54 protein-coding genes and 1 pseudogene (2 of these 55 cut by a window edge) are annotated in these 56,156 nt (G+C 59.9%); 27 read left to right on the top strand and 28 right to left on the bottom strand.

Annotation, left to right across the window (positions count from 1 at the left end; translation table 11 throughout):
* From AB4N42_RS02610 to coxB, 4 genes are all read right to left on the bottom strand, one after another.
* Positions 1 to 575, bottom strand: the 5' portion of a protein-coding gene (locus AB4N42_RS02610) for a cytochrome c oxidase subunit 3 (RefSeq protein ID WP_460115830.1). Its footprint begins 313 nt before the window's first position; 575 of the gene's 888 nt are visible here — the first part of the coding sequence; it begins with the start codon at positions 573 to 575; its stop codon lies beyond the left edge, outside the window.
* A gap of 24 nt (positions 576 to 599) precedes the next feature.
* Positions 600 to 1,151, bottom strand: coding sequence for a cytochrome c oxidase assembly protein (locus AB4N42_RS02605; protein ID WP_030139147.1), 552 nt, complete (start codon positions 1,149 to 1,151; stop codon positions 600 to 602).
* Positions 1,152 to 1,265: 114 nt separating this feature from the next.
* Positions 1,266 to 2,858 carry a cytochrome c oxidase subunit I gene (gene ctaD / locus AB4N42_RS02600; protein ID WP_431146720.1) on the bottom strand — a complete coding sequence of 531 codons (1,593 nt, stop codon included), beginning with the start codon at positions 2,856 to 2,858 and terminating at the stop codon, positions 1,266 to 1,268.
* An 82-nt stretch (positions 2,859 to 2,940) separates the two neighbouring features.
* Positions 2,941 to 4,068 (bottom strand): cytochrome c oxidase subunit II, encoded by a 1,128-nt coding sequence (gene coxB, locus AB4N42_RS02595; protein ID WP_030139149.1) that lies wholly within the window; start codon positions 4,066 to 4,068, stop codon positions 2,941 to 2,943.
* Between the two features lie 374 nt (positions 4,069 to 4,442).
* On the opposite strand from coxB, the gene AB4N42_RS02590 reads away from it, so the two are divergent.
* On the top strand, positions 4,443 to 5,093 hold the full coding sequence (locus tag AB4N42_RS02590; protein ID WP_198796076.1) for a hypothetical protein: 651 nt from the start codon (positions 4,443 to 4,445) through the stop codon (positions 5,091 to 5,093).
* 153 nt (positions 5,094 to 5,246) lie between these two features.
* Here AB4N42_RS02590 and AB4N42_RS02585 read toward each other — a convergent pair whose 3' ends face one another.
* From AB4N42_RS02585 to AB4N42_RS02575, 3 genes are all read right to left on the bottom strand, one after another.
* Entirely contained in the window at positions 5,247 to 6,776 is a 1,530-nt protein-coding gene (locus tag AB4N42_RS02585; RefSeq protein ID WP_323155537.1) for a SulP family inorganic anion transporter, read from the bottom strand.
* A 247-nt stretch (positions 6,777 to 7,023) separates the two neighbouring features.
* Positions 7,024 to 7,755 carry a carbonic anhydrase gene (locus AB4N42_RS02580; RefSeq protein ID WP_030139152.1) on the bottom strand — a complete coding sequence of 244 codons (732 nt, stop codon included), beginning with the start codon at positions 7,753 to 7,755 and terminating at the stop codon, positions 7,024 to 7,026.
* Positions 7,756 to 7,964: 209 nt separating this feature from the next.
* Positions 7,965 to 9,023: a PA0069 family radical SAM protein gene (locus AB4N42_RS02575; RefSeq protein WP_030139153.1), complete on the bottom strand. Its 1,059-nt coding sequence runs from the start codon at positions 9,021 to 9,023 to the stop codon at positions 7,965 to 7,967.
* 180 nt (positions 9,024 to 9,203) lie between these two features.
* Between AB4N42_RS02575 and AB4N42_RS02570 the strand changes: the two genes are divergently transcribed.
* Positions 9,204 to 9,884: a phosphatase domain-containing protein gene (locus AB4N42_RS02570; protein ID WP_030139154.1), complete on the top strand. Its 681-nt coding sequence runs from the start codon at positions 9,204 to 9,206 to the stop codon at positions 9,882 to 9,884.
* On the opposite strand, the gene AB4N42_RS02565 is transcribed toward AB4N42_RS02570, so the two are convergent.
* The 4 genes from AB4N42_RS02565 to prlC all read right to left on the bottom strand — a co-directional run bounded on the left by AB4N42_RS02565 (position 9,860) and on the right by prlC (position 14,348).
* Positions 9,860 to 11,236, bottom strand: a complete 1,377-nt coding sequence (locus tag AB4N42_RS02565) for a M3 family metallopeptidase (RefSeq protein WP_460115829.1) — start codon at positions 11,234 to 11,236, stop codon at positions 9,860 to 9,862. The genes AB4N42_RS02570 and AB4N42_RS02565 overlap by 25 nt on opposite strands.
* Positions 11,237 to 11,258: 22 nt before the next feature.
* Positions 11,259 to 11,876: a hypothetical protein gene (locus tag AB4N42_RS02560; protein ID WP_460115828.1), complete on the bottom strand. Its 618-nt coding sequence runs from the start codon at positions 11,874 to 11,876 to the stop codon at positions 11,259 to 11,261.
* A 118-nt stretch (positions 11,877 to 11,994) separates the two neighbouring features.
* The gene (locus tag AB4N42_RS02555; protein ID WP_018600854.1) at positions 11,995 to 12,273 is read right to left on the bottom strand and encodes a YheV family putative zinc ribbon protein; all 279 of its coding nucleotides are present in this window, start codon (positions 12,271 to 12,273) and stop codon (positions 11,995 to 11,997) included.
* Positions 12,270 to 14,348 carry an oligopeptidase A gene (gene prlC / locus AB4N42_RS02550; RefSeq protein WP_460115827.1) on the bottom strand — a complete coding sequence of 693 codons (2,079 nt, stop codon included), beginning with the start codon at positions 14,346 to 14,348 and terminating at the stop codon, positions 12,270 to 12,272. The genes AB4N42_RS02555 and prlC overlap by 4 nt, the downstream gene beginning before the upstream one ends.
* Before the next feature lie 72 nt (positions 14,349 to 14,420).
* Between prlC and AB4N42_RS02545 the strand changes: the two genes are divergently transcribed.
* Positions 14,421 to 14,966 (top strand): gamma carbonic anhydrase family protein, encoded by a 546-nt coding sequence (locus AB4N42_RS02545; protein WP_460115826.1) that lies wholly within the window; start codon positions 14,421 to 14,423, stop codon positions 14,964 to 14,966.
* 63 nt (positions 14,967 to 15,029) lie between these two features.
* Entirely contained in the window at positions 15,030 to 15,680 is a 651-nt protein-coding gene (locus AB4N42_RS02540) for an HAD family hydrolase (protein ID WP_258648624.1), read from the top strand.
* 170 nt (positions 15,681 to 15,850) lie between these two features.
* On the opposite strand, the gene AB4N42_RS02535 is transcribed toward AB4N42_RS02540, so the two are convergent.
* Positions 15,851 to 16,213, bottom strand: coding sequence for a DUF6124 family protein (locus AB4N42_RS02535; RefSeq protein ID WP_030139159.1), 363 nt, complete (start codon positions 16,211 to 16,213; stop codon positions 15,851 to 15,853).
* Between the two features lie 656 nt (positions 16,214 to 16,869).
* Between AB4N42_RS02535 and tssA the strand changes: the two genes are divergently transcribed.
* The 16 genes and pseudogenes from tssA (at position 16,870) to AB4N42_RS02455 (ending at position 37,014) form a co-directional block, all read left to right on the top strand.
* Positions 16,870 to 18,444, top strand: a complete 1,575-nt coding sequence (gene tssA / locus AB4N42_RS02530) for a type VI secretion system protein TssA (RefSeq protein ID WP_460115825.1) — start codon at positions 16,870 to 16,872, stop codon at positions 18,442 to 18,444.
* A 12-nt stretch (positions 18,445 to 18,456) separates the two neighbouring features.
* Positions 18,457 to 18,960 (top strand): type VI secretion system contractile sheath small subunit, encoded by a 504-nt coding sequence (gene tssB, locus AB4N42_RS02525; protein ID WP_460115824.1) that lies wholly within the window; start codon positions 18,457 to 18,459, stop codon positions 18,958 to 18,960.
* A gap of 24 nt (positions 18,961 to 18,984) precedes the next feature.
* Positions 18,985 to 20,458, top strand: a pseudogene (gene tssC, locus AB4N42_RS02520) (type VI secretion system contractile sheath large subunit).
* A gap of 14 nt (positions 20,459 to 20,472) precedes the next feature.
* Positions 20,473 to 20,886 (top strand): type VI secretion system baseplate subunit TssE, encoded by a 414-nt coding sequence (gene tssE, locus AB4N42_RS02515; protein WP_198798177.1) that lies wholly within the window; start codon positions 20,473 to 20,475, stop codon positions 20,884 to 20,886.
* 3 nt (positions 20,887 to 20,889) lie between these two features.
* Entirely contained in the window at positions 20,890 to 22,677 is a 1,788-nt protein-coding gene (gene tssF, locus AB4N42_RS02510) for a type VI secretion system baseplate subunit TssF (protein ID WP_460115823.1), read from the top strand.
* Positions 22,641 to 23,660, top strand: a complete 1,020-nt coding sequence (tssG, locus tag AB4N42_RS02505) for a type VI secretion system baseplate subunit TssG (protein WP_460115822.1) — start codon at positions 22,641 to 22,643, stop codon at positions 23,658 to 23,660. Before tssF ends, tssG begins: the two co-directional genes overlap by 37 nt.
* Positions 23,657 to 26,242, top strand: coding sequence for a type VI secretion system ATPase TssH (gene tssH / locus AB4N42_RS02500; RefSeq protein WP_460115821.1), 2,586 nt, complete (start codon positions 23,657 to 23,659; stop codon positions 26,240 to 26,242). The genes tssG and tssH overlap by 4 nt, the downstream gene beginning before the upstream one ends.
* Before the next feature lie 8 nt (positions 26,243 to 26,250).
* Positions 26,251 to 27,765, top strand: coding sequence for a sigma-54 interaction domain-containing protein (locus AB4N42_RS02495; RefSeq protein WP_431147445.1), 1,515 nt, complete (start codon positions 26,251 to 26,253; stop codon positions 27,763 to 27,765).
* 43 nt (positions 27,766 to 27,808) lie between these two features.
* Positions 27,809 to 27,949: a hypothetical protein gene (locus tag AB4N42_RS02490; protein ID WP_030139168.1), complete on the top strand. Its 141-nt coding sequence runs from the start codon at positions 27,809 to 27,811 to the stop codon at positions 27,947 to 27,949.
* Between the two features lie 18 nt (positions 27,950 to 27,967).
* Positions 27,968 to 29,146 (top strand): type VI secretion system-associated FHA domain protein TagH, encoded by a 1,179-nt coding sequence (tagH, locus tag AB4N42_RS02485; RefSeq protein WP_258648631.1) that lies wholly within the window; start codon positions 27,968 to 27,970, stop codon positions 29,144 to 29,146.
* Between the two features lie 5 nt (positions 29,147 to 29,151).
* Positions 29,152 to 29,658, top strand: coding sequence for a type VI secretion system lipoprotein TssJ (gene tssJ, locus AB4N42_RS02480; RefSeq protein WP_198798171.1), 507 nt, complete (start codon positions 29,152 to 29,154; stop codon positions 29,656 to 29,658).
* Positions 29,655 to 30,986 (top strand): type VI secretion system baseplate subunit TssK, encoded by a 1,332-nt coding sequence (tssK, locus tag AB4N42_RS02475; protein ID WP_030139171.1) that lies wholly within the window; start codon positions 29,655 to 29,657, stop codon positions 30,984 to 30,986. The genes tssJ and tssK overlap by 4 nt, the downstream gene beginning before the upstream one ends.
* A 5-nt stretch (positions 30,987 to 30,991) precedes the next feature.
* The gene (gene icmH, locus AB4N42_RS02470) at positions 30,992 to 31,855 is read left to right on the top strand and encodes a type IVB secretion system protein IcmH/DotU (RefSeq protein WP_030139172.1); all 864 of its coding nucleotides are present in this window, start codon (positions 30,992 to 30,994) and stop codon (positions 31,853 to 31,855) included.
* Positions 31,856 to 31,868: 13 nt separating this feature from the next.
* Positions 31,869 to 35,327 carry a type VI secretion system membrane subunit TssM gene (tssM, locus tag AB4N42_RS02465; protein WP_460115820.1) on the top strand — a complete coding sequence of 1,153 codons (3,459 nt, stop codon included), beginning with the start codon at positions 31,869 to 31,871 and terminating at the stop codon, positions 35,325 to 35,327.
* The gene (locus AB4N42_RS02460; RefSeq protein WP_431146690.1) at positions 35,327 to 36,055 is read left to right on the top strand and encodes a PP2C family protein-serine/threonine phosphatase; all 729 of its coding nucleotides are present in this window, start codon (positions 35,327 to 35,329) and stop codon (positions 36,053 to 36,055) included. Before tssM ends, AB4N42_RS02460 begins: the two co-directional genes overlap by 1 nt.
* Positions 36,052 to 37,014, top strand: coding sequence for a serine/threonine-protein kinase (locus tag AB4N42_RS02455; protein ID WP_431146687.1), 963 nt, complete (start codon positions 36,052 to 36,054; stop codon positions 37,012 to 37,014). The genes AB4N42_RS02460 and AB4N42_RS02455 overlap by 4 nt, the downstream gene beginning before the upstream one ends.
* A gap of 133 nt (positions 37,015 to 37,147) precedes the next feature.
* Here AB4N42_RS02455 and AB4N42_RS02450 read toward each other — a convergent pair whose 3' ends face one another.
* Positions 37,148 to 38,239 carry an aminopeptidase gene (locus AB4N42_RS02450; protein ID WP_460115819.1) on the bottom strand — a complete coding sequence of 364 codons (1,092 nt, stop codon included), beginning with the start codon at positions 38,237 to 38,239 and terminating at the stop codon, positions 37,148 to 37,150.
* 58 nt (positions 38,240 to 38,297) lie between these two features.
* On the opposite strand from AB4N42_RS02450, the gene AB4N42_RS02445 reads away from it, so the two are divergent.
* Both AB4N42_RS02445 and AB4N42_RS02440 read left to right on the top strand, forming a co-directional pair.
* Positions 38,298 to 38,711, top strand: a complete 414-nt coding sequence (locus tag AB4N42_RS02445; protein WP_030139177.1) for a PA0061/PA0062 family lipoprotein — start codon at positions 38,298 to 38,300, stop codon at positions 38,709 to 38,711.
* 39 nt (positions 38,712 to 38,750) lie between these two features.
* Positions 38,751 to 39,176 carry a PA0061/PA0062 family lipoprotein gene (locus AB4N42_RS02440; RefSeq protein ID WP_030139178.1) on the top strand — a complete coding sequence of 142 codons (426 nt, stop codon included), beginning with the start codon at positions 38,751 to 38,753 and terminating at the stop codon, positions 39,174 to 39,176.
* 6 nt (positions 39,177 to 39,182) lie between these two features.
* On the opposite strand, the gene AB4N42_RS02435 is transcribed toward AB4N42_RS02440, so the two are convergent.
* On the bottom strand, positions 39,183 to 39,416 hold the full coding sequence (locus AB4N42_RS02435) for a DUF1161 domain-containing protein (protein WP_030139179.1): 234 nt from the start codon (positions 39,414 to 39,416) through the stop codon (positions 39,183 to 39,185).
* A gap of 139 nt (positions 39,417 to 39,555) precedes the next feature.
* On the bottom strand, positions 39,556 to 39,987 hold the full coding sequence (locus AB4N42_RS02430; protein WP_030139180.1) for an OsmC family protein: 432 nt from the start codon (positions 39,985 to 39,987) through the stop codon (positions 39,556 to 39,558).
* A 235-nt stretch (positions 39,988 to 40,222) separates the two neighbouring features.
* Here AB4N42_RS02430 and AB4N42_RS02425 point away from each other — a divergent pair, with 235 nt between their 5' ends.
* Positions 40,223 to 41,224 (top strand): LLM class flavin-dependent oxidoreductase, encoded by a 1,002-nt coding sequence (locus AB4N42_RS02425; protein ID WP_198798165.1) that lies wholly within the window; start codon positions 40,223 to 40,225, stop codon positions 41,222 to 41,224.
* 51 nt (positions 41,225 to 41,275) lie between these two features.
* Here AB4N42_RS02425 and AB4N42_RS02420 read toward each other — a convergent pair whose 3' ends face one another.
* Both AB4N42_RS02420 and AB4N42_RS02415 read right to left on the bottom strand, forming a co-directional pair.
* Positions 41,276 to 41,497: a DUF1161 domain-containing protein gene (locus AB4N42_RS02420; protein ID WP_030139181.1), complete on the bottom strand. Its 222-nt coding sequence runs from the start codon at positions 41,495 to 41,497 to the stop codon at positions 41,276 to 41,278.
* A gap of 113 nt (positions 41,498 to 41,610) precedes the next feature.
* A complete protein-coding gene (locus tag AB4N42_RS02415; protein WP_003177209.1) occupies positions 41,611 to 41,826 on the bottom strand; it encodes a dodecin in 216 nt (71 codons plus the stop codon).
* A gap of 156 nt (positions 41,827 to 41,982) precedes the next feature.
* Here AB4N42_RS02415 and AB4N42_RS02410 point away from each other — a divergent pair, with 156 nt between their 5' ends.
* Positions 41,983 to 42,309, top strand: a complete 327-nt coding sequence (locus AB4N42_RS02410) for an ElaB/YgaM/YqjD family protein (RefSeq protein WP_030139182.1) — start codon at positions 41,983 to 41,985, stop codon at positions 42,307 to 42,309.
* Here the strand turns inward: AB4N42_RS02410 and AB4N42_RS02405 are convergent.
* On the bottom strand, positions 42,306 to 43,199 hold the full coding sequence (locus AB4N42_RS02405) for a LysR family transcriptional regulator (protein ID WP_460115818.1): 894 nt from the start codon (positions 43,197 to 43,199) through the stop codon (positions 42,306 to 42,308). The two genes, AB4N42_RS02410 and AB4N42_RS02405, sit on opposite strands and share 4 nt — an antisense overlap.
* Before the next feature lie 111 nt (positions 43,200 to 43,310).
* On the opposite strand from AB4N42_RS02405, the gene trpB reads away from it, so the two are divergent.
* Positions 43,311 to 44,543 carry a tryptophan synthase subunit beta gene (gene trpB, locus AB4N42_RS02400; RefSeq protein ID WP_249876691.1) on the top strand — a complete coding sequence of 411 codons (1,233 nt, stop codon included), beginning with the start codon at positions 43,311 to 43,313 and terminating at the stop codon, positions 44,541 to 44,543.
* Positions 44,543 to 45,355 carry a tryptophan synthase subunit alpha gene (trpA, locus tag AB4N42_RS02395; RefSeq protein WP_258648638.1) on the top strand — a complete coding sequence of 271 codons (813 nt, stop codon included), beginning with the start codon at positions 44,543 to 44,545 and terminating at the stop codon, positions 45,353 to 45,355. The genes trpB and trpA overlap by 1 nt, the downstream gene beginning before the upstream one ends.
* A gap of 83 nt (positions 45,356 to 45,438) precedes the next feature.
* Here the strand turns inward: trpA and AB4N42_RS02390 are convergent, their stop codons facing one another.
* The 10 genes from AB4N42_RS02390 to AB4N42_RS02345 form a co-directional block, all read right to left on the bottom strand.
* Entirely contained in the window at positions 45,439 to 47,400 is a 1,962-nt protein-coding gene (locus AB4N42_RS02390; RefSeq protein WP_030139186.1) for a DUF7844 domain-containing protein, read from the bottom strand.
* Positions 47,397 to 47,717 (bottom strand): DUF2388 domain-containing protein, encoded by a 321-nt coding sequence (locus AB4N42_RS02385; RefSeq protein WP_003187020.1) that lies wholly within the window; start codon positions 47,715 to 47,717, stop codon positions 47,397 to 47,399. The genes AB4N42_RS02390 and AB4N42_RS02385 overlap by 4 nt, the downstream gene beginning before the upstream one ends.
* 26 nt (positions 47,718 to 47,743) lie before the next feature.
* Positions 47,744 to 48,049 carry a DUF2388 domain-containing protein gene (locus tag AB4N42_RS02380; protein ID WP_030139187.1) on the bottom strand — a complete coding sequence of 102 codons (306 nt, stop codon included), beginning with the start codon at positions 48,047 to 48,049 and terminating at the stop codon, positions 47,744 to 47,746.
* Positions 48,050 to 48,155: 106 nt separating this feature from the next.
* Positions 48,156 to 48,473, bottom strand: coding sequence for a DUF2388 domain-containing protein (locus AB4N42_RS02375; protein WP_198798161.1), 318 nt, complete (start codon positions 48,471 to 48,473; stop codon positions 48,156 to 48,158).
* Between the two features lie 320 nt (positions 48,474 to 48,793).
* On the bottom strand, positions 48,794 to 49,009 hold the full coding sequence (locus tag AB4N42_RS02370) for a DUF1127 domain-containing protein (protein WP_003187014.1): 216 nt from the start codon (positions 49,007 to 49,009) through the stop codon (positions 48,794 to 48,796).
* A gap of 319 nt (positions 49,010 to 49,328) precedes the next feature.
* Positions 49,329 to 50,822, bottom strand: a complete 1,494-nt coding sequence (locus AB4N42_RS02365; RefSeq protein WP_198798160.1) for an acetyl-CoA hydrolase/transferase family protein — start codon at positions 50,820 to 50,822, stop codon at positions 49,329 to 49,331.
* A gap of 199 nt (positions 50,823 to 51,021) precedes the next feature.
* Entirely contained in the window at positions 51,022 to 52,458 is a 1,437-nt protein-coding gene (locus AB4N42_RS02360) for an NAD(P)(+) transhydrogenase (Re/Si-specific) subunit beta (RefSeq protein ID WP_030139190.1), read from the bottom strand.
* Positions 52,458 to 52,781, bottom strand: a complete 324-nt coding sequence (locus tag AB4N42_RS02355) for an NAD(P) transhydrogenase subunit alpha part 2 (protein ID WP_003187010.1) — start codon at positions 52,779 to 52,781, stop codon at positions 52,458 to 52,460. Before AB4N42_RS02355 ends, AB4N42_RS02360 begins: the two co-directional genes overlap by 1 nt.
* Positions 52,782 to 52,796: 15 nt before the next feature.
* The gene (locus tag AB4N42_RS02350; RefSeq protein ID WP_460115817.1) at positions 52,797 to 53,918 is read right to left on the bottom strand and encodes a Re/Si-specific NAD(P)(+) transhydrogenase subunit alpha; all 1,122 of its coding nucleotides are present in this window, start codon (positions 53,916 to 53,918) and stop codon (positions 52,797 to 52,799) included.
* Positions 53,919 to 54,352: 434 nt separating this feature from the next.
* Positions 54,353 to 55,249 (bottom strand): LysR family transcriptional regulator, encoded by an 897-nt coding sequence (locus tag AB4N42_RS02345; RefSeq protein ID WP_460115816.1) that lies wholly within the window; start codon positions 55,247 to 55,249, stop codon positions 54,353 to 54,355.
* Between the two features lie 158 nt (positions 55,250 to 55,407).
* On the opposite strand from AB4N42_RS02345, the gene AB4N42_RS02340 reads away from it, so the two are divergent.
* Positions 55,408 to 56,156, top strand: partial view of an acyl-CoA dehydrogenase gene (locus AB4N42_RS02340; RefSeq protein WP_039593369.1) — the 5' portion only. Its footprint extends 433 nt past the window's final position; only the first 749 of its 1,182 coding nucleotides appear in the window; the start codon lies at positions 55,408 to 55,410; its stop codon lies beyond the right edge, outside the window.

The following is a 56,156-nucleotide window of genomic DNA, read 5'->3' as shown; positions in this document are numbered from 1 at the left end:
TTCAACGCCCCACGATGGCCTTTTTTCAGGGCATGGTGGGCGATGGTCACGGTGACGCTGGAACTGACCAGCAGGATGGTGTTGAGCAGCGGCAAGCCCCAAGGGCTGATCACATCCTTGGGCGGTGGGAATAGCTTGGGATCGGGGTTGTTCAACAACGGCCAGACGTATTCGAAGTTCGGCCAGAGCATCTCCGATAAACCCTTGCTGCCTTCGCCGGCCAACCCCGGCGCGGAGATCGTGCGCACGTAGAACAGCGCGCCAAAAAACGCGATGAAGAACATCACCTCGGAAAAGATGAACCAGCTCATGCCCCAGCGGAACGAGCGGTCGAGCTGCGCGCTGTACAACCCGGCGCGGCTTTCCTTGACCACCGCGCCAAACCAGCCGAACAGCATGTAGGCCACCAGCAGGCCGCCGATGAAGAAGATCAGCGGCCCGTGGGATTCGGGGCGCGCCGCCTTCAGGTCGTTGAACCAGGTCGCCAGGCCATACACCGTGACGAACATCCCGACCGTGGCGATGATCGGCCATTTGCTCTGGGCCGGGACGTAATAGTGCTCATGAGTTGCCATTTATTGTTCTCCTTATCGGGCACGCTATCGGTCAGTGTTTACAGCCACCGGAGGATGACGAGCAGTGATATCGAACAGCGTGTAGGACAGCGTCAGGTGCTTCACTTCCTTGGGCATGTCCCGGTCGACGATGAAGCGCATGGGCATTTCGATGCGTTCGCCGGGTTGCAGCACTTGCTGGGTAAAACAAAAACATTCGGTCTTGTGGAAATACGCCGCCGCGGTGCTCGGCGAAATACTCGGCACCGCCTGGGCACTCATCGGCCGGTCGGTGGGGTTGTGAGCGACGAACACCATCTCGTTGACCGCCCCTGGCTTGACCACCAATTGGTCGCCCTTGGGGTAGAAGTCCCAGACCATGTCCACCGCATTGGTCGACAGGAACTGCACGCGGACTTGCCGCGATTCATCCACGGTCTGCTCGCCTTCGTACTGCCCGGCGGTCTTGCCGTTGATGCCGAACGCCTTGCACATCACGTCGTAGATCGGCACCAGGGCAAACCCGAAGATGAACATGGCCACCACCACCAGCAGCAGGCGGGTGACCAGCTTCTTCATCGAAATCGAATCAGCCATGATTCTGAACCCCTACAGATAACTCTGTGGGAGCGGGCTTGCTCGCGAAGCAGGCGCTACGGTCTAACAGGAACACCGCGTCATCGTTCTTCGCGAGCAAGCCCGCTCCCACATTCATTTCACTTCCGGCGGCGTGGTAAACGTGTGATACGGCGCCGGCGACGGCACGCTCCACTCCAGGCCTTCGGCGCCATCCCACGGTTTGGCCGGTGCTGCGGGGCCGCCGCGGATGGTCTTGATCACGATGAACAGGAAGAAGATCTGCGTGGTGCCGAACATGAACGCGCCGATGGACGAGACCATGTTGAAGTCGGCGAACTGCAGGTTGTAGTCGGGAATCCGCCGGGGCATGCCCGCCAGGCCCACGAAGTGCATCGGGAAGAACGCCAGGTTCATGCCGATGAACGAGAGCCAGAAGTGCAGCTTGCCGAGGGTTTCGTCGTACATGTGGCCGGTCCATTTCGGCAGCCAGTAGTAGGCCGAGGCGAAGATCCCGAAGATCGCGCCGGGCACGAGCACGTAGTGGAAGTGCGCGACCACGAAGTAGGTGTCTTGGTACTGGAAGTCCGCCGGGGCGATGGCCAGCATCAGCCCGGAGAAACCGCCGATGGAAAACAGGATCACGAACGCTACGGCGAACAGCATCGGCGTCTCGAAGGTCAGCGAGCCCTGCCACATGGTGCTGGCCCAGTTGAACACCTTCACCCCGGTGGGCACGGCGATCAGCAGGGTCGCGTACATGAAGAACAGCTCGCCCACCAGCGGGATGCCGACCACGAACATGTGGTGCGCCCAGACAATGAACGACAGGAACGCAATGGCGGCGGTGGCGTAGACCATCGAGGTGTAGCCGAACAACGGCTTGCGCGAAAACGCCGGGATGATCGAGCTGACGGCACCGAAGGCCGGCAGGATCATGATGTACACCTCGGGGTGGCCGAAGAACCAGAACACGTGCTGGAACAGCACCGGGTCACCGCCGCCGGCGGCACTGAAGAAGCTGGTGCCGAAGTGGATGTCCATCAGCATCATTGTCACGCAGCCGGCCAGCACCGGCATCACCGCGATCAGCAGGAACGCGGTGATCAGCCAGGTCCAGACGAACAGCGGCATTTTCATCAGGGTCATGCCGGGGGCGCGCAGGTTGAGGATGGTGGCGATCACGTTGATCGCGCCCATGATCGAACTGATGCCCATCAGGTGGATGGCGAAGATGAAGAACGTCACGCTCTCCGGCGCATAGGTGGTGGACAGCGGCGCGTAGAAGGTCCAACCGAAATTCGGCCCGCCGCCCGGGGTGAACAGCGTCGAGACCAGCAGCAGGAACGCCGCCGGCAGCAGCCAGAAGCTGAAGTTGTTCATGCGCGGCAGGGCCATGTCCGGCGCGCCGATCATCAGCGGGATCATCCAGTTGGCGAGGCCGACGAACGCCGGCATCACCGCGCCAAAGACCATCACCAGGCCGTGCATGGTGGTCATCTGGTTGAAAAATTCCGGCTGGACGATCTGCAGGCCGGGTTGGAACAGCTCGGCGCGGATCACCATGGCGAACGAGCCGCCCAGCAGGAACATGGAGAAGGCGAACCACAGGTACAGGGTGCCGATGTCCTTGTGGTTGGTGGTCAGTACCCAGCGCATCAGGCCCTTGGCGGGGCCGTGGGCGTGGTCGGCGCCGGCATGACCGTGGTCATCGATCACAGCACTCATGTCCTGTCTCCTTCGAACGAGTGGGCTGGACGGCCCGGGGCGCTAAGCCCCGACCGGTTGCGGGAACAAGCATCAGGCCGGCTCATTTGCTTTCCGCCTGTTTGAGTTCCAGCACTTCTTTAGGCGTAACCATGTCGCCCTTGTTGTTGCCCCAGGCGTTGCGTTCATAGGTCACGACCGCGGCGATATCGACTTCCGACAGCTGTTTGCCGAACGCGGCCATGGCGGTCCCAGGCTTGCCGTGGAAGACAATGCTCAGGTGATCAGCCTTGGGCCCGGTGGCGATCTTCGAGCCCTTGAGCGCCGGGAACATCGGCGGCAAGCCTTGGCCTTCGGCCTGGTGACAGGCCACGCAGGTGGTGTGGTAGACCTTGTCGCCACGCTCGACGAGTTCTTCGCGCGTCCATTCCTTGCTGGTCAGCTCCTTGAGCTGCGCGGCTTCGGCCTTGCGTTCGCCCAGCCATTTCTCGTAGTCGGGCTTGCTCTTGACCTCCACCACGATCGGCATGAAGCCGTGGTCCTTGCCGCACAGCTCGGCGCATTGGCCGCGATAGATGCCGGGCTTGTCGACGCGGGTCCAGGCTTCATTGACGAACCCCGGAATGGCGTCGCGCTTGACCGCGAAGGCCGGCACCCACCAGGAGTGGATCACGTCGGCGGAGGTCACCAAAAAGCGCACCTTGGCGTCGACCGGCAGCACCAGCGGCTTGTCGACCTCCAGCAAGTAGTGCTCGCCCTTGGCGCTCTGGTTATGAATCTGTTCGGCGGGGGTCGCCAGGTTGCTGAAGAACTCGACGTCCTGGCCCAGGTATTTGTAGTGCCACTTCCACTGGTAGCCGGTGACCTGGATGTCGATGTCCGACTCGCTGGAGTCGTACATCTTGATCAGCGTGGCGGTGGCCGGAATCGCCATCAGCACGAGGATCAGGAAGGGCACGATGGTCCAGAGGATTTCGACGCGGGTGTTTTCGTGGAAATGCGCGGCGTTCTGGCCGGTTGAGCGGCGGTGCATCATCATCGACCAGAACATGGCGCCGAAGACGATGATGCCGATGACCACACAGATCCAGAAGATGGTCATGTGCAGGTCGAAGACTGCGTTGCTGATCTGTGTGGCTCCAGGCGCCATATTCACAGTCCAGGCCGCTTGCGCCTGACTGAAAATCGACCACAACAGGAGGCCCATCCATACGTGTGGATGTCGCGTCATTGCGGGTTCCCCTTATCGTTCTTGTTATCCCGTAGGCGTAAAGCCTGCGGCAAGGGATCGGCTTTTCAGACTGCTTAATTGACTCGCCGCGCCTTGCTGCACATGCAATCGGGTGTCATCAGCTAACTCCATTCCAACCCGAGTATAGACAGCACCTGCAACCTCGCAACGCGATGGCGCAAATCGTTTGAAACAGCCGGGGCTTGCGCTAGAGCCCACGAATGGAGAAGGATGCGAACCTGAGTGATGGCAAACCGATATAACGGCGACGCAGCAAGGAAGGGGCGGTTATGAAAAATAGGTCTTAGGAGTTTTTTTACGCCAGCTAAGTTATGTCATTCCTATTTCATTGCCTGTTGTTTCCTGGAGTTGTCATGAACACCGCCGCATTGCGCGAGCAGATCCAAAAAGCCCAGCAACACGAGGCCGAGACCGGCCTGTTGAGCCGTCAGCTGACGGCCCAGTTACCCACGCTGCACCCCGCTATCCAGCTACCGGATGCGAACGCCAATGATGTCCTGGCGCGTTTTGTCGCTGCCTACATCAACGAAGTGCCTGACTTGCTGGATGCGGCCAATGACGTCGCCAAGGAGGCGGGTATCGAGTCGCAGATCAAGCCCGTACTGAAGATTGCCGAGCAATACTTTCTCCAGCCTCCGACGATCATGGCCGGGCATGTCGGGCTCAACAGCCTGCTCGACGAAGCCTACCTGGCGCACCGCTTCGTCGAAGAGGTGAACGACCTCTACATCAAGCATTTCGGCCAGCCACTGATCCCCTTGGACATGACGGTCGCCAACCTGATCGCCCACCAGTTGATCGGCGAGGCATTTGCCAACCAGCTCGACGAAGTGGTGCATCACACGTTCGATGAGATGCTCAACGACGAAACCTTTGCGTTGGAGTCGGTGGAAGCCTATCGCGAGAAACTCAGCAGCCCGGCGACCGGCGCAGCCTGGAAGCGCTGGCCGTGCATGTCCCGACGCCTGGGCGTGGGCCTGGAGCTGGACCAGCCGGCGGCTTGATCCATCAGGCACACATAACCCCCTGTGGGAGCGGGCTTGCTCGCGAAGGCGGAGTGTCAGGCTACATCCAACTGACTGATCTACCGCTTTCGCGAGCAAGCCCGCTCCCACATGGGGGGCTGTGTTGCTGGTCAAGAGCCCTGCCGAAACAGGTCAGCTGGCCGCTGCGCCAACCCCCACCGTCGTGCGCAACCGTCCTTCCAACCGACGCTTGAGCCCGCGGGATTCAATCAGCAGCTTCGAACCTTTGCTGGCATTCGCCCGGCCCCATTCTTCGAGCAATTCCAGGCACGAGTGATCGATGTAGCTCAGGTTATTGAGCGGCACATGCACCGTCGCGCCTTCCGGGATGGAGCCCAGCACCTGGGTCAACGCCGGCACCTTGAGGAACGTGGCCGCACCTACCAGCCGCAGCTCCATCTCGCCTTCCTGCGGCAAGTCGATCAGGCTGATCTTCAGGCGCGAGGCTTTCCAGGCCAGTTTCACCAGGGTCAGGCCGAAGCCGATCAGCACGCCGGTCAACAGGTCGGTGAAGATGATCGCCAATGCCGTCGCGGCGTAGGTGAACATCGGCATCCGCCCATAACGGCCCAGGCTGCGGAATGCCTTGAGGTCCACCAGTTTGAAACCGGTATAGACCAGCACACCGGCCAGGCTCGCCACCGGAATGCTTTGCAGCACGCTGGACAGCAACAGCACGAACAGCAGCAGCCACAGGCCGTGGAAAATCGTCGACATCCGTGTGGTCGCACCGGCCTGGACGTTGGCCGAACTGCGCACGATCACGCCCGTCATCGGCAAGGCGCCGAGCAGGCCGCAGAGCATGTTACCGATGCCTTGGGCCGACAATTCCCGGTCGAAGTCCGCCCGTTCGCCACTGTGCATGCGATCCACGGCGGCCGCCGACAGCAGGGTCTCGGCGCTGGCGATGAAGGCCACCGCGAACGCAGCGATGAGCAACGTCGGATCGGCCAGGTTCAGCAAATCCGCCGGGCGCAGCCAGTCGATGGCTTCGGCCATATTTTCCGGAACATCCACGCGCTTGACCTGCAAGGCCAGCAACAGGCTGGCAAGCGTTGCCAGGCCAACGCCGAGCAGCGCGCCGGGGATGAAGCGCAGCGTATGAGGGCGAAATTTTTCCCACAACCACATCACCGCGATCGTCGACAAACCGAGCAAGCCGGCCTGCCAGCCAAAGGACGGCAAAGCCTGGGCGACTGCCGCAGGGAACGCCGCCAGGTTATCCAGGCCCGAAGGCTTGGGTGCCGCATCGAGCATCACATGGACCTGGGACAAGATGATCAGCACACCGATACCGGCCAGCATCCCGTACACCACGGCGGGCGCGGTGACCCGGAACCAGCAACCGAGGCGAAAGCGCCCCGCCAGCAATTGCAACAGGCCGGCCAGCAACAGGATCGGCCCGAGCATTGCCACGCCGTGCTGGCGCACGAGTTCGAAAACCAACACCGCCAACCCGGCGGCCGGACCGCTGACCTGCAGCTTGGAGCCGGCCAGGAAACCCACCACCAGGCCGCCGATGATCCCGGTGATCAGGCCTTTGGCCGGTGGCAGGCCCGACGCAATGGCAATGCCCATGCACAAGGGCAGCGCCACGAGGAATACAACCACCGAAGCCAGGAGCTCCCGTGGCAGAACAGCTTTTAATTGAGCAGCACGCATGGCGACTCTCCCGAAGTTTCTTCAGGCATGGCGAGGCCCTACCGCTCAAAAAGCGGAGGCTTGGAACCATGCAAGGATGTTGGGCTTCGTAGGTAAAGTGCCTGCGCGACGATCATGCTGCGTTGAAAACAGGCTCGGAATGCTCATTTACAACCCGTAAAGTCGAGCGCGACCCCGGCCGTTCCTCGCCTGCTTTCGCCTTGCCTGATCGCCGCTCGGCGACTTTCCCTACGAACCCCAGGAGTGGTTAGAAGCGCGCTTTGGGCGTCGCCACCGGTATCGGATGGCTGCCATCGAGCGGCAGGAAACAGCCCTGGTCCGCGTCAAAGGCTTTGATCTCGCTGGTCTCGATGTTGTACACCCAGCCATGGATGAACAACTGGCCGCTGGCCATGCGCGAAGCCACCGACGGGTGCGTTCGCAGGTGATGTAACTGCGCGATCACGTTTTCTTCGGTGAGGATGGGCATGGTCTGCTTTTCATCACCGCACGGGCAGTTGTCATGGACCATGGTCTTGGCGACTTCGGCGTGGCGCAGCCAGGCCTTGACCGTCGGCATTTTTTCCAGGGTATCGGGGTTGAGCACGGCACGCATGGCGCCGCAATCGGAATGGCCGCAGACGATGATGTGCTGCACGCCGAGGGCCAGCACGGCGTATTCGATGGCGGTGGAAACGCCGCCATTCATCTGGCCGTAAGGCGGAACGACGTTGCCGACGTTACGGGTCACGAACAGGTCGCCAGGGGAGCTATGGGTGATCAACTCGGGCACGATGCGCGAATCGGCGCAGGTGATGAACATCGCCCGGGGTTTCTGGGCGGTGGCGAGTTTCTTGAAGAGTTCTTCCTGCTGGGGAAAGATCTCGTGATGGAAATGCAAAAAGCCGTCAACAATGTGCTGCAGCGCTGCATCGGCGGTTTCCGCCTCGGGTTGGGCTGAAGCCGACGCAGCCAACGGCTGTTTATCCTTGTCACTCATGATTCATCCTCTTTGAGACGCCAGTGGCTGGTTAAAAAACATCCAGGCCGAAGTGCTCGACCCGTCAGTCACTCGATGAACAAGGTAGCGGCCGAAACTTAACTCAAACTGAAATCGAAGGCTCTAGGACGCGTCCTACGAGGCGTAAACAAAGCGCCATGGACGTTTGCGCCTCGCAATGTTCAAGCTCAATTTAAAGCGAACTGTATTTAAATCAACGACATCTGCCGCCCCGGCGGACAGAAGGCTTCGCAATCGAGGTCGTAACCGTCGCGTCGTTCCATCCCCAGACGTTTAATCGCCTTGGCGAAGCGCTGGGCCAGCAAGTCCGCAAAAGGGCCTTCGCCGCGCATTCGCACGCCAAACCGGCTGTCATAAAGTTCGCCGCCGCGGCTCTGGCGCACCAGGCTCAACACATGGGCGGCGCGCTGCGGGTAGTGCGCCTGCAACCATTCTTCGAACAGCGGCGCCACTTCCAGGGGCAGGCGCAGCATGACATAGGCGGCATTCTGCGCCCCGGCGGCATGGGCTTCGGCCAGCAGGCTTTCGATTTCGCTGTCGTTGATCATCGGGATCATCGGCGCGCACAGCACGCCCACCTTGATGCCTGCCTCGCGCATCACTTTTATGGCCCGCAACCGCGCCTTGGGCGCCGCCGCGCGGGGTTCGAGAATGCGCTTGAGCTCATCGTCCAGCGTGGTCAGGCTGATCATCACGTGCACCAGGCGTTGTTGCGCCAATTCGGCCAGCAGGTCCAGGTCGCGCAGGATCAGCGAGCCCTTGGTAACGATCGTGACGGGGTGTCGATAGCGCAGCAGCACCTCCAGGATCCGGCGGGTGATGCGCTGCTCGCGCTCGATAGGTTGATAAGGATCGGTGTTGGAACCCAGCGCGATCGGCGCGCATTGATAGCCGCGCCGGGACAACTGTTCTTCCAGCACATCGGCGGCATTGGTCTTGGCGATCAACTTGGTTTCGAAATCCAGCCCCGGCGACATGTCCCAATAGGCATGGCTGGGCCGCGCATAACAATAGATGCAACCGTGTTCGCAGCCTCGGTAGGGGTTGATCGAGCGGTCGAACGGAATGTCTGTGGAGGTGTTGCGGGTGATGATGGTCTTGGCCGTTTCGATGCGCACTTCGGTGCCCTGGGTCGGCGGGACTTCCTGGTACCAGCCGTCGTCCTCGGCCACCGAGCGGCTCGGGGCGAAGCGGTTGTGCGGGTTGGTCGCGGTGCCGCGCCCGCGCGGTGGAAGGGTGGCGGACATGGGATACTCCGATAGCTGTATGCGCATACAGTATTCGCTGCATTCGATTAAGGCCAGTGCCATTCGGCAGCCAATAACCTGACGAACCTTCACAAGCCTTTGACGTTCCGCTCACAGGCTTTTAACCGGAACGAGCCGACACTGAGCAACTCGTACTCCCTCGTCTTCGGTCGCCCGTGCATGCTCAAGCTCTGTTTCCGTTCACTCCTCTGCCTGGCCTTGTCCGTCGGGCTGGCCGAGGCGTCCGCCCAAGCGGCCGATTCCACCGAGGCACGGCCCGCTGAATGGGCCCAGCCAGTGGAAAAGGACTACAACCTCTATCAGATGTCACCGACGCTCTACCGCAGCTCGCTGCCGGACGGCGGGGCGCTGCCCTTACTCAGCAAGCTCAGGATCGGCACGGTCATCACCTTCCTGCCGGAGTCGGATAAGCGCTGGCTGTCCACGCCCGCCATCCAGCAAGTGAAGTTGCCCTACCGCACCAATCACGTCGATGACAGCGATATTCTCAGGGCCTTGCGTGCCATCCAGGCGGCCGAGGCCAAGGGCCCGGTGCTGATGCACTGCAAGCACGGCTCGGACCGCACCGGCCTGGTGGCCGCCATGTACCGGGTGGTTGTGCAAGGCTGGAGCAAAGAAGACGCCCTGGACGAAATGACCGAAGGTGGCTTCGGCGACAGCCATCACTTCAAGGACGGCGTGCGCTACATGATGCAGGCCGATGTCGACAAACTCCGCGTGGCGTTGGCGAACGGCGATTGCAGCACCAGCGTCTTTGCGTTGTGCTCGTTGAAAAGCTGGGTCAACTCAACGACCACCGCGCATCACCTCGACCCTCAAGTGCTGACGCCCGCTCGGTAGTCGGTCGCTTGCATGAACGCGGCGATGGATTCGGACAACGGCCGTGAATCCCCCGCCTCGTATATGGCTTCGCGCAGCGCCCGGCCTGTATGCCTATCGAACAACCCATTGCGCTCGAATCGCTCGAATACACGCCCGGCCAGGGTTTGCGACCAGAGGTAAGTATAGAGTCCGGCGCCATAACCTGTGACGAGGTAATCCAGCCCGTTGGGCCAACGTTCCTCGGGGGAAACGGGCAGATGCCCGACTTGCGCATTGACCTCATCGAATACTTGCTGGGCTGTGCGCCCGTCGCCATGGCTGCGGTGCAGCTCCATGTCGAATAACGCGTCTCGCAGCAACCGGGCAGCTTCCCAACTGGTTTGTCTGTTGAGATAGACCAACAACTGATCGGCGACGTCTTCCGGCAGGGGAGCGCCGGTCTCGTGATGCCTGGCTATACGGAGCAGGCATTGTCTGGAGAAGCACCAGCGCTCCAGCAGTTCGCCGGCAAACTCGGCAGCGTCCCGGGAAAGCTCGGAGATACCCGAGATGTCGCGATAGTCCGCCCGACTCAACACGTGCTGCAAGCAATGGCCGAACTCATGGAACAGGGTCCGCAGGTGCTGATGATCCAGTAACGTCGGCCTCGAACCGGAACCGCGTGGCAACCAGGCATGCAACGCCGCGACGGGGTAGCGCGGCCTGCCCTCTGCGGTGATGCGCCGGTTCCGCAGAGTGGAGGTGTGGGGGTAACCGTTGAGCCTGCCGTCTTCAAACGGATCGAAATAAATATAACCAAGGGTGTCGTCCCGCTCGCGAACTTCGAATAGACGCACCTTTGCGTGCCAGGCAGGTAGGTCCTTGCGCTCGATGAAGTCAATGCCGAATAGGTCGCGCGCGATCAGCAACAATTGCGAAAAGGAGGATTCCAGTTCAAACCAAGCGCTAGCCGTTTGTTCTGAAACGCCGGTCGTTTGGCGGCGAAGTTTTTCCGCCAGGTACTGATAATCCCAGGGCCGGAGTTCGCCGAAGCCTTCCTGCGCCGCGAAGGCCTTCAGTTGCTCAGCGTCCTGCTTGAAGACGCTTTGTTGTTGCCCCAGCTTCTCCATCAGGAACGCGGTGACCTGCTCTGGCGACTGCGCTTGCTCCGGCTCGATGGCCAGTTCGGCGTAATTCGAATAACCCAGCAGGATGGCGAGTTGATGACGGTCACTGAGCAACTGCCGCAGCACCTCGTTATTGTCGAATATGCCTGCATTGGGCCCTCGATCCGACGCCCGAGCGCTATAGGCGACATAGACCTGTTCGCGCAGGAGCCGGTTGTCGGCATAGCGAGTCACAATGCGAAACGATTCGTCTGTAAGCTTCAACAACCACCCCGCACGGCCTGCCTCACGTGCCTGGTCGGCCGTTTGCTGTATGAAGTACGCTCGGCAAGCCCGACAAGCGGGCCTCATCGTCGAACGTTTGGCTCCAGGCTTTGTTGGCCTCTTCCAAGTGCTCCAAAAACAGCATTTCGGCGCCACGGATACGCAGCTTCAGGTCCCTCAACGCTTCTTGGGAGGCGGATGCCGTTGAGTTCTGGCGAAACCGGCGGAGGATCTTGCCCAGCGTCCTTTTTCTCGCCGGTGAGAAATGCGCGGCAATCTGGCTATCAGCCAAGCGTTGATAAAGCTGGAACAGCTCGGGGTCCTGCCTCAGCGAGCGGCGATAGTCATTCAGTCGCTCACGGCAATCGACTGAGACCTGCTTCCAAGCGTTTCCAGCCCTGGCGCAAACCAAGCGCTCCAACACGTAGCCGAAACCCTTCAGCCGCGCATGGATTTCATCCATGGCCAGCACCAGGTCGTCCCAGGTAGGAAAGGGCGTCTGAGTCTTGATGGTTTCGGCGACTTTGGCGCGGCTTTCGACAAGGATCTGGTCGAGGGCCGGGGCGAAGTGTTCGGCTTGAATGTCTGAAAATGGCGGCAGGTCGTAGGCCTGCAGCAGTGGGTTATCAGGGTGGCGCATAGATGGAGACTTCCTGTCAGTGGACGTGTCACGACAGTCTGGGCAGGAAGGCGAATGGCGCTGCGGTACATATTTATCGCTTCCGGGCCGGGCGGCCCGGAAGGTGATGCCGAAGATGTCAGTCGGTTTTTTTCTTCAACTTGGGGTTAGGGAAAAATTGCACCGCCTGGACTTTCGCGTCCGGCGCCTTGAGCGCCGAGGTGTTGACCCGGGTGCCCAACTCCTTGGGCACCGACAGGCCTTGCTCGTTGAGCGTGTCGGAATAACCGCAGGCCACGCATTCGCGGTGCGGCACGCCGTCTTCGTTCCACATCATCAACTTGTCCGGCTCACTGCACGCCGGGCAGACCGCCCCGGCGATGAAGCGTCGTTTGGTAATCACAGGCCCCTCGCTCATGCTGCCGCGTCCTCGCTCAGGCCGCTATGGCGCAAGAGTGCGTCAATCGACGGCTCGCGGCCACGGAAGTCGACGAACAGCACCATCGGTTCCTGGGAACCTCCGCGAGCCAGGATCGCCTCACGGAAGGCGCGACCGGTGTCGGCGTTGAGCACACCGTCCTCTTCGAACTTGGAGAATGCATCGGCGGAGAGCACTTCCGCCCACTTATAGCTGTAGTAACCCGCTGCGTAGCCGCCGGCAAAGATGTGGGCAAAACTGTTCGGGAAGCGGTTGTAGGCCGGCGGACGCATCACCGACACCTCGTCGCGCACGCCTTCGAGCACTTCCAATACGCTGCGGCCGTCGCCGTGGGTGGCGTGCAGCTCGAAGTCGAACAGCGAGAACTCCAACTGGCGGACCATCATCAGGCCGGACTGGAAATTCTTCGCCGCGAGCATTTTTTCCAGCAGGTCCTGGGGCAGCGGCTCGCCGGTTTCGTAGTGACCGGAAATCAGCGCCAGGCCTTCAGGCTCCCAGCACCAGTTTTCCATGAACTGGCTCGGCAGCTCGACGGCGTCCCAGGCCACGCCGTTGATGCCGGATACGCCGGCATGCTCGACGCGGGTCAGCAGGTGATGCAGGCCATGGCCGAATTCGTGGAACAGCGTGGTGACTTCGTCATGGGTCAGCAGCGCTGGCTTGCCGCTGTCGGCTGGAGTGAAGTTGCACACCAGGTTGGCAACCGGGCTTTGCAGTTCGCCGTCGAAGGTGCGACGACGATCACGGGCGCCGTCCATCCAGGCGCCGCCACGCTTGTTGGCGCGGGCATAGAGGTCGAAGAAGAAGCGGCCGACGTGCTGGCCGTTTTCCTTGATCTCGAACAGGCGCACGTCCGGGTGCCAACTATCGAAACCTTTCAGCTCAGCGATCTCGATGCCGTACAGACGTTGCACGATGGTGAACAGGCCGCCCAGCACCTTATCGATCGGGAAGTACGCGCGCAGGGCTTCCTGGGCGACGCTGTAACGTTGCTGGCGGAGTTTTTCGCCATAGAAACCGCTGTCCCAGCTTTGCAGGTCGGGGCAGCCTTGTTCGGCGGCGAACGCCTTCAGTTGTTCCAGGTCCTGGGCGGCGAAGGGTTTGCTGCGCTTGGCCAGGTCACGCAGGAAACTGAGCACCTGATCGCTGGATTCGGCCATCTTGGTCGCCAGGCTCAACTCAGCGAAATTGGCGAAGCCCAGCAGGTGAGCCAGCTCCTGGCGCAGGTCGAGGATCTGCTCCATCACCGGGCCGTTGTCGTTCTGCCCGGCATTCGGGCCCTGGTCCGAGGCGCGGGTGCAGTAGGCCGCGTAGACTTCTTCGCGCAGGGCGCGGTCTTCGGCGTAGGTCATCACCGCGTAGTAGCTAGGGAATTCCAGGTTGATCAGCCAGCCATCCAGCCCTTTGACCTGGGCGGCAGCGGCCATTTGCGCCTTGGCCGAATCGGTCAGGCCGGCGAGGGCGGCCTCGTCGGTGACGTGCTTGGTCCAGGCCTGGGTCGCATCGAGCAATTGGTTGGAAAAGCGGCTGCCCAGCTCGGACAACTTGCTTTGCACCTCGGCGTAGCGCTTCTGCTGCTCGGGCGGCAGGTCGATGCCCGACAGGCGGAAATCGCGCAGGGAGTGTTCGAGAATGGTTTTCTGCGCCACATCGAAACCGGCCGCCTCGGGGCTGTTCGCCAGGGCTTCGAAGGCCTGGAACAGCTCGCGGTTCTGGCCCAGTTCGGTGGAATAGGCACTCAGCGCCGGCAGGCACGCCTCATAGGCTTCGCGCAGTTCCGGGCTGTTGCGCACGGCGTTCAAGTGGCTCACCGGGCTCCAGGCCGCACCGAGGCGATCGTTGAGCTCGTCCATCGCCAGCACCAGGCCGGCCCAGGTAGGCTGCTTGACTTGGGTCTTGAGGATTTCGGCGATGGCGGCACGGTTGTCAGCCAGGATCTGCTCGATGGCCGGTTGCACGTGCTCGGCACGGATCGCCGAGAATGGCGGCAGGTCGTAGGGCTGCAAAAGAGGGTTGTTCACGCTCACGGTTGACACCTTCGCTGGAAGAAACATGGGCCCATCTTAATTACAATCGACCTTCACCGCAGCTAGCAGCGCCTATCACCCGATAAGAGAGAGCCTATCGTGACCCTCCGTACGTACCAGAACCACAGCCCGAAGCTTGCCCGTGGGGCTTTTGTCGACAGCACCGCGGTGGTGATCGGCGACGTCGAAATCGGCGAAGACAGCTCCGTCTGGCCGCTGACGGTCATTCGCGGCGACATGCACCGCATCCGCATCGGCGCGCGCACCAGCATCCAGGACGGCTGCGTGCTGCACATCACCCACGCCGGCCCGTTCAACCCCGACGGCTTCCCGCTTTTGATTGGCGATGACGTGACCGTCGCCCACAAAGTCATGCTCCACGGTTGCGCCGTCGGCAGCCGGATCCTGATCGGCATGGGCAGCATCGTCATGGACGGCGCGGTGGTCGAAGACGACGTCATCATCGGCGCCGGCAGCCTCGTGCCGCCGGGCAAGCGCCTGGAGAGCGGCTTCCTGTACGTGGGCAGCCCGGTAAAACAGGCCCGCCCGCTGACCGACAAGGAACGCGCGTTCTTCACCTACAGCGCGGCGAACTACGTCAAGCTCAAGGATTTGCACTTGGCCGAAGGTTACGATCAACCCTAAATCCCCTCGCCACAGTTTCATTCATGCCTGTTGAGTGAACTGCACGATCACCTAGGACCCAACATGCACTACCAAACCGTACTCTTCGACCTCGACGGCACCCTCACCGACCCACGGGAAGGCATCACCCGTTCGATCCAGTTCGCCCTCAGCAAACTGGGCATCGACGAACCCGACCTCACCCGCCTAGAACACTTCATCGGCCCGCCGCTGTTGCAAGCCTTCATGCAGTTCTATGACTTCGACGAAGCGAAAGCCTGGGAAGCGGTGAACTTCTATCGCGAACGCTTCAAAGTCACCGGCCTCTACGAAAACCGCGTATTCGACGGCGTCATGCCCCTGCTGGAAACCCTCGGCGGCCAAGGCCGGCAGCTCTACATCGCCACCTCCAAACCGTGGGTCTTCGCCCGGGAAATCGCCCGCCACTTCGATTTCGCCCGGCACTTCAAAGTGATCTACGGCAGCGAACTGGACGGCACCCGCACCAACAAAGTCGAGCTCATCGCCCACCTCCTGGCCGAAGAAAGCCTCGACCCGGCCAACACCCTGATGATCGGCGACCGCAAACACGACCTGATCGGCGCCCGCGACAACGGCCTCGACGCCGCAGCGGTGGGGTATGGGTTCGGCAGTTTTGAAGAACTGAACGCAGAAAACCCGGCGCACCACTTCCAGACACTGGAAGAGCTGCATCGGGCGTTCCTGCGAACCTGAAAAACTAAAGCCAAGCGAAAAGTGGCGAGGGGATTTATCCCCGTTGGGCTGCGCAGCAGCCCTAAAACAGTGGACTCAATTTTGCTGGTACACCGAGTTGCCTGGTTTGGGGCCGCTTCGCAGCCCAGCGGGGATAAATCCCCTCGCCACAGTGGCTTGCGGTGTAGCGGTTAGCGGGGATCGACGTTATCCAACGCCCGATTCGCCAGCAACGACCCCAGCTCGATCAACTGCTGGATCCCAAGCAGCACATGGCGGTTGGAGCCTTCCATATCGAAAGCCAGTTCACTGACCATCGCATCGGCTGACGCCAAGGTCTCGCTGAGGTTGGCCAGCAGGCATTCGTTGTCGAGGTCTTTTACGACGGTGAATAACTGGCCGGGCTTTATGGTTTCTTTTGGTTTTGCTGGTTTGGGCTTTAGATAAAAGTCCAATGCGCGGGTAGCGGCTTCTTCGAGTTTTTTGGCGTTGAGGCCGTCCAGATAAGGAGAGTTGGGATCTGCTTCTGGAGGGTTTGGCGTTATTTTGAACATTTGTTGAGAGCTCCTTGAGTTAAGCCGCAACTCTTCCCTACTAAAAGAAGGGTGGCGGCTGTACGCAGGTTAGTAGACCGGGGAGCTCAGCATTGCCGGCGCGCCGAAGCGCCCTGCGTACAGCCACCATCAAGGACAGGATAGACCCGCCTGAATGGAGACTCATACATCTTACCGAGAACCTCGGGCTACTAAACCCGACCACTGATGGGCAGTGGCAGGCAAACGATAGAGCCCGGGGGCAAGGCGCACAAGCCGGCGGATTCTGGCGTAGTTGTAGGTAACGGCGCAAGGATACGTAGCCCGACGGAGTCATAGCGCTCAGCAATTAAACAGTGTCGAAAAACGCTTAAATAATTTTACCCATAACGTGGCTTGCCTTTGTTTTTAAACAATAGTAGCGGGCCGCTTCTTGGGAGAACTTAATAGCCCTCGTTGTTAATGGCATCCGTATTTACGGAAAAATCCTACATTTTTATCGTTCAAAACTGGGCATTCTTCGCGCCGATCAAAAGGCCGTCAGCGGCGAATACATCTCGCCCCTATGCTGCCATTTAATGTGCTGAAACTTCCTACAGGTTGCGCTGAAATTCATATCGCTGCCTGTCCATAAACTCTTCAAGCCGTCGCGCCTGAATAGTTATTAAAGGCTGTAAATGTCTTATCCCGAAAAACTGTCCGCGCATTACCTGGCACTTGCCAGCGCCCCCATTCCCAACGGGAATTTTTCGGGTGTGGACGTCCGTTTTTCGGATGAGTTCGAAGCCTTGGAGCGTGAGCTCGGCAAGGCCCAGTCGATGCATGGCAGCGGTCAAGTCGACTGGCTGAAGATCCAGGAACACAGTGAAGCCCTGCTGCGCACCCAGTCGAAAGATTTGCGTGTGGCGATCTGGCTTACATGGGCGCTGTATCAGCGAGAATCTTTCCAGGGACTGCTCGCCGGCCTCGGTCTCCTGCGTTACCTCTGTGGCAACCATTGGCTGGTGCTTCACCCGGCCAAGGTCAAAACCCGCGCCGCCAGCTTCCATTGGCTGGTGACCCGCCTGGAAGGGGCGTTGAGCGATGACGTTGCGATAAAGAACCAGCTGGCCCTGTTCGAACGTTTGGCGGAGCAGCTCGAAGCCCTCGATGCCACCTGCGTCGCTCACTTCGGCGATGACGCGCCTCTATTGCTGCCGCTGTGCCGGCGTCTCAAAAACCTGATTATGCGTGCCACCGACGTCCCGCCGCCCGGCGCTGTCGGGGCCATGGTCGCCCACGTCAAGCAAGCCGCCACCCAGTTGCTGGCCTCTGGCGCCCCGATTGAACATGAAAAGGACGCCCAGAAGGCGCTGCGGACCCTTCAGGAAAGTGCGCGTCCATTGTGCGCCTGGTGGCTCAGGCAAAAGGCGACTGACGCCCGCGCGCTGCGCCTCAACCGTACGCTGCTCTGGCTGGGCATCGACGCCGTGCCCGAGCATGACGCCGAGCAGATCACTCCATTGCGCAGGCTGCCTGCGGACAAGCTCAAGGCATATCAGGAAAGTCTCCAGCGGGGCCATTACGCCGATCTGCTGGTGGACATCGAGGCCAGCCTGGCGAAGGCGCCTTTCTGGTTCGACGGTCAAAGGCTCGCATGGGAATGCCTCCAAGGGCTGGGCGCCGACTCGGCCATGCGTGAGGTGGAGATTCATTTCGCCTTGTTCATCCAGCGTCTGCCGAGCGTCCTCGAGCTGCGCTGGCATGACGGCGCGCCGTTCGCGGATGCATCCACCCGGGCGTGGATCGCCGCCCAAGTCATGCCTCGCCTGGACACATCGAGCGCTGCGCAGCGCGCGGAGGCCATCGACCCCTCGGCGCCTTGGGAGCTCGCTCTGGAAGAAGCCCAGCTCATCGTGGCCTCGGACGGCCTCAAGGCTGCCGTCCAGTTTTTCAAGCAGGAAATGCACACCATCGACGGCGAGCGCGCGCATTTCCTTTGGCGGTTCGCGATGGCTCGCTTGTGCTTTTCGACCAAGAAATACGAGCTCGCCAAAGTCCAGCTCGAGGCGCTTGACCAGACGCTGCAAGACACGACTTTGCATGCGTGGGAGCCCGATCTCGCATTGCAGGTATTGCACCTGTTGCATCGCTGCTGCGAGTTGTTGCCCCAGAACCACCTCGTGCGCGAGCGCAAGGATGAAACCTACCGCAGGTTGTGTCACCTCGACCTGGAGCGGGTCATTGAACAGGCCTGCGGGTCCCCATTGTAAGGAAGGAAAATCATGGCCAAAGAAGGCTCTGTCGCGCCAAAGGAACGTATCAATGTCACCTTCAAACCCGCTACAGGCGGTGCTCAGGAAGAGATTGAGCTGCCGCTCAAGTTGATGGCGATTGGTGACTACATCCGTCGCAAGGACGAACGCAAGGTCGAAGACCGCAAGCCAATCAGCATCGACAAAATGACCTTCGATGAAGTGTTGGCCAAGCAGGAATTGAGTCTGGTCCTGAGTGTGCCAAACCGCCTCCTGGAAGAGAGCGACACCGAGGAGTTGGCCGTGCAACTGCGCTTGAACACGATGAAGGATTTCAATCCGGCGAGCCTGGTGGAGCAAGTCCCCGAGCTCAAGAAGTTGATGGAACTGCGTGAAGCGCTGGTCGCGCTCAAGGGGCCTTTAGGCAACGCACCGGCGTTTCGCAAAGCCATCGAGAGCGTACTCGCCGATACCCAGTCCCGCGATCGCATATTGGATGAGCTGGGCCTGACTCTCTCAGCCCCGAGCGTTTGATCTCTAGCCAAGGAAAGCCGACACATGAATCCCAATGCAGCGCTGCAGCACAGCCAGGAAAATGGCGAGCACAGTATTCTTGAAAGCATCATCGCCCAAACGCGCCTGACGCCAGAGGACGATGCCTACGACATTGCCAAGCGCGGCGTGTCGGCGTTCATCGAAGAGCTTCTCAAGCCCCAGAACAGCGGTGAGCCGGTCAAGAAGGCCATGGTCGATCGCATGATCGCCCAGATCGACGCCAAGCTCAGTCGCCAGGTCGACGAGATCCTCCACCATGCCGACTTCCAGGCATTGGAGTCGGCGTGGCGTGGTTTGCAGTTGTTGGTGGACCGCACCGACTTTCGCGAGAACATCAAGATCGAGATGCTCAATGTCTCCAAGAGCGACTTGCTGGATGATTTCGAGGACTCGCCGGAGATCATGCAGTCGGGCCTGTACAAGCATATCTACACCGCTGAATACGGTCAGTTCGGTGGGCAACCGGTTGGCGCGATCGTCGCCAACTACTTTTTCGCCAAGCTCACCCGATGTGAAGCTGATGCAGTACGTGTCCAGCGTCGCCTGCATGTCCCACGCGCCGTTCGTTGCTGCGGCCGGCCCCGAATTCTTTGGCTTGGAAAGCTTCACCGGACTGCCGGACCTCAAGGACTTGAGGGATCATTTCGAAGGCCCGCAATTCGCCAAGTGGCAGAGCTTCCGTCAATCCGAAGACGCTCGCTACATCGGCCTGACCGTGCCGCGCTTCTTGTTGCGCAATCCCTATGACCCGCAGGAAAACCCGGTCAGGTCGTTCGTCTACAGGGAAACGGTCGCCAACAGCCATGAGCATTATTTGTGGGGCAACACGGCGTTCGCATTCGGCACAAGGCTCACCGACAGCTTTGCCAGGTTTCGCTGGTGCCCGAACATCGTCGGTCCGCAAAGCGGTGGCGCGGTTGACGATCTGCCGTTGCACCATTTTGAAAGCATGGGCGAAATCGAAACCAAGATCCCCACGGAAGTGCTGGTTTCCGACCGCCGCGAATACGAGCTGGCCGAAGAAGGCTTTATCTCGCTGACCATGCGCAAAGGCAGTGATAACGCCGCATTCTTTTCCGCCAGTTCCGTGCAAAAGCCGAAGTTCTTTGGCGCCAGTGCCGAAGGCAAGGCCGCCGAGTTGAACTACAAACTCGGCACACAGTTGCCATACATGATGATCGTCAATCGCCTGGCCCATTACCTCAAAGTGCTCCAGCGTGAGCAACTCGGCTCTTGGAAAGAACGCACCGACCTCGAACTCGAGCTGAACAAGTGGATCCGCCAGTACGTCGCCGACCAGGAAAACCCGAGCGCTGAAGTACGTGGTCGCAGGCCGTTGCGTGCTGCCCAGGTGTTGGTCACCGATGTGGAAGGTGAGCCGGGCTGGTATCGCGTGAGCTTGAACGTGCGCCCGCACTTCAAGTACATGGGGGCCGATTTCACCCTGTCGCTGGTTGGCAAGCTGGACAAAGCGTGAGCGGGACCTGACCGATGACTGGATATGGCAGCCTCTTCGAACGCTTGAATGGCGATTGCGACGCTCGCGCAGGCATGAGCCGCGAGGCTTGTGCCGTGGCGTCGGTGGCTGCCCATTTGTCGAAGATGCTCAGCACCCGTGCGGGGAGTGTGCAGGTTGCGCCCGACTACGGATTGCCCGATCTCAACGACATGCGCCTGAGCTTGCACGATGTCCGTCACCAGGCCTGTCGCGCCATCCAGGCCTGCATCGAGGCCTACGAGCCACGCCTGAGCCATGTCTATGTCACGACGGTGTCGACTCACGCTGACCCGCTTCGCCTGTCCTTGCGCATCGATGCGTTGCTGGACATGGAAGGGCTCAAGGGGCCGGTGAGCTTTTCCGCAGGTCTGGACGGCAGCGGCCAACTCACGGTCAACCAAGGATAGGTCATGTCGTTCAACCATTATTTCCAGAGTGAGCTGACTGCGCTTCGCCAGTCGGGCCGGCGTTTCGCCGAGCGCAACCCGGCCTTGGCACCTTACCTCGGCCAGGCCGGGCGGGACCCCGATGTGGAGCGACTGTTGGAGGGGGTAGCGTTCCTGACCGGTCGTCTTCGCCAGAAGCTCGATGATCAACTGCCGGAGTTGAGTCATTCACTGATGCAACTGCTATGGCCGAACTATATGCGGCCGTTGCCGGCGTTCAGCATTTTGCAGTTCGATCCGCTGCAATGGTCGGGGCCTGCATTGCGCGTGGAGCGTGACACGCCGGTCGAGAGCAAGCCGATCCAAGGGGTACGTTGTCGTTTTCGCACGTGTTACCCGACCGAGGTGTCGGCACTTGATCTGACAAGGGTCATTCACTCGGTAAAAGGCAACGGTTCGGTGCTGGGCCTGCGCCTGCAGATGCATTGCGAGGGCAATCTGGGTGAGTTGCAGTTGGGCAGCCTGCGCCTGCACCTGGCCGGTGAGCGTTACATCAGCCAGACTCTTTATCTCAATCTGTTACGCAATCTTGAACATTTCGATGTGGTCCTTCTGGACGGCGACGGCCAGCCCGTCAGCGCCACGGACGGAGTGCCTGTGACATTCAGGATCCCCGCCACTCGGGTTCAGCCCGTGGGGTTTGCTGAAGAGCACGCACTGGTCCCGTATCCCCTGAATACCTTTCGCGGCTATCGCTACCTGCAAGAGTATTTCGCTTTCCAGGAGAAATTCCTGTTTGTTGACATCGACGGCTTGGACGTCATCAACGGGTTGCCGCAAGCGCTGCTGGAACAGGCGCGCGGGTTGGACCTTCGCTTCGATATTGGCAATACCGGTACCCAGCGGATACGGCCAACGCTGGATAACGTGAAGCTTTACTGCACGCCTGTCGTCAACTTGTTCAAGCACGATGCCCAGCCGATTCGTCTGGACGGCAAGCAGGAGGATTACCTGCTGTTGCCGGCCCAATATGCCCCCGAGCACTGCGGTGTGTTTTCGGTTGAAAGCGTCACCGGGTGGAGCCCGGGCGGGCTGGGGTACCAAGCCTACGTGCCGTTCGAATCATTCGAGCATGACGCCAGTTTCGATGTGCCCGGCAACCGCGCCTATTACAGCATTCGCCACCGCCCGTCGCTCCTTCATGGTGGTCTTGATACGTGCTTGAGTTTTGATGTGCGGCACAAACCGGGCCACGAAACCCTTTCGATCGAGCTGATGTGTACCAACCAGAACCTGCCCCGCCAGCTCAAGCCAGGCGACATCAACCAGCCGGGCGAAAAAAGCCCTGAGTCGCTCGGCTTCCGCAATATCGGCCCGGTCACCCAGAGCTTCGCGCCTCCCCTGGAGCGCGATTTCCTGTGGAAACTCATCAGCAACATGTCGCTCAACTACCTGTCGCTGGCGGACGTCAACGCGCTGAAGGTGATACTCGAAACCTACGATTTCCCCCGCTACTACGACGAGCATTCGGAGAAAGTCAGCAGGCGCCTGCTGGATGGCCTCAAGTCGATCAAGCATCAGCCTGTCGATCGGCTTCATCGCGGTCTGCCGGTCAGGGGGTTGTGCACAGAGCTGACGATCGACCCAGAGGGATACATCGGCGAGGGCGACGTGTTTGTCTTTGCATCGGTCCTCAATGAGTTTTTCGCGCTTTATGCCAGCCTGAATTCGTATCACGAGTTGCGGGTAAACAGCACACAGGGAGAGGTGTACCGATGGACACCCCGCATGGGCCAGCAGCCGCTTCTATGAGCGCGCTGGCACGAGGCATACGCGAATATTCATTGTTTCAGGCGGTGTTGCTGGTGATTGATCGGCTGCGCGAAGCCCATCCTCACCTGGATGACGAGGCACTGTATGAGCACTTGGAATTCCAGGCCAACCCGAGCCTGGGCTTCCCGGCCAGCGATATCGAATACGTCGAATTCTTTGAAGAACATGGGCAACTGCGGGCGCGCCTGTGCCTGAATCTGATCGGCCTGGTGGGCGCAGGTTCGCCTTTGCCGGCGTTCTATGGTGAGCAGGTGTCGGGTGAGGGTGACGACAAACCGACTCGTCCGTTTCTCGACGTGTTCAATGATCGCCTCCAGCGCCTGATGTTGCCTATCTGGCGCAAGTACCGTTATCGGGCGAGTTTTCGCAATGGCGCCGAGGACCGGTTTTCCGAGCAGTTATTCGCCCTCGTCGGCCTCAGGGGCGAGGCCATTCGCAGGGATACCCAACTGAACTGGAAGCGCTTGCTGCCTTACCTGGGGCTGCTGAGCCTTCGTGCCCATTCGGCGGCCTTGATCGAAGCCGTGCTGCGTTACTACTTCAAGCACCCCGAATTGCACCTGGAGCAGTGCATCGAGCGGCGAGTGGACATCCTCGACGAGCAGCGCAACCGCTTGGGAAGGGCCAACAGCCTGCTTAGCGAAGAGCTGGTGCTGGGCGAGCGGATTCGTGATCGCAGCGGCAAATTCCGCATTCATGTCCTGGAACTGGATTGGCAACGCTTCCATGAGTTCCTGCCGATCGGTGTCGCTTACCAGCCGTTGTGCGCGTTGGTGCGATTTACCCTGCGCGACCCCCTTGAATACGACATCCGCCTGGTCTTGCGGCGGGACGAAATACGCGAATTGCGCATCGGCGAACAGAACACCTGCCGATTGGGATGGGCCAGTTGGCTGGGGCACGAGCGAGCCGCTGGCGTAGTGACCCTCAGCAGTAGAATTCATCAGGAACCAACGAAATGATCAACGTAGACCTTCAGCAACTCATTCAGGCGCTGGACGCGGATACCCGCCGCGACCTGGAGCGCTCGGCCGAGCGATGCGTGGATCGGGGCGCAAGCAAGGTCCTGGTGGAAGATCTGTTGCAGAGTCTGCTGGAGCGCGGACAAGGGCTTCTCGGGCGCGCCTTGCAGGATGCCGGGATAAGCGCGAGCGAGCTGGACGCCACCTTGCAACCACGTGCGGAACACGGCGCTTCGCGTAACCCGGTCTTCGCGCCGGAGTTGATCCAATGGCTTCAGGATGCGCTGCTATTGGCCAATCTCGAACTGGGCCAGAGCAACGTCACTGAAGCTGCGTTGATCCTGGCGTTGTTGCGCAACCCAGGTCGGCATGCCGGCACTCATTACCAATCGTTGCTCGCTCGGTTGAACATCGACCGGCTGAAGGCCTTCGCCTTGTCACGGCAGGCTCAACAGGCGACTGGACACGCCATTGCTCAAGGCGATTCGCTTCTGCAGCGCTTCACTCACAACCTGACGCAGCAGGCCCGCGACGGCAAGCTGGATCCCGTGCTTTGCCGTGACGGCGAAATCCGCCAGATGATCGATATCCTGTCTCGCCGACGTAAAAACAATCCGATCGTCGTCGGTGAGGCAGGCGTGGGCAAGACCGCCATTGTCGAAGGGCTGGCCCTGCGCATTGCCGCCGGGGCAGTACCGTCAGGGCTTGAGGGTGTAGAGGTCTTGTCGCTGGACATGGGCCTGCTGCAGGCCGGAGCCAGCATGAAAGGCGAATTTGAGCGGCGGCTCAACGGGGTAATCGAGGGTGTAAAGACATCGCCCAGCCCCATCATTCTGTTCATCGACGAAGCTCATACATTAATCGGCTCGGGTGGAAATGCGGGTGGTTCCGATGCGGCCAACCTGCTCAAGCCGGCCCTGGCCCGAGGCGAGCTGCGCACCATCGCGGCGACGACTTGGAGCGAATACAAAAAATATTTCGAGAAGGATCCAGCCCTTGCCCGTCGTTTCCAACCGGTGCAGTTGCACGAGCCGACCATCAGCGAGGCGGTGACCATCCTGCGGGGGCTGGCCGGGGTCTACGAGGCGAGCCACGGTATCTATCTGCGCGATGATGCGGTGGTCGCGGCGGCGCAGTTGTCAGCACGCTACCTGGCGGGGCGTCAGTTGCCGGACAAGGCGGTCGATGTGCTGGATACCGCGTGCGCCCGTGTGCGCATCAGCCTTGCTGCCGCGCCGCAACGCCTTGAGCGCCTGCGTGGCGAATTAGCCGAAGGTGAGCGCCAGCGGCAGGCGTTGTGTCGCGATGCAGAGGCCGGCTTGTCAATCGATGCCCAGGCATTGGAAGCGCTGCGGGTACGACTGAAGGCCATCGAAGAGGAATGCCAATGCCTGGAAGTCCAATGGACAGAGCAGAGCGTTCTGGCCGAACGTTTGTTATCGCTGCGCCGGCAAATGGCTGGGCTGCGGGAAAATCGGGCGGACAAGGTCCTGGAGATCGAGACGCTGGAAGCGGCGTTGCATGAAACCCACAACGCCCTGGTGGATGCACAGGCCGAAGAACGCCTGGTCAGTTTTGAGGTGTGCCCGCGCTTGGTGGCGGAAGTGATCAATGCGTGGACGGGTGTCCCGCTGTCGCAGCTGGCCTGCGAGCACAACGTGAAAATCGCCCGTTTCGCGGCAGATCTACGCAGCCGAATCAGGGGGCAGGAACCGGCGGTGCAGACGCTTGATCGAGCCATGCGCGCAGCCGCCTCAGGCTTGAACAAACCCGACGCCCCAGCGGGTGTGTTTTTGCTGGTAGGGCCGAGTGGGGTTGGCAAGACCGAAACGGCATTGGCCTTGGCCGAGCTGCTGTACGGCGGCGACCGATTCATCACGACACTCAACATGGCCGAGTTTCAGGAAAAACACACGGTTTCGAGGCTCATCGGCGCGCCTCCAGGTTATGTCGGATTTGGCGAAGGCGGAATGCTCACCGAGGCTGTTCGACAGAAGCCTTACTCGGTGGTGTTGCTCGATGAGGTCGAAAAAGCCGATCCGGACGTGCTGAATCTGTTCTATCAGATATTCGACAAAGGCCTGGCCAACGATGGCGAAGGGCGGGAGATCGACTTTCGCAATACGCTGATTCTGATGACGTCGAACCTGGGCAGTGAGCGTATCAGCGCGTTGTGCCAAAACGGGGCAGCGCCGAGTGCCGAACAACTCGAAGAAGCGATTCGGCCGCTACTCAGCAGGCATTTCAAACCGGCGTTACTGGCCCGTATGCGTGTGGTGCCATATTTCCCCGTCAGCGGCTCGGTGCTGCGCGAGCTGGTGGAAATAAAGCTGGGTCGTCTGGGCGAGCGGCTGCAGCGTCGCCAGTTGGGCTTCAGTTATTGCACGCAGCTTGTTGATTACCTTGTCCAGCGCTGCACCCACAGCGACAGCGGTGCGCGGCTCATCGATCAATTGCTCGAACTGCATCTGATGCCCGGGTTGTCCGACGGCTTGCTCGCGGCCATGGCCATCGGCGAACAACCGCGGCAGGTTCACGCCACGCTCGATGAACAAGCCCGCGTAACGTGTGAGTTCAAGTGATGGGGGCACTGCTTACTCATGTGCCTGAACCGCTGGCTTACGCCGAAGCGCTGCTGGGACAGTTTTCCAGCCTTTCGCAATCGGCGGACGATGCGACCTTGCTCGGCGATTTCATCAGGGGGACTGCGCGGCTCAGTGGCTGTGAGCTGGCGCAGTTATTTCTGGTGGATGCCGCGCACTGTCGCCTGGAACTGAGTACCGAATGCCTGGAAGACCGATTGCAGTTTCGTGACCCGGCCGGCTTGCCTGTCGATTACGACGGTGAGCAACTGTTGCAATTCGTCCTGCGCCAGAATCGCAGGGTATGCCTTGGTGCGTTGAGCGACAGCCTGCACGATACGCGTTTCCTGCCGACCCGCGCTGCGCCGTGGCAATCGCTGCTCTGTGTGCCGCTAGCCACCGGGGACGGGATCAAGGGGGTATTGGTTTGCGCCAGCACCCAGCAGATCGAACTGCAGGGATTCGCTGATTCCCTGGGTTATCTGGGGGCGTTCGCGCTGAAGCAGATCCAGCTGTTGCAACACCAACGGCGTCCTGCCGCTGAAGGTCGGCCTGTGGCGATCAACCTGCCGAGCGCCAATGGTTTCGGCCTCATCGGCAAGAGCGCGGCAATGCGCCAGAGCTGTCAACTGATCAGCAAAGTCGTGAACAGCCCGTACACGGTCCTGTTGTATGGCGAGACGGGTACCGGCAAGGAAGTCGTGGCCCGGGCGATCCACGATTGCGGGCCGCGTCGCACGCAGGCGTTCATCGTCCAGAACTGCGCGGCGCTTCCCGAGCAACTGCTGGAAAGCGAATTGTTTGGTTATCGCAAGGGCGCGTTTACCGGCGCCGATCGTGACCGCATCGGCTTATTCGACGCGGCTGACAAGGGCACATTATTGCTCGATGAAATTGGCGACATGCCCTTGTCCCTCCAGGCCAAGCTGTTGCGCGTTTTGCAGGAGGGCGAGATTCGTCCGTTGGGGTCGAACCTCACCCACAAGATCGACGTGCGCATCATCGCCGCTACCCATCGCGACCTGAAACGGTTGATGAGCGAAGGCAAGTTCCGCGAGGACCTGTATTACCGCCTTGCTCAGTTTCCCATCCAATTGCCGCCGCTGCGTCAGCGTGGCCCCGACATCATCGAACTGGCTCGGCACTTCGCCGACAAGGCTTGTGCGCTTCTGCAGCGCGATCTTGTGCATTGGTCCGACGCTGCGCTGGCCCACCTGGCTGCCTATGACTTCCCCGGAAACGTACGCGAGCTCAAAGGCATCGTCGAAAGGGCGGTGCTGTTGTGCGAGGGCGACGAATTACGCGTAGAGCACTTTGCCCTGCACATTAAACACCGACCCGATGAAGGTCGCATAAGCCTGCGCGACCGGATGGAACACATCGAGCGCAGCCTGATGATTGATTGCCTGCGCAAGAATTCCGGTAACCAGACGCTGACGGCTCGCGAGCTCGGCTTGCCGCTGCGCACGCTGTTGTATCGGATGAGTCGGCTGAACATTCGCCGCAAGGACGCCGAAGTCTGACGCCGTGCTTCTAATCCCATTCACTTATTTCAGGACACTTTGGATGACCGCTCACCCTTGGCAAATCTTCCTGCTGGCCGTTGTCGTGTTGTTCGGCCTCGGTGGTTGCTACGCAAACTACAAATTCAATGACAGCACTTATCGCCCATTGGGTGATCCGCAAGCGGTAAATCGCGGTAAGTGAACGCAAGGAGGAGCATCGGTGGAGGTCATTTTCGAAAGGTTGGATGCCAGGCAGTTTGTCAGCCCGAACCCGAGCCGGAAGATTTTCGGGACGGCGGGCGGCGTCATCGGGCGGGGCGAGGAGTGTGACTGGGTCATTCCGGACAGTGAGCGACTCTTGTCCAAGCGCCATGCGCGGGTGAGTTTCCAGGGAGGCGCGTTTTTTCTCACGGACATCAGCGGCAATGGCATATCCCACCGCAGAAACGGTGCGCGCCTGCCTAAAGGCGAGCCAGTGCCCATTAGGGATGGGGATATCTATGTCATGGGCGAATGCGAGCTCCTGGCGCGGTTGGTGGCTCGTTCGGGTAACAGCATTGCCGATGTCGACCGCTCGGTATCCAGTGGCAACCTCATTCCGGACGACGCTTTCATGGGGCTCGATCCGCTGGAGGGCCTGGACCGACAGGAGCGTGTGTTTTCTGAGATGGATGAGTTGCTCAATCCCAGCGCGATGCCCGCTTACGGCTCGGACTCTGTGCGGGCCGATATGGAAAGCCTGCGACTGCCAGAACTGGTCGACGCGGGCAATGAGCAGGGGCCTTTCCTGACACCCCAACCCTCCGAGCTCGCACAGGAAGACTTCTGGCAACGCTTTGGCCACTCGCTAGGCATGGACCTCGGGGATATGGACGAGGAGGCCCGCGAGGCGTTGGCGGTCGATGTCGCGCAGTTGCTCAAGCAAAGCGTTCGAGGCTTGCAACAGAGTCTGCGTACTCGTTCCGAGTTGAAGGGCGAGCTGCGTCTGGCCCAGACCTTTTTCCACGGCCCTCGGAAAAATCCGCTGAAGTACACCGATGACGCCCTGCCGCTGTTGTTGCAGCCAGGCGTGCCACTCCAGTTGTCGGCCAGCGAGGCTATCACCCGCTCATTTAATGACCTCCAGGCCCACCAAGTGGCCTTGCTGGCCGCCACCCGGTCCACCCTGCGTACGGTGCTGGAACATTTTTCGCCTCGCCAACTGGTCCTGCGGATGGAGCGCGAGCAGCGACCGTTGATCAGTACGTCAGGCGGCCATTGGCGGGCATTCGGTCGTTATCACCAGGCGTTGTGCGAAGACGATGACTGGGTGGAACGCCTGCTGGCCCGGGACTTCGCCAAGGCATACGAGGAACAGGTCCGCCTGGTATCCACTCTGCAAAACGATCTTCATGGATGACGTACATGTCTCGCCGCACCCTGCTTTTTTTCAAGACGCTGACGTTGACGCTAGCGGTTTCGCCGTTGTTGGCCGGTTGTGCCAGCCTGTCGCCGTTCTCAACGATGACCAAACTCAATCTCACCCTCACTGCCAGTGATCAGCTCAACCCGGATCTCAACGGGCGGCCATCTCCTGTCGTGGTGCGCCTGTTTGAACTCAAGCATCCGGTGGCTTTTGAGAATGCTGACTTCTTCAGTCTTTATGACCGTGCCAGGGAGTCCCTGGCGCCTGACTTGATCACTCGCGAAGAACTGGAGTTGCGTCCCGGCGAAACGGTCACGCTCAGGCTCGCCGTCGCAGGAGGCGGTCGTTATGTCGGGGTACTTGCCGCGTACCGTGACCTGCCTCGGACACAGTGGCGCTACACGGTGCCCATCGCTGCGGCACGAGTGACTGAAGCGCATCTGATGCTTGATCAGGATGGCATTGCCAGCCATCTCGAAAGCCTTGCCAGGGCGGACGACCAATGAATCACGATAAGGTCATCTGGCAGGAAGGAATGTTGCTGCGCCCGCAACATTTGCAGCACAACGATCGTTATTTCGATCATCAGCTCAAGCTTCGCACACGCTTGTTGGGTGGTTATGCCTGGGGCTTCCTGACACTGGAAATCGATCTGCAGTTTCTGAACATGGGGCGGCTGATCGTCAGCAAGGCTTCGGGTGTCTTGCCAGACGGCAGTTTCTTCGAATTGGACGGCAACGCCGAGCCGATGGTCCTGGAAGTGCCGTCCAACACCTGCAACACGCCCATCTATCTCGCCCTGCCGCTGGTGACCGGCAATCGGGTCGAGTCTCGTCGTCCCGAGCAAGCCGATGTGCTGGCGCGCTATATCACCTATGAAATGCAGGTAAATGATTCCAACGCCGCAGACGCTTTCAGCAGTCAGATCAGCTGTGGCCGCCCGGATGTACGCTTGCTGCTGGGCGAGCAGCAGGGCGACCAGGCTTTCGTCAAGTTGAAGGTGTGCGAAGTCCTTGATACCACGCCTGATGGTGGGATCAGGCTCGATACGGATTTTGTGCCCGCGTTCATCCAGGCCAAGTCATCCGGCTACCTGCTGTCCTGCCTCAAGGAAGTCATTGGCATGCTTGGCCACCGGGGCGAAAGCCTCGCCGAACGGATTCTTTCCAACGGCAAAGCGGGTGCGGTTCAAGTCGGCGATTTCATGATGCTGCAATTGATCAACCGTACCGAATTGCTGCTGCGTCACTCTCTGGACCTGGAACAGGTTCACCCTGAAACCCTCTATCGAACGCTGCTTTCTCTGCTAGGCGAGTTGGCCACCTATTCAACAGACAGCAAGCGCCCTTCATTCGATCACCGCTACCAACACAGCGATCTGGGTGCGTGCTTTCGAAGCCTCATGCAGGCAATCCGGCAGGTGCTGTCGATGGTGCTCGAACAGCATGCCATTGAGCTGCAATTGCAGGCACGCCAGTACGGAATCAGCGTTTCGCCGATGCATGACCTTTCACTGCTGGACTCGGCTTCGTTCGTACTGGCCGCGAGCGCCCATTGTGACAGCGAGGAGTTGCGCCATCGCTTGCCGTCGCATCTCAAGATCGGTTCGGTGGAGCGCATTCGCCAGTTGGTCAATTTGCATTTGCCGGGCATCAAGATCAGGCCTTTGCCCGTGGCGCCGCGGCAGATTGCGTTCCATGCCAACAAGACCTATTTCCTCCTTGAACCCAGTGTCGAGGACCTTGCCCAGGTGAAGCGTTCAGCGGGCTTTGCCTTTCATGTGTCGGGTGAATTCGCTGAGCTGGCACTGAATTTTTGGGCCATCAGGAACTGACTGACATGGATAAGGACATGCCTCAAGACGACATTACCGTCCTGCTCGATTTTCACGGACAGCGCCCGGCTTCGGGCCCCTTGACCGACGCTGCTGCGCCGCCGCGTATCGAACAGCTGGAAGATCGAATGATTTATGCCGCACGCCAGCCACGGTCCCGAAGGTTCGTGACCAGCCTTAATCCCCTGGTGGCGGCTGCGTCAGGCTTGTTGGCCCAGATGATGGCGCTCAAGCAGGGCCGCGACCGCGCAGATCTGAATGACCTCAAGCAAGAACTGACCTTGGAGTTGAAGCAGTTCGAAGCCTTGGCATTGCACGCCAACATCGAGCAAAGCGAGCTGGTCGCTGCTCGCTACGTGCTGTGCACGGTCCTGGATGAAGCCGTCGTCGTCACGTCGTGGGGATACGGCAGCGGTTGGTCGCAAATCAGCCTGCTCAGCACATTTCACAATGAAACGTTCGGCGGCGAGAAGGTTTTTCAATTGCTTGATCGGCTGTCGAAAGATCCGGTGAAGCATTTGCACCTGTTGGAGCTGCTGTATCTGTGCCTGTCTTTGGGCTTTGAGGGCAAATATCGGGTCCAGGCGCGCGGGGGGCTCGAGCTCGTAGGCATCCGTGATGCGCTGTATCGCTCGATCCGTCAGGTACGAGGCGATGCGCCACGCCAACTTTCACCCCGCTGGGAAGGGCTGGTTGCCCCACCTCGCCGTCCGGTGCGCGTTGTTCCCGCCTGGACCGTGGCGTTTTTTACCCTGGCGTGTCTGGGCGTGATGTACGCGGGCTTCGCCTGGGTGTTGGACGAGCAGCGCGAAAGCATTCTGCAACCCTATCAATTACTAGAGCCGGCTGTGGTTCAAGCGCAGCCGTAAACAGGGACGTGTCATGAAATCGCTTTTCAGAAAAGTGGGGGCCTGTCTGCGCCAGACTTGGGCCTGGACGTTGTTATGTGCGCTTTGTATCGGGGGGCTGGTTTGGTTTTTCGGGCCGTTGCTGGCGATCGACGATCATAAATTCTGGGCATCCCCGACGGCACGCTTGTTGACGATCAGCCTGTTGTTCCTGGCGTGGGGCCTGGGTATGGTTTTCTTCAACGAGCGGTCCGGGAAGATAGAAAAACCCAGCCAACCCGATGCTGACCCGTCTCGCACGCTTGGCCAGGCCAGGGTCGACGATGCACGGCGAGAAATTCGCTCGCGCTTCAAGAGGGCGCTGGGAACATCCTCAAGCGTCTATTCCGGTGGCGGGAAACGCAGTCTCAAGGACTTGCCCTGGTATCTGCTGATTGGCCCGACCGCCAGCGGCAAGACCAGCCTGCTAGAGCGTTCAGGCGTCGAATTTGCGTTCGATGGTGTTGAGCGAAAGCCTCTGCTCGACATGGCCGGTACCCGTGATTGCGACTGGTATTGTTCCGATCAAGCGGTGTTGATAGACACCGCCGGTCGCTATCTGACCCAGACGGATAAAGAGGTGGATGGTAGCGCCTGGAGCGTCTTGCTCGACCTTCTGCGTCGAGACCGCCGGGGTCGTCCCCTCAATGGCGTGCTGGTGGCCGTGCCGGCTGAAGTTCTATTGCAGGGTTGTGAAGAAGACGTCATCGACCTGGCCGGCCAGATTCGTAGCCGTGTGCAGGAGATTCAACGACAACTGCGCGCCAACGTGCCGATCTATCTGGTGCTCAGCAAGGCGGATATCATTCCTGGCTTCAATGAGTTCTTCGATTCGCTGACGCGCGAGGAAGCCGACCAGGTGTTGGGGGCGAGCTTCAGCGGGGCGCAGCGCGGTTGCGACATGGCCATGTTGCGTGGCGAGTTCGAGGCGCTGTTGCAGAGACTCAACAGCCAGTTGCTCCTGCGTTTGCATCAGGAGCGCGACAGTGAATGCCGTGGCCTCATCCTGGATTTCCCACAACAACTGGCGCAGCTCGGGCCTCACCTGTGCCTGCTGTTCGAGCTGGCGTTCAGGGGCGAGGCGTGTCCGCTGCGGGGGTTCTATCTGACCAGCGCTGCCGCGTCATCTCGTCTGGCAGGCGGACAGACATCGCCGCCACGTGAAAGGGGCAGCGGACGATTCATTCATCACCTGTTTACCCGAGTCATGTTCCCGGAGGCCGATTTGGTGGGCCCCGGTCAGCGCGAGCGGAGCCGCCCTATCGAGTGGCGGCAGGCTATCTACCTAGGCGCGTTCGCTACCCTTGGGCTGCTCGGATTGTTGTGGGTAAAGGGTTATTCGGCTAATCACGAGCGCCTGGAACACCTGCGAACGTTGGCGCAACGTTGGGAGCAGCACCGTTCGGCGCGGGTGGCAAATGACGATCCTGTCGCGATGCTCGAATCGCTTGATATCCGTTTCAACGCAACAGAGGTTTTTCCACCCGCCAAGGCTCTGCCGCTGTACGAGCGCATTGGTCTGTACCAAGGGGAGGCGGCCAGTCCCGCAGTGCTCGGTGCTTATGAGCGCGAATTGAAGGCGCAGCTCCTACCCCAGGTTGCGCAAATGTTGGAAGAGCAGATTCACGGCCGCTTGAATGAGCGCGAAAATCTGCTCAACAGCCTGCGCGCGTACTTGATGCTGGCCCAGCCCGAACGTCGCGATCACCCTTGGCTCATGGACTGGGTTACTCGAGAATGGTCGCTGCGCTATCCCGGTAACGAGGCGGTGCAAAACGGCTTGAGGGACCATTTCGAGCGTCTGTTGGAACAGCCTTTTGTCTTGGAAATCAACCAGCCGCTGGTGGCCCAGGCACGGGGCGCGTTGCGCAGTGAGTCCCTGGCTACAGTGGTTTATCGGATGCTGCGGGAGCAGGCGAGCCACTTGCCGAAATACAGCCTCGACCAACACCTTGGCCCCCAAGGGGCGTTGCTGGTCGGCACTGACCATGTCATTCCAGGTTTTTATACCCGCCAGGGTTACGAGCAATATTTTTCAACTCAAGGCACCCGCCTGATCAGCGGGTTGCTACGGGACAATTGGGTCTTGGGCGAAGGCGCAAGCCTCAGCGGCAAAGACATGCGCCAGCTTCTGATCGAGCTCGAACAGTTCTATTTCCGTGATTATGCCGACCGTTGGAGCGAAGCGATCGGACAGGTCACCCTGCAAACGGCGCACAGCGCAGGCGAGATGGCCGATCAACTGGCGCGGCTGACATCTGCCCATTCGCCGGTTCTGCAATTGCTGGTGCAGGTACGTGAGCACACACGCATCCAAGGCCTTGTCGAACCGATGGGCAAGCCGGTGCAAACGCCCGGAAACAGCGACAACACCATTACGCAACTTGTCTCTGCGGCCCTACAAACCGCCGACTCGTTGGCAACCTCACTGCCGGATACCGGGCAAAAATCCCTTCGACGGCGTTTCGAACCGTTGCACCGCCTGCTTGAGCCTGACAACGGCCCCTCCGTGGATCTGACCTTGGCTTTGCAAGCGCTGGAAGACACCCACGCGCAGTTGGCGCCCCTGGCCCGGGCCAGTGATCCGGAGCAAGCCGCATTCGAGCTGGCGAAGCGTCGCATGAGTGGCCAGCGAGACGCACTGGGTAGCCTGCGTAGCGCATCGGCTCGTTTGCCGCGCCCATTCGACGGGTGGTTCAACGGGCTGGCCGACGATGGCTGGCGCATCGTACTCAGTGATTCCTACCGTCACCTCAACCAGCGCTACCAGGGCGAGTTGTACGGTTTTTACCGCAAGGCAATCAGCAAGCGGTATCCATTCAGCGCACACAGTGCCAGTGACGTCGCGATCAATGATTTTCGCGAGTTCTTCAAGGATCAGGGCATCGTCGACCGGTTCTTCGAAAGTTATATGCGCCCGTTCGTCAGCGGTACCCCAGGAAGCTACCGTCTACGTAGCCTCGACGGCCAGAGCTTGCCGATGTCCAGAACCTATCTGGATCAAATGGCGGCGGCCCATACGATCCGCCAGGGTTTTTTCATCGACAATCCAGCCGAGCCACAGATTCAGTTCAAGCTTGAGCCCTACACACTCGACCCGGCCGTGAGCCGATCCGAATTTCGTTTCGGCGACAAGACGCTGGAGTACCGTCACGGACCTATACAGCCGCTGGCCTTCACTTGGCCCACTGACGCGCAGGGCGGCCGGACCTCCCTGCTATTGGAGCGAATGGCCGGTGGGCGGGGAGTCGGTATCGAAAAGAATACCGGGCCGTGGTCACTGTTTCGTCTGTTCGACTTGATGCAGGCCGAGTACCTGGCCGGTCGGGATGTGCGTGTGCTCAAGGCCGATCTTGGCGGGCTGCGGGCTAATTTCCTGTTGACGAGCCAGCGCACACCGAACCCGTTCGATATGACGGCGCTGCGCACTTTCAGAATGCCGGCGCAGCTCTGATGCATCATGCCTGCGACTGGCGTAGTGCCGCGCGGACGGACACTGGCAAGGTTCGTCAGCGGAACGAGGATGCACTCCTGGAATGCCCGAAACGGGGGTTATGGGCAGTGGCGGATGGAATGGGCGGTCATTCGGGCGGCGATATCGCCAGCCAATTGATTGTCGCCAATCTCGCCGAACTGCCCCTGTATCGAGACTTCGACGCGCGCTTGGACGCCGTGCGCCAATGCCTGCGTTGGACCAATCGGCGCTTGAGCCAGGAACTGACCGTCACCGCGGCAAATCCGCTCGGCATCTTGGGCAGCACGGTGGTGGCGTTATTGCTGGAAGGTCGCCGTGCGGCGTGTGTCTGGGCGGGCGACAGCCGCTGTTATCTCTGGCGCGGTGGGCATTTATATCAACTGTCCAGGGATCACTCGCTGCGCGAACAACTGGTCGCTGAATGCCGCTTCAGTCGCGACGAGGCCAATGCTCATCCCGCCGCGAAAGCATTGACGAGAGCGATAGGCGCTTCGCAAGAGTTGAGGCTGGAAATACTGGAACTGGATGTTCAGCGTGGCGATAAATTCTTGTTGTGCACCGATGGCGTTTATCAGGATCTGGGTAGCCAAACCCTTGGCGACGCCATGAGCCTGTCGTCCCCAGCCAAGGTGCTCGAATGTCTGTTCGAGGGCGTTTTGAGGGGCGCTGCGCGGGATAACCTGACGGCTGTGGTGATTGGCGCGTGAGCAGCCCTGAATCGGCACAAGCGCTCCCACGTGACGGCGAGCGTCATCGGACCTGTTTCGCCTCCACCGATGCATCGCCTACGCTGGAACCGAGCCAATCTTGTGCCGGCGAAACGCCGAAGATACTCGCGGGACGCTATCGCCTGGAACGTTTGCTTGGAGCTGGCGGCATGGGCGTCGTATATCGGGCCCGAGACCTGCTTCTTGAACAATTCGGTGATCCGGATCCGTACATTGCACTGAAGATGCTCAGCGAGGCGTTTGATGGGGCACCGGACGCGAGCACGTTGCTTTACAGCGAGTTCGCCCTGACTCGACGCTTGCTGCATCCAAACGTATTGCGTCCGTTCACCTTCGAAGTGGACGCCACTCACCGGCTTGCCTTTATCACCATGGAACTCATGCGCGGCATGACGCTGGACAAGTTACTTTGCGAACGGCCCCTCGGTCTGTCTTGGCCCGAGCTGAAAATGATAGCCGTGCCGCTGCTCGATGCCATTGCCCATGCCCATGACCGAGGCGTGCTGCACGGTGACATCAAGCCAAGCAACATCATGGTGTGTGAAGACGGTGTGCGCTTGTTCGATTTCGGCCTGGGCCTGGCTGAAATAGGCCCGTTGAACGGCTTGCCCTCGTTGAATCGCCACCGCCTCAACGCTTGGACCCCAGGCTACGCCGCCCCCGAATTGCTCGAAGGCGCACCGCCCTGCGCACGCGCCGACGTCTACAGCCTGGCTTGCGTGCTCTACGAACTGGCGTGCGGCAAACATCCGTTTCAACGTTTACCGTCGAACCAGGCGCGTGATATCGGGTTGGAGCGCCAGCTCAAGGCACCGAGAAAGCTGCCGCGGCGCTGCTGGTTGGCGTTGCGTGAGGCGTTGGCGTTTGATCCGGCGCGGCGCGGGATCAGTGTTGCGAGGTTGCGGGACGCATGGGTAGGTGGAGCTTTTTGGTGGTGAAGGGCTGTTGGGTTTGTCTTTCAGTTGGATATGCGTCGCTCGATGGGCCGCTATCGCGAGCAAGCTCGCTCCCACAGGGGGAGCGGCGGTGCTTTGAAGGTTGGTGCGGGGGCTTGCTCGCGATGAAACCTGTTCAATCGTCAGCAATTTTGGGGGCAGTCAATGCCTCCAAGGCTGCCTTGCGCTCATCAGCCAGCAATCGGCCGAGCTTTTCAACTGCGCTATAAAACGCAACCCAATCCCCACCTTCCCGCTTGAACAACGCCGCAAACGCCGGCACCCATTGGTCATACAGGCCGAACGGCAATAGCCGGGCGTTGTTCAGTGGCGTATAGACCCAGGCGTCATAGCGCTTGTCACCCGCCCATTGGCTGTCGCGCATTCGCTCGTAGTCGCTGCGCAGGCGTTCGAATTCAGCGGCCTTGCGCTGGCGCATCTGCTCGGCCGGCAGGGGTTGCGCGTAGAGGGTTTCCAGGCGTTGGCGGGTGTCGAGGATCAGTTGGATGAACTGGTCGCGTTGGCGCAATGAGTTGCCATTGTCTGGCGCCAGCCCGCGATGGGTGCGCCATTGGCGGGTGCCTTCCTGTTCGACGAAGGTGGCGAAGGATTCGTTGAATGCCGTGTCGTCCTTCACGTAGAACCGCTGGTGCGCCAGTTCATGAAAGATCAGCGTCGCCAGGCGTTCGTCGCCCCAGTGCAGCATCGAACTCAGGATCGGGTCGTTGAACCAGCCCAGCGTCGAGTAGGCCTCTACACCACCAATCGACACGTCCATGCCCTGCAATTGCTGCAACGCGGCCTCGCCTCGGGCGGCGTCCTGGCTGTAATAGCCGCGATACGCCACGCAACCGGCGATGGGGAAACAGTGGTTTTGCGGGGCCAGGGAAAATTCCGGGGTGGCGAAGACGTTCCAGACGACAAAGGGGCGGCCGATGTCCGCGTACAGGCGATAGCTGTTGTTATCGGGCAGGTGCAGGTGTGCGCTGGCGAACGCCCGGGCCTCGCGTGCCTGGCTCAAGTGCGCGCGCAGTTTTGGATCGCGGGCGGGGTCGGCGATGACGCGGTCGATCGGCTCGCGGGCTTGTAGCAGTCTTAGTTGTCCGCTGGCGAGCTGGCCGTAATAAGCAACGCTTGCACAACCGTTGAGTAACAAAAGCAGGAGGGCTGGAAACAAAATCCGGAAAACACGGTCGAGTAACCGATGGCGTGAACGCTGCCTGATCAATTTGGAATCATCCTGGGAAGTCTGCCTCCAGACTATCTCGCCTGCCCGGAGCTTCGCTATGCGCGTGTTGATGCTGACGAGTGGCCTGTTGCTGCTGACCGGCTGTGCCGGTTTGCCCGATCCTGATCCCTCCCAAGCGTGGATTGACCTGGGAAACCATCAGGACACGGCGTTGCAAGCGCTGGAAGTCGATGACAAGCAGTCCATCGATCGACGGTACTTCGAAGTTCAACCGGGTAGCCACGAGCTGACGGTGCGTTATCAATTTGCCGTGGAGCCCGGCAACATTGGCCCGAATGCCGAGCCGCTGTGGCGTGATTGTCGGTTGAACGTGAAATTCAAGGATTTCAACGCGGGCCAGCGCTACCAATTGCAAGCCGGCAGCATCGGTTTCCGTCCGTGGGCCAAGCTTTACGACCAGCAGCGCAAAGTGGTGGGCCAAGGCACGCCAGCCGGCTGCCAGCAAAGCTGATAAGCGCTATGCTCAAGACCTGACTCCAGGATATTCACCATGCGTAAACACATGTTGTGGCTGGCCCTTGTTGCCATGAGCGGTTGTGCTTCGAGCCCGCTGCCGCAGGTCGATCCGAACATGGCGTGGATCGATCTGGCCACGCCGATGCCGGGCGGCAAGCTGCTGATGGCAGAAAGCCTGGATGGTCAAAAATCCCCTGACGGACGATTTTTCCAGGTTTCACCGGGCAGCCATGAACTGAAAGTGCGCTTCGACTTTGAGGTTTTCGTCGGCGGTGGGCTGGGCATGCAGGGCGCGCCTCAAGAACGACTGTGCTACATGCTCGTGCGTTACGACCATTTTGAAGCCGGCCAACGTTATCGCTTGGAAGGGCGCAATATTGCGTTTTCCGCCAGCGCCCGGCTCTATAACGCCAAGCGCGAAATCGTCGCTGAGGATCGGCAAATCAATTGTGTTCCGTAGCGCTGCCTAGCGATCGTTCTTCTGATAGATGATTTTCTTGGTGCCGTTCTCACAGGTGCCCACCACCATGTTCTGGTCGTGGACTTCGTCGTTGGTGACGATTTCCAGGGTGTAGGACGTGACGCCCTGGGCCTGGATCTTGGCTTCGATCTCGGTCTTGAGTTCTTCGCAGGGTTTGGGGGCCGCGAGGGTCGAAGTGGCCAATACGCAACCGATGACTGCCAGGGCAAACCGTTTCATGCTCGAACTCCTCGATACAGCGCGCACTGCCGGTGCGCTGAAACTGCAGACTTGCATTCGATCACAATTGCCTTCGGGTAAATAGATCGCAAATCAAAGAAGACCGCAGCCTTCCAGAGGCTGCGGTCTTCTCGGTCCATCAACTTACCAGCGTCGCATCCAGGGTGATCTTGGCGTTGAGCACCTTGGAAACCGGGCAACCTTCCTTGGCCTTGTTGCTCAGTTCTTCGAATTGCGCCTGGGTGGCGCCGGGGATCTTGGCCTTGAGGATCAGCTTGATTGCGGTGATCGCAAAGCCGCCATCGACCTGGTCCAGGGTCACTTCGGCGTTGGTGTCGATGCTGTCAGCCTTGAGCCCGGCGTCGCCGAGGATCATCGAAAACGCCATGGAGAAGCAGCCCGCATGGGCCGCGCCGATCAATTCTTCCGGGTTGGTGCCCTTGCCGCCTTCAAAACGGGCCTTGAAACCATAGGGCGCTTCGCGCAACACGCCGGTTTCCGTGGAGATGGAGCCGATGCCGGTCTTCAGGTCACCTTCCCAGTGAGCCGATGCTTTCTTGACGATAGCCATATGTGCCTCCTCATGATCCGGCGCGAGGGTTCGCGCCTGGGTATTTTTCAGTGCCAGGATTGTGAGGATAGACCGGTCGATAAAGTTCACCCGGCCGATTAGTCGACCAATTTAGTAGGAAAATTCTTCGCTACTATTGAAACTCGGGTATATGCCCACATTCTTAGGACACACCTAGAGAAACGGCAGGCTTTCGCCCATAGGAAAGTTCGTACGCCGTTGGAGATGCCGGCCCATGAAACAGCTGTCCGAAGTGAAGTTTTCAACCCTCGACCTGGTACCCGTCCGTGCCGATGGCAATGCCGCCCAGTCCTTGCGCAACTCCCTGGATCTGGCGCAGCACGTGGAAAAGTATGGCTACACCCGCTTCTGGGTGGCCGAGCACCACAACATGGACGGCATCGCCAGCTCCGCGACGGCGGTTCTGCTGGGCTACCTGGCGGGAGGCACGTCGACCATCCGCGTCGGTTCCGGCGGGGTCATGCTGCCGAACCACGCGCCGTTGGTGATCGCCGAACAGTTCGGCACGCTGGAAAGCCTGTTTCCGGGCCGGATCGACCTCGGGTTGGGCAGGGCGCCTGGTTCGGACCAGATGACTGCACGCGCCCTTCGTCGCGAGCGCTCCGGCAGCGCCGATGACTTCCCTGATGACGTGGCCGAACTGATGCGTTATCTCGGCCCGCGAACCCCGGACCAACGCATCATCGCCATGCCCGGCACGGGAACGAATGTACCGGTGTGGCTGTTGGGTTCCAGTCTGTTCAGTGCACAACTGGCGGGAGAACGCGGTTTGCCCTACGCATTCGCCTCCCATTTCGCACCGCGCTTCATGCATGAGGCGATTCGTGTCTATCGCAACCACTTCAAGCCATCGGCGGTACTGGACAAGCCTTACGTCATGCTTGGCGTACCGCTGGTCGCAGCGGATACCGACGAACAAGCCGATTACCTGGCGACGTCGGTGTACCAGCGGATCCTGGCGTTGATGCGCGGCCAGAGCCTGGTGCAGCGCCCGCCAGTGGAAACCATGAATGGCCTGTGGTTGCCCCATGAAAAGGAAGCGGTAGGCGACTTCCTCGGCCTGGCCATGATTGGCAGCCCGCAGAAAATCCGCGCCAAGTTGGAGGTGTTGATCGAGCAAACTCAGGCCGATGAGTTGATTTTCACCAGCGACCTGTATGAACACGCTGACCGCCTGCACTCGTATGAACTGCTGGCGCAGGTCATGAAAGGCTGAATCGCGGCCATAAAAAAGCCGACGCGGTGCGTCGGCTTTGATATTCAGCAATTATTTCTTGTAGACGATTTCCTTCGAACCGCCCTCACAGGTGCCGACGACTTTTCCGTCCGCCGCTGCGCCTTTCTCGACAATTTCCAGCGTGTAACCCGACACACCTTTGGCATCAAGCTTCGCCGCGATTTCGCTTTTCAGCTCTTCGCACGGTTTGCCGGCCGCAAAGGCGGTACCCGCAAGGCTCAGCAAACCCAGGGCCACCATCCACTTCTTCATCGCTCGCACTCCTTGGTCGGATCAAATAGAGAGGTATCGCAAAGGCGCGACGCACCAACCATAGCGCATCGCCATTCCCTATGGCACTCCGCCAGTGTGCAAGTTCAAAGCGCTCAGCTATTGGCGATCCGGAATCCGACCTTGATGGTGACCTGGAAGTGCGCGGCCCGGCCATTTTCGATGTGGCCGCGGGTCTCGGTGACCTCAAACCATTCCAGGTGCTTGAGGCTTTTGCTGGCCTCGGCCAAGGCATTGTTGATGGCGTCTTCAATGCTGGTGGGAGACGAGCCGACCAGCTCGACTTTCTTGTACGTGTGGTGATCACTCATGACGTTCTCCTTGGTTGTCTGTAACAGCCTAGCAGCGATTTTTCGCCTTACATGTGGCGCCGTTTACGCTCGGAAAGTTCAGATTTACTGCACTTTCCCAAACGGCCGCAGTCCCAATCCACACACGCTACTCAACCACTGCAGGAGAGAGCCACCATGGCCAGCACTTCGTTACGCAAAGCCTCGTTGCAAAGCATGGAAGCGGAGATCGAGAGTCTGCTCAAGTCGTTGGAAAGCCTGAAGGACGACGCGTCGGACGAGTCGCGTAGGACCCTCAAGTCGCTCAAGGCAAACGCCGAAAATGCGCTGAAACATTCCCGGCATCTGCTCAGCGATGCGTATGAAGAGGTCAAGGTGAAAACCCGTGAAACCGGGATCGCCACGCGCGACTACGCTCAGGAACACCCTTGGACCACGGCCGGCGTTGCAGTTGGCGCGCTGGGTCTGCTGGCCGCTTACTTGTTGTGCAAGCGCGGTGACTAGTTCGATGGGTTCAGCTCTTGCCTGAGCCATTGCGCCAATTGCCGGGCGCGCCCGTCCGCGGCGCGCTTGGGCAGCCACAACGCCAGCCGCGCCGAGGTTTCACTGAAACCCCACGGCGCGACCAGGCGACCGGCACGCAGGTCCTCTGCGACCAGCGGCTCGGGGGCAATTGCCACGCCGAGCCCGGCCACGGCCGCTTCCAGTAAATAATACAAATGCTCGAAACCTTGCCCGAATTTCAACGCCTGGGGTCCAAGGGCGTTTTGTCGTGCCCAAGTTGGCCAGGCCTGGGGGCGGGAGGTTGTATGCAAGAGCGGCTCGCCCAGCAATTCGCTGGCGGGTGCGTTGCACAAACGGGTGAATTCGGCGTAGCGCGGGCTAATCACCGGGCCGATCCGCTCGCTGGTCAGTTCATATACTTGCATGTCGGCCGGCCAGGGCGGTTCGGCGAATACCAGCAGGGCATCCAGACCAGGGCGTCTCGGGTCGAGGTCGCCTTCGCCGGCTGAGAGGTGCAGGCGCAGGTCCGGCAGATCGGCATTCAACCTGCCGAGTCGAGGAATGAACCAACGCGCCAACAAGCTTCCCGAACAGCCCAGCACGAACGGGGCGTCCGCCGTGCTTTGCGTCAGTTCGGCGCAAACGGTGCGCAGGCGCTCGAACGCTTCGGTGCTGGCGTCGCGCAGACGCGCGCCTGCATCTGTGAGTTTCAGGCCTCGCCCCTCCTTGCTGAACAAGCTGACACCCAAGTGTTCTTCCAGCGCCTTCAATTGACGACTGACGGCACCGTGGGTGACGTGGAGCTGTTCTGCCGCCTGGCTTACGCTGTTCAGGCGAGCTGTGGCTTCGAAGGCACGCAAGGCGTTGAGGGGGGGCAGGTCGCGGCTCATGGTATCTGTGAGTTTTCCTGACAGGTTGCGGCGATCTTATCGGTTTTCAGGGCGGGATGTCAGGGGTAGAGTGACCTCATTGTCTTTCTACGCATTTGCCTGGAGCGCCCGATGACCCAGTCTACGACCCCCTTCAACCTGCGCAGCGGTCCTGATGCCAACGGCCTGTTTGGCGCGTTCGGCGGCCGCTATGTCGCGGAAACGCTGATGCCGCTGATCCTTGATCTGGCCCGTGAATACGAAGTGGCGAAGGAAGATCCTGCGTTCATTGAGGAATTGGCCTACTTCCAACGGGATTATGTCGGTCGTCCCAGCCCGCTGTATTTTGCCGAACGCCTGACTGAATACTGTGGCGGCGCAAAAATCTATCTCAAGCGCGAAGAGCTGAACCACACCGGCGCGCACAAGATCAACAACTGCATCGGCCAGATCCTGCTGGCGCGGCGCATGGGCAAGAAACGCATCATCGCCGAGACCGGCGCCGGCATGCACGGGGTGGCGACAGCCACTGTGGCGGCTCGTTTCGGCCTGGACTGCGTTATCTACATGGGCACCACCGACATCGAACGCCAGCAGGCCAACGTGTTTCGCATGAAGCTGCTCGGTGCCGAGGTCATCCCGGTGGTCGCCGGTACCGGTACCCTCAAGGATGCGATGAACGAAGCGCTACGCGACTGGGTGACGAATGTCGACAGTACGTTCTACCTGATCGGCACCGTGGCCGGGCCGCACCCTTATCCAGCGATGGTCCGCGATTTCCAAGCCGTGATCGGCAAGGAAACCCGCGATCAGTTGCAAGCCCAGGAAGGTCGCCTGCCGGACAGCCTGGTGGCGTGCATCGGTGGTGGCTCCAACGCCATGGGCCTATTCCATCCGTTCCTGGATGACAAGAGCGTCGAAATCATTGGCGTCGAAGCGGCGGGCTACGGCATCGAAACCGGCAAGCACGCGGCGAGCCTGAACGGCGGCGTCCCAGGCGTATTGCACGGTAACCGTACCTTCCTGTTGCAGGATGAAGACGGCCAGATCATCGACGCTCATTCGATCTCCGCCGGCCTCGATTACCCCGGCATCGGCCCTGAACACGCGTGGTTGCATGACATTGGCCGCGTCCAATACACCTCGGTCACCGACGCGGAAGCGTTGGAAGCGTTCCATAAATGCTGCCGCCTGGAAGGGATTATTCCTGCCCTGGAAAGCGCCCATGCCTTGGCCGAAGTGTTCAAGCGCGCGCCGAACCTGCCCAAGGATCACCTGATGGTGGTCAACCTGTCTGGTCGTGGCGATAAAGACATGCAAACCGTGATGCACCACATGGAACAGTCCCAGCAGGAGAAACACTGATGAGCCGCCTGCAAACCCGTTTTGCCGAACTCAAGGAACAGAACCGTGCCGCCCTGGTGACTTTCGTCACGGCCGGCGACCCGGACTACGACACCTCGCTGGCGATCCTCAAGGGCTTGCCTGGCGCAGGCGCCGATGTCATCGAGTTGGGCATGCCATTCACTGATCCAATGGCCGACGGCCCAGCGATCCAGTTGGCGAACATCCGCGCCCTGGGAGCCCAGCAGAACCTGGCGAAAACCCTGCAGATGGTTCGTGAGTTCCGTAAGGACAATGCCGAGACGCCGCTGGTGCTGATGGGTTACTTCAACCCGATCCACCGTTATGGGGTGCAGCGTTTCATCGGCGAAGCGTTGGATTGCGGCGTGGATGGCCTGATCGTCGTGGACATGCCGCCTGAGCACAACAGCGAACTGTGCGAGCCGGCCCAGGCAGCTGGCCTGGACTTTATCCGCCTGACCACACCAACCACGGATGATGTGCGTCTGCCCACTGTGCTTAACGGCAGTTCCGGCTTCGTCTACTACGTGTCGGTAGCAGGTGTGACCGGCGCTGGCGCCGCGACGCTGGAACATGTGGAGGAAGCTGTTGCGCGTCTGCGTCGACATACCGATTTGCCGATCAGCATCGGTTTCGGTATCCGCACGCCGGAGCAGGCGGCGGCTATTGCGCGGTTGGCTGACGGGGTAGTGGTCGGCTCTGCGCTGATCGACCATATCGCCAGCGCCGATACGTCGGAACAGGCGATCGACGGGGTGCTGAGCTTATGTGCCGCTCTGGCTGATGGGGTGCGCAAGGCGCGTCTCAGCTGATACCCGATTCGGCTTTCAGTAACGAAAAAGGGGTTCGGAATTTGCTTCCGAGCCCCTTTTTTTATTGCTTGAAGATGCGGCGGTCAGGGCAACTCCAAGCCGCCTCCAGCCTTGTGCAGCTTGCGCAAATGTTCGCCGATTTCTTTCACATTGGCCTCGCTCGCGGCAATTTCAGCGGCGCGGCTCGGCTCAAGCAGGGCGCGGACTTCCTTGTCCAGGTCGCCGGTCAGCGTTTGAAGCTGTTTCTGGCGCAGGCTGCTTTCCGATTCCAGTCGCTGCCATTCGCTGGGCTGTGGCAAGCCATAGCCAGTGCTGCCCAGCAGTTCGGCCGGACGGCTCAGGAAGCCGCTGTTGGCGAGGATCTGTTGCAATGTCGCGTTAGCCCTCTCCATGCCGCCGTTCTGAAGTTCACGGGCCCCGAGATAGCGCTGCTTGACTTCATCCTGGGCCAGCAGCAACTGTCGACGAAAGCTGGCCTGTTCCAGCAGGAGCAACGCAGCGCTGGTGCGCAGATCGGCTTGCTCGAACCAGACGCGGCGTTCGGCGGCGTCCAGCGCGAGCCAGTCTTCGACGGTTTGTTGTCGGATGGGCAGACGTTTTTTCAATACGTCGAACATGGCCTGGTAGCGCTCGCGGAACGAGTCGAAACGGTAACCCAGGCGCAAGGCCTCCTTGGGATCATCCAGCACACTTGTGTCCGCCAGGCCACGGCCCTTGAGCACTTCCAGCAAGCCGTTGGGCATGATGCTGTCCAGGCCCTTGAGTTGTTCATTATTACTGCCGCTGCGCAGTAACTTCAGGCTCTCCACCGCGCAATTATTGGACAGGAAGTAATAGTTGCCGTCATAGCTCCAATGCATTTCAGCAGCATGCTCGACCGTTTCCTCGATCTCGACACGCGACAGCTTGAGGGGCACCGACGCCAGGCTGCGCAGTTCGGTCTTGGTGTACTCGTCGATCACCTGGGCCAACGGCAGTACGAACAGGCGCGACGGGTATTTTCCTACCAGTCCATCCCAACTCGACAGTTGCACGTCGCCTACGAAGGCGCGGTACGACAGCACCAGATGTTGGTCCAGATCCAATCGACAGTCCGGCCCGCGTGGGCGGCCCGGCGCGCAGATCACCAGCCGGAGCATGCTGTGGCCCCAACGGCTGACCCAGTTCTGGTTGGCTTCGGCCAATAGGTAGTCGATGGCATAGACGCGTTCCGGATCCACCTTGCCGAGAGGCGTCTTGGCGAAATCGTTGCCGGCGTTGAGAAACGCAAACGACTTGGCGCAGCTGTCCTTGGCGGCCGGCGCCCAACCGAAGTGCTCCTGGTAGTAGCGATACAGGGCGGGGCGCCGACAGGCATAGCTCGGGTCCAGGAGAAAGTACTCCATGTTGACCGCGACGAATTCCTTGGGGCTGCTCGTCTCGTAGAGGTCCGGGCTGCGGGCGACCTGGCGGTTGTGCTGTTCCCGTTCACCGCGCCGGCCGACATATTGCGGCCAGCCCGCGAGATCAAGCAGGCGCGGATCATCGCTGAGCGTGAAGCGACGGCCATTCTGGCCCCGGCATTCATCCGGGAGGCCGATCAATCCGGCACTGTCGTTGCGTCGGGTACAGCGTTGGATCAGCGCACGCTCGGCACTTGGCCATAGGCGCGAGCGGTCATAGATATGGGTCAATTCGTGCAGGACGGTGGCGAGCATTTCCCGCCGTACCGTGCCATGGGGACGCTGGGTCTTTTGCGTGGCAGCGCTGCCGTCGGTGAGGCTGTCCAGCAGGTTTCGGTTGAGATCCAGTTGCGACACCAGCGAAGCCTGGCCGTAGGCATTGGCGGGCATCTGGTCGGTCCAGCCGACGTCGATGCGCCGGTCCAGTCGCTCGATGAAGCGCGGCGGCAAGGCCTGCATGGCTTCATCGAGCAGCGCCTGGCTGGCCTGCTGTTGCGCCGGGCTCAGCCCGTCGCCATTGAGGTGTAGCTGCAGGCCGGCCTGGGCATTGCTGCCCATGAGCAGCATGACCCCAGCCGTCAGCCAGGCGGCGAGCCGCCTCACAATGCGAGGATGGCTTCGGCGAGAACCTGGTCGCTGGCGTCACGGGCTTCCGGTACCCGGGTACGCAAAGTGTCGAAAGCGGCTTCGAGATGAGCACCACGAATTTCGCCGTTGCTGGCGACGAAGCTGGCCGCGTCGTCGTGGGCTTCGCGGACGATCTTCGAATCACGGATGGAAGTAGTGGTGTCGGATGTGAAATCGATCGTGCGCTGGGAGGCGCGAACAATGATGTTACTGGTGGCTACCAGGGTATGTGCCTGGGCCACATCGGCCAACACCAGCAGGCCTAGGGCGGCAGCAATCAGCGGGCTACGCATGGAACGACTCCGGAAAATGAAGATAACTATTGGACGAGAATTGCTTGTGCCAGTTCAAGGTCGCTGACGTGAAGTTTTGGTTGGGTCCGGCGCAGGTAATCCAGGGCCGACTCCAACTGCGCACTTCGCAACTGTCCGTCACTGGCCACAAATGCCGCAGCGTCATCGCGAGCGGCAGCGACCAGTTTATTGTCGAAGGGCGCGGAGGTCACCAGGCTTGTGGCATAGCCGCTGGCTACCAATTGCTGGGTGGACACGTCGAAAGCATGGGCCGGGACAGTCCAGCAAGAAGCGACACAGAACGAGACGAACAGATGTTGGTAAAAACGCATGGGACTCGACGGTTGATGGCGAGCCTGAAGGCTAGCGCAAACCGGCGGGCCAGAGCCAGCGTTGAAACATCGGAGCACCTTTTGGCGCCCGATGTTTCATGTTCCATCAGATGACCAGGATGGCCTGGGCCAGCTGTGCATCGGTTGCGTTGAGCTGCGGTGCCTGCTGGCGGATGTAATCGAGGGCGCTCTCCAGCTTCACACCGCGAATCGCGCCGTTGCTGGCGACGAAGCTTGCCGCGTCGTCTCGGGCGGCCTGGACGATCTTGTTGTCTCGCAGCGATGAGGTGGCATCGGAGGTTACGTCGGATGTGGCCTTGAGCGCACCTACGATGGAGTCAGTGGTGACGATAAAGCTGCTGGCATTGGAATGGGCGGCTACGGCCAACAGGGCAACTGCGCTGAGCAGGCGAAGACGGATCATGATGAGACTCCTTGGGTATGAGGGTGATGCAGGTGCATGTAGCTGAAAGGGGAGACTGGCTCGCTTCGCCACGTTCGCCTCGATATTAGGACAGAACACGGTTCGCTGGCAGCTTTGCATTGTCCTTTAGCGTGCGGCGCTTCAGCGTCAAGCGCTTACTTGGAACTGTACTGGTCGATTTTAAAAATATAAAAACTGTTGCTGTCTTGTAAATCAGGACCCTGAAACGACAAGACCCGTCGTGGTTTCCCACGACGGGTCTTGTTTGTTCAATTCAGTGCTGGCGGTGGACCCGGTGGGTCAGGGCCAGCGACGCTGAGTTAGCGCCAGAACGGCTTGCTCAGCTCTTCGTAGCGTTGTGCTTCGCTGATACCGGCATCAGCCAGCAGGCGCGAATCCAAACGAGCCAGTTGGTGACGGCTGGCAATGCGGCGCTGCCACAACATCAGGTTGGCAATAACGCGAAGAGGCAGGGAAGCCTGGTTTTTTTCAGCTTTGTCTTCGAAAAACAGCTCGGAACTGAGTGTACGTTCCATGGTTGACATCCTTCCGCTTGTGGCGGGATTAGGTAGTGGTTTGACTGGTGCCCATGATCCTCCCGTTTGGCCAGTCTCTCTAGATACAGTTCACTTGTATTGTGAGAGACCAGTTAACTGTTAAAGAGCGGTGTACTGGTCGATATTGAGGCAACTGTACCTGTGCGCGCTATATTGGTGCGTTTTTACGCTTGAGCGGGTGTTTTGTAGGAAAAGACTGTAAGAAAACACCGGTACAGCAGTACAGTTCTCTCCAGTTACAGCTCGGATGACAGCGAGCAAGCAAAACTGTATTCACGACTGCACTGACCCAGCTGTATCAAACAGCCAACATGCGTCCCGTTTCCTCAAGGTTCAGGTGCCAGCTCAGTGCATCACGCAAGATATGCGGGGTATGCCCACCCAAGGCACACGCGGCTTCGAAATAGTCATTCAACGCTTGGCGGTAGGCTGGGTGCACGCAATTGTCGATGACCACTCGGGCCCGCTCCCTTGGCGCCAGGCCCCGCAGGTCGGCCAGGCCGATTTCGGTCACCAGGATGTCGACGTCATGCTCGGTATGGTCCACGTGGCTGACCATCGGCACGACACTGGAGATGGCGCCTCCCTTTGCAATCGACTTGGTGACAAAAATGGCCAGGTGGGCATTACGGGCGAAATCACCCGAGCCGCCGATACCGTTCATCATCCGTGTGCCGCACACATGGGTAGAGTTGACGTTGCCATACAGGTCGAACTCCAGCGCGGTGTTGATGCCAATGATGCCGAGGCGGCGCACGACCTCAGGATGGTTGGATATTTCCTGCGGCCGCAGGACCAATTTGTCCTTGTACCTTTCCAGATTTCCGAACACGTCCGCGTTGCGTCGAGCCGACAGGGTGATGGAGCTGCCAGAAGCGAAACTCAGTTTGCCGGCATCGATCAGGTCGAACGTGGAGTCCTGCAATACCTCGGAGTACATGGTCAAGTCTTCGAACGGGGAGTCGATCAACCCACACATCACGGCGTTGGCGATATTACCGATACCTGCCTGCAGGGGGCCGAGCTTGTTGGTCATGCGTCCGGCCGCGACTTCCTGTTTGAAGAAGTCGATCAGGTGGTTGGCAATCGCCTGGGTGTCATCATCCGGAGGCAATACGGTCGAAGGGGAATCTGCCTGCTGGGTTATGACAATTGCTGCGATTTTTTCCGGAGGAATCGGGATGGCAGTGCTGCCGATTCGGTCGTCGACCTTTACCAGGGGAATCGGCAAGCGAGTCGGACGGTAGCTCGGTATATAGATGTCGTGCAGGCCTTCCAGGTTAGGGTTGTGGGCCAGGTTGATCTCGACAATTACTTGCCGGGCGAAAATCGCGAAGCTCGCCGAATTGCCTACCGATGTGGTTGGCACAATATGGCCTTGTTCAGTGATGGCCACGGCTTCGATCACGGCGATGTCCGGCAGCTTGAGCTGGGCGTTGCGCATCTGTTCAACGGTTTCTGAAAGATGCTGGTCAATGAACATCACCTCGCCGGCATTGATGGCCTTGCGCAGGGTACTGTCCACCTGGAAGGGCATGCGCCGCGCCAACACACCCGCTTCGGTGAGCTCCTTATCGAGATCGTTGCCCAGGCTTGCGCCGGTCATCAGGCTTATTTTCAGCGGAGTGACCTTCGCGCGTTCAGCCAGTGCATGAGGCACTGCCTTCGCTTCTCCGGCGCGGGTAAAGCCGCTCATGCCGACGGTCATGCCGTCTTCAATCAGCAAGGCTGCTTCGGCAGCGCTCATCACTTTATTCAACAACGAAGGCAGGCGGATGCGATCACGGTACATGGATGGTTATCTCGGGCAAGAAGCTGGATGCGCAGTCTAGAGAATTCGCGTCGAGCCCGACCCGCTACAAAAGTCGCATTTAAGGCGTCTATTACGGGCGTTTCAGGCAAAACATTGTTACCGGATCGGTAATGTTTTGCCTTGATACAAATCAAAACGCCCCGACAAGCCGGGGCGTTTTGATAAAAACCACAGTAACTTATTCCACGGCTTTGACCATGTCTTCAATGACCTTCTTGGCGTCGCCGAAGACCATCATGGTCTTGTCGAGATAGAACAGCTCGTTATCCAGGCCGGCATAACCGCTGGCCATCGAGCGCTTGTTGACGATGATGGTCTTGGCCTTGAAGGCTTCGAGGATCGGCATGCCGGCAATCGGCGACTTCGGATCGTTCTTCGCCGCCGGGTTGACCACGTCGTTGGCGCCCAGGACGAGTACCACGTCGGCCTGGCCGAACTCGGAGTTGATGTCTTCCATCTCGAACACCTGGTCGTAAGGCACTTCGGCCTCGGCCAGCAGGACGTTCATGTGCCCGGGCATGCGACCGGCCACCGGGTGGATCGCGTATTTCACGGTCACGCCGTGGTGGGTCAGCTTCTCGGTCAGCTCTTTCAGCGCGTGCTGCGCTCGTGCCACCGCCAAGCCATAGCCCGGCACGATGATCACTGTGTCGGCGTTGGTCAGCAGGAAGGTCGCGTCGTCGGCCGAGCCTGATTTCACCGGGCGGGCTTCTTTCGAGCCTGCCGGGCCAGCCGCATCGGCGGTGTTGCCGAAGCCACCGAGCAACACGTTGAAGAACGAACGGTTCATCGCCTTGCACATGATGTACGAGAGGATCGCGCCGCTCGAACCCACCAACGAACCGGCAATGATCAGCATCGAGTTGTTCAGCGAGAAGCCGATACCCGCCGCGGCCCAGCCGGAGTAGCTGTTGAGCATCGACACCACCACCGGCATGTCCGCACCGCCGATCGGGATGATGATCAGCACACCCAGGACAAACGCCAGGGCCAGCATCAAGGCGAACGCGCCGAGGTTGCCGGTGAACATGAAGGTCAGGCCCAGGCCCAGCGTTGCCAGGCCCAGGATCAGGTTGAGCTTGTGTTGGCCGCCAAACTGTACCGGTGCGCCCTGGAACAGGCGGAACTTGTATTTGCCCGAGAGCTTGCCAAAGGCGATCACCGAACCGGAGAAGGTAATTGCACCAATGGCGGCGCCGAGGAACAGCTCCAGGCGGTTACCGGCCGGAATCGAATCGCCGAGTTGTTTGACGATGCCCAGGGATTGCGGCTCGACAACAGCAGCGATAGCAATGAAGACGGCAGCCAGGCCGATCATGCTGTGCATGAAGGCGACCAGCTCCGGCATCTTGGTCATCTCTACGCGCTTGGCCATGATCGAGCCGGCGGTGCCGCCGATCAGCAGGCCGACAATGACGTAGCCGATGCCGGCGGTGGCTAGCTCGGCACCGAGCTTATAGATGAGGCCCACAGTGGTGAGCACCGCCAGCGCCATGCCGAGCATGCCGAACAGGTTGCCGCGGCGGGAGGTGGTCGGGTGCGAAAGGCCTTTGAGGGCCTGGATGAAGCAGATCGACGCGATCAGGTAGAGCGTCGTTACCAGGTTCATGCTCATTACTTGGGCGCCTCTTCTTTTACGGCTTTCGGGGCTTTTTTCTTGAACATCTCGAGCATGCGGCGCGTTACCAGGAAGCCACCGAACACGTTCACCGCGGCCAGGGCCACGGCGAGGGTGCCCATGGTCTTGCCCAGAGGCGTTACGGTCAGCGCGGCGGCGAGCATGGCGCCGACGATCACGATGGCCGAAATGGCGTTGGTCACCGCCATCAACGGCGTGTGCAGTGCGGGTGTTACGTTCCAGACCACGTGGTAACCGACATAAATCGCCAGCACGAAGATGATCAGGTTGTAGATACCGGGGGAGATAAGCTCTTCCATTGTCTGAATCCCTGCTTAGGCGTTTTTGCGGATGACTTGGCCGTCGCGGCACATCAAGCACGCGGCGACGATGTCGTCTTCCAGGTTCACGTCGAACTGACCTTCCTTGGTGAAGACCAGCTTCAGGAAGTCCAGCAGGTTACGGGCGTACAGCGCCGAAGCATCGGCCGCGACTTCGCCTGCCAGGTTGGTCGGGCCGACGATGGTGACGCCGTTCTCGACAACCACTTGATCAGCCACGGTCAACGGGCAGTTGCCACCCTGGGCCGCTGCGAGGTCGATGACCACAGAGCCGGGTTTCATCTGCGCGACGGTTTCAGCACTTAGCAGCATCGGTGCCTTGCGGCCTGGAATCAACGCGGTGGTGATGACAATGTCAGCCTGCTTGGCGCGCTCGTGCACGGCCTGGGCCTGACGTTGCATCCAACTGGCCGGCATGGGCCGGGCGTAGCCACCGACACCGACAGCGCATTCACGCTCTTCGTCAGTCTCGTAAGGCACGTCGACGAACTTGGCGCCGAGGGATTCGATCTGTTCCTTCACCGCAGGACGAACGTCCGAAGCCTCGATCACTGCACCCAGGCGCTTGGCTGTGGCAATCGCCTGCAAACCCGCCACACCCGCGCCAAGAATCAGCACGCGCGCCGCTTTTACGGTGCCCGCAGCGGTCATCAGCATTGGCATGAAGCGCGGATAGTAATGCGCGGCCAGCAGCACGGCCTTGTAGCCGGCAATGTTCGCTTGAGACGACAGCACATCCAGGCTCTGGGCGCGGGAGGTACGTGGCGCAGCCTCAAGGGCGAAAGCGGTGATGCCACGTTCGGCCAGCTTGGAGATGGTTTCGTTGTTGAACGGATTGAGCATGCCCACCAGCACGGTGCCGCTCTTGATCAGCGTCAGCTCGCTGTCGCTCGGGGCAACCACCTTGAGGATCAGTTCGGCGCCGAATGCATCACTGGCGCTGCCAATGGTTGCACCCACCGCCTCATAGGCACTGTCGATAACGCTGGCCTTGATACCGGCGCCGCTTTGGACGGTGACTTTATGGCCTTGGCCGATCAATTTCTTGATGGTTTCCGGGGTAGCAGCAACCCGTGTTTCACCCGGTTGGGTTTCGAGGGGAACACCAATGTGCACGTCAAATCTCCTGCGTGATCTTATTGAGTAAACCCAGGCACTTCGGATGGCGCGGCTGGGGCGGCCGATCAGCACGATCCCGCCAAACCAGGCGGGGCGCGGCATTTTGCAGGCGAAAATTCAGCCCTTCAAGGGATTATGACGGGTGACGGAAAATTAACTACAAGTCACCCTGTGACCGAATGTCGCAATTATCGGGCTTAACCCCTTGCAGGCCGTGCTTTCCAAGAATTCCGGTTCAATTTTGCAATTTTTCCCATCGGCCAGATGAATAAGCCCTGATGCGCTGTGCGATATGGCTCAAAGCCATGTATTTCCACGCTTTGGAGCCTACTGCACGCTCCCTGTAACAGATTGACTGAATGCGACATAAACTTATATCTGTAGCGTTCTCTGTTAGTTTACTACCTAAATTCGATTTAAAATTCTCATTATTAATCAATGAGATAGTTGTTTGCCTGTTTCACGAGCCAATCACGAAAAGCTCGAAGAGAGGCGGATTCGACCTTTCGCTCCGGAATCATCAGGTAGTAGGCCTTGATGCTCGACAGCCCATTACGATTGGCCACGACCAGCCGTTTTTCGGCCAACTCCCGCTGAATCAGGAAGGGTGGAATCAGCGCAACGCCCATGTCGTGCATGGCTGCCTGGGCGAGCATGGAGAATAGTTCATAACGCGGACCTGTCAGGTCTCGCGCAATGTTCAGGTTCTGGGCGTTGAACCATTGGCGCCACGCATACGGGCGCGTGGTCTGCTGGAGCAGGGGCAGTTCGGCAACGGCCTCGGGTGTCAGATTTTTCCTCCCGGCCAGTAAGGTGGGGCTGCATACCGGCATCGGATTTTCCCCCATCAGCTTGTGGGACTCGGTGCCGGACCAGTCCGCATCGCCAAAATAGATAGCGGCGTCAAACTCCGTGTCGGCAAATAAAAAGGGTCGCGTGCGGTTGGTCAGGTTGACGGTGACTTCCGGGTGCTGCTGTTGGAAGTCCTTGAGGCGTGGCAGCAACCATTGGGTACCAAACGTTGGCACAACGGCCAATTCGATGACGTTCGCACCGGTGTGCCCCATGACCGAAAGCGTGTCGCGCTCGACGGCGTCCAGTTGCGTGGCAACGCGACGGCTATAGGAGAGACCTGCTTCGGTCAGCTTGACGCCGCGGCGCGACCGCCTGAAAAGCTCCACATTGAGAAAGTCTTCCAGGCTAGCGATCTGTCGGCAGATAGCGCCTTGGGTAAGGGATAGTTCTTGCGCTGCCTTAGTGAAGCTTTCATGGCGCGCGGCAGATTCGAAACTGACCAAGGCGACGGTGCTGGGGATTTTACGACGCATGTACGTAAGTCTCACTCAATAGGCGAATAAACGGGCTTTTTGGCGTTTACGGAGTGAGAAATTAGCACAACAGAGTGCGTAATCCTCGTTTGCCCTTGTAGGAAACCGCGCCTAGGATTCAATCCACGATTTTCAAATTCATTGGCGAGGACTTTTTCATGGCCGGCAAAGCGAGCTTCAACTGGATCGATCCACTGTTGCTGGATCAACAGCTCACCGAAGAAGAGCGCATGATTCGCGACACTGCCGAGCAGTTCGCCCAGCAGAAGCTCGCGCCGCGGGTATTGGAAGCGTTCCGTCATGAGAAGACCGACCCGGCGATTTTCCGTGAGATGGGGGAGGTAGGCCTTCTGGGAGCAACCATTCCCGAGCAATACGGCGGCAGTGGGCTGAACTATGTGAGCTACGGTCTGATCGCTCGCGAAGTGGAGCGCGTCGATTCCGGCTATCGCTCGATGATGAGCGTGCAGTCCTCGCTGGTCATGGTGCCGATCAATGAATTCGGGACCGAGGCGCAAAAGCAGAAGTATTTGCCGAAGCTGGCATCGGGTGAATGGATCGGCTGCTTTGGTCTGACCGAGCCAAACCATGGTTCGGACCCAGGTGCGATGATCACTCGTGCACGCAAAGTGGAAGGTGGCTACAGCCTGACGGGCAGCAAAATGTGGATCACCAACAGTCCTATCGCTGATGTATTCGTGGTCTGGGGCAAAGACGACGCTGGTGATATTCGCGGTTTCGTTCTTGAGAAAGGCTGGAAGGGCCTGAGCGCGCCGGCTATTCATGGCAAGGTCGGGCTGCGCGCCTCGATCACCGGCGAAATCGTCATGGACAATGTATTCGTTCCAGAAGAAAACATTTTTCCTGATGTCCGTGGCCTGAAGGGTCCGTTTACCTGCCTGAACTC

The organism is Pseudomonas sp. H2_D02 (genome assembly GCF_054677635.1).
Note: the sequence above shows the minus strand (reverse complement) of the source record. Positions and strands in the feature narration are given on the sequence as shown.

Coding starts and splice junctions, on each gene's coding strand:
- AB4N42_RS02425 (WP_198798165.1), top strand. CDS start 40,223: ATGAAACAGCTGTCCGAAGTGAAGTTTTCAACCCTCGACCTGGTACCC.
- trpB (WP_249876691.1), top strand. CDS start 43,311: ATGACCCAGTCTACGACCCCCTTCAACCTGCGCAGCGGTCCTGATGCC.
- trpA (WP_258648638.1), top strand. CDS start 44,543: ATGAGCCGCCTGCAAACCCGTTTTGCCGAACTCAAGGAACAGAACCGT.
- AB4N42_RS02535 (WP_030139159.1), bottom strand. CDS start 16,213: ATGTTCAAAATAACGCCAAACCCTCCAGAAGCAGATCCCAACTCTCCT.
- AB4N42_RS02410 (WP_030139182.1), top strand. CDS start 41,983: ATGGCCAGCACTTCGTTACGCAAAGCCTCGTTGCAAAGCATGGAAGCG.
- prlC (WP_460115827.1), bottom strand. CDS start 14,348: ATGTTTCTTCCAGCGAAGGTGTCAACCGTGAGCGTGAACAACCCTCTT.
- AB4N42_RS02555 (WP_018600854.1), bottom strand. CDS start 12,273: ATGAGCGAGGGGCCTGTGATTACCAAACGACGCTTCATCGCCGGGGCG.
- AB4N42_RS02385 (WP_003187020.1), bottom strand. CDS start 47,717: ATGCGTAGCCCGCTGATTGCTGCCGCCCTAGGCCTGCTGGTGTTGGCC.
- AB4N42_RS02560 (WP_460115828.1), bottom strand. CDS start 11,876: ATGCGCCACCCTGATAACCCACTGCTGCAGGCCTACGACCTGCCGCCA.
- AB4N42_RS02375 (WP_198798161.1), bottom strand. CDS start 48,473: ATGATCCGTCTTCGCCTGCTCAGCGCAGTTGCCCTGTTGGCCGTAGCC.
- tssH (WP_460115821.1), top strand. CDS start 23,657: ATGATCAACGTAGACCTTCAGCAACTCATTCAGGCGCTGGACGCGGAT.
- AB4N42_RS02570 (WP_030139154.1), top strand. CDS start 9,204: ATGCTCAAGCTCTGTTTCCGTTCACTCCTCTGCCTGGCCTTGTCCGTC.
- AB4N42_RS02365 (WP_198798160.1), bottom strand. CDS start 50,822: ATGTACCGTGATCGCATCCGCCTGCCTTCGTTGTTGAATAAAGTGATG.
- AB4N42_RS02440 (WP_030139178.1), top strand. CDS start 38,751: ATGCGTAAACACATGTTGTGGCTGGCCCTTGTTGCCATGAGCGGTTGT.
- AB4N42_RS02415 (WP_003177209.1), bottom strand. CDS start 41,826: ATGAGTGATCACCACACGTACAAGAAAGTCGAGCTGGTCGGCTCGTCT.
- tssM (WP_460115820.1), top strand. CDS start 31,869: ATGAAATCGCTTTTCAGAAAAGTGGGGGCCTGTCTGCGCCAGACTTGG.
- tssA (WP_460115825.1), top strand. CDS start 16,870: ATGTCTTATCCCGAAAAACTGTCCGCGCATTACCTGGCACTTGCCAGC.
- AB4N42_RS02360 (WP_030139190.1), bottom strand. CDS start 52,458: ATGAGCATGAACCTGGTAACGACGCTCTACCTGATCGCGTCGATCTGC.
- AB4N42_RS02590 (WP_198796076.1), top strand. CDS start 4,443: ATGAACACCGCCGCATTGCGCGAGCAGATCCAAAAAGCCCAGCAACAC.
- AB4N42_RS02355 (WP_003187010.1), bottom strand. CDS start 52,781: ATGGAAGAGCTTATCTCCCCCGGTATCTACAACCTGATCATCTTCGTG.
- AB4N42_RS02605 (WP_030139147.1), bottom strand. CDS start 1,151: ATGGCTGATTCGATTTCGATGAAGAAGCTGGTCACCCGCCTGCTGCTG.
- AB4N42_RS02405 (WP_460115818.1), bottom strand. CDS start 43,199: ATGAGCCGCGACCTGCCCCCCCTCAACGCCTTGCGTGCCTTCGAAGCC.
- AB4N42_RS02345 (WP_460115816.1), bottom strand. CDS start 55,249: ATGCGTCGTAAAATCCCCAGCACCGTCGCCTTGGTCAGTTTCGAATCT.
- AB4N42_RS02540 (WP_258648624.1), top strand. CDS start 15,030: ATGCACTACCAAACCGTACTCTTCGACCTCGACGGCACCCTCACCGAC.
- ctaD (WP_431146720.1), bottom strand. CDS start 2,858: ATGAGTGCTGTGATCGATGACCACGGTCATGCCGGCGCCGACCACGCC.
- AB4N42_RS02585 (WP_323155537.1), bottom strand. CDS start 6,776: ATGCGTGCTGCTCAATTAAAAGCTGTTCTGCCACGGGAGCTCCTGGCT.
- tssK (WP_030139171.1), top strand. CDS start 29,655: ATGAATCACGATAAGGTCATCTGGCAGGAAGGAATGTTGCTGCGCCCG.
- AB4N42_RS02460 (WP_431146690.1), top strand. CDS start 35,327: ATGCATCATGCCTGCGACTGGCGTAGTGCCGCGCGGACGGACACTGGC.
- tssF (WP_460115823.1), top strand. CDS start 20,890: ATGTCGTTCAACCATTATTTCCAGAGTGAGCTGACTGCGCTTCGCCAG.
- icmH (WP_030139172.1), top strand. CDS start 30,992: ATGGATAAGGACATGCCTCAAGACGACATTACCGTCCTGCTCGATTTT.
- AB4N42_RS02435 (WP_030139179.1), bottom strand. CDS start 39,416: ATGAAACGGTTTGCCCTGGCAGTCATCGGTTGCGTATTGGCCACTTCG.
- tssE (WP_198798177.1), top strand. CDS start 20,473: ATGACTGGATATGGCAGCCTCTTCGAACGCTTGAATGGCGATTGCGAC.
- tssJ (WP_198798171.1), top strand. CDS start 29,152: ATGTCTCGCCGCACCCTGCTTTTTTTCAAGACGCTGACGTTGACGCTA.
- AB4N42_RS02575 (WP_030139153.1), bottom strand. CDS start 9,023: ATGTCCGCCACCCTTCCACCGCGCGGGCGCGGCACCGCGACCAACCCG.
- AB4N42_RS02445 (WP_030139177.1), top strand. CDS start 38,298: ATGCGCGTGTTGATGCTGACGAGTGGCCTGTTGCTGCTGACCGGCTGT.
- AB4N42_RS02490 (WP_030139168.1), top strand. CDS start 27,809: ATGACCGCTCACCCTTGGCAAATCTTCCTGCTGGCCGTTGTCGTGTTG.
- AB4N42_RS02380 (WP_030139187.1), bottom strand. CDS start 48,049: ATGCGTTTTTACCAACATCTGTTCGTCTCGTTCTGTGTCGCTTCTTGC.
- AB4N42_RS02420 (WP_030139181.1), bottom strand. CDS start 41,497: ATGAAGAAGTGGATGGTGGCCCTGGGTTTGCTGAGCCTTGCGGGTACC.
- AB4N42_RS02430 (WP_030139180.1), bottom strand. CDS start 39,987: ATGGCTATCGTCAAGAAAGCATCGGCTCACTGGGAAGGTGACCTGAAG.
- tssB (WP_460115824.1), top strand. CDS start 18,457: ATGGCCAAAGAAGGCTCTGTCGCGCCAAAGGAACGTATCAATGTCACC.
- coxB (WP_030139149.1), bottom strand. CDS start 4,068: ATGACGCGACATCCACACGTATGGATGGGCCTCCTGTTGTGGTCGATT.
- AB4N42_RS02370 (WP_003187014.1), bottom strand. CDS start 49,009: ATGGAACGTACACTCAGTTCCGAGCTGTTTTTCGAAGACAAAGCTGAA.
- tssG (WP_460115822.1), top strand. CDS start 22,641: ATGGACACCCCGCATGGGCCAGCAGCCGCTTCTATGAGCGCGCTGGCA.
- AB4N42_RS02580 (WP_030139152.1), bottom strand. CDS start 7,755: ATGAGTGACAAGGATAAACAGCCGTTGGCTGCGTCGGCTTCAGCCCAA.